The sequence below is a fragment of the Sphingomonas azotifigens NBRC 15497 genome, assembly GCF_002091475.1.
Lineage (GTDB): Bacteria > Pseudomonadota > Alphaproteobacteria > Sphingomonadales > Sphingomonadaceae > Sphingomonas > Sphingomonas azotifigens.
The window spans coordinates 1-40,813 of the sequence record NZ_BCTR01000061.1; the positions used below are offsets into that span (position 1 = coordinate 1).

Below are 40,813 nucleotides of genomic sequence, written 5' to 3' on the forward strand. Positions count from 1 at the left end.
AGGCCGAGGAGCTCCAGGCCAGCATCGCCTATTTCCGCGTCGAGCAGACCGCGCATGCGGGCCGCACCGGCACGCCGGCACGCCGCCCCGTTGCCAAGCCCGCCGCCAAACCGGCCAAGCGCCACCAGCCGAACAGCGTGGCAGACCAGCAGGCTCGGGTCAGCGGCTTCGCGCTCGACCTCGCCACCGGCGGCCCGGATGCGCAGGACGATGCCTTCGGAGCCGCAGCATGAGCAACGCCACCGAACTGCAGCTCGTCACCTTCGGGCTGGGCGCGGAGATCTTCGCGGTACCGGTCTGCCTGGTCCGCGAGATCCTCGACTATAAGGAGGCGTTCCGCATCCCCAACGGGCCGGATTATCTGCTCGGCCTTACCGAGATGCGCGGCCAAGGCGTGACGACGATCGACTTCCGGCTGCGCCTCGGCCTGTCGCCCTTCGAACCCACGCCGGCCACCCGCATCCTGGTGGTCGACGTGCCGGTCGGGAACCGCGTGCTGATGCTCGGCCTGGTGGTCGATCGGGTGCTCGAGGTGTGCAGCGTGTCGACCGATCAGGTCGACGCGGCGCCCGACATCGGCGTGCGCTGGTCGTCCGACTATATCGGCGGCGTCATTAAGCGCGCGGAAGGGTTCGTGGTGCTAGTCGAAATGTCGAAGATCTTTTCGACCGAAGAAGCGCGCGTGCTCGAAGCACGCGCTGCCGCCTGAGCAACGGAGCAGCCCTTGTCCGCAGCATTAGCGCTGGATCCGTCGCCCCCGCCCGGGCTCGACTCCATGAGTGCGCGCAACTTCGCGCAGCTCGCCGCCTATATTTACGAGGTCTCCGGCATCAAGATGCCGCAGACTAAGAAGACCATGCTGGAAGGCAGGCTGCGCCGCCGCGCGCGGGCGGTGGGCGTCGATACGCTCGACCAATATTGCGCCTATCTGTTCACCGGTGATCATCTCGCCGCCGAAGGGCTGCACCTGATCAACGCGGTCACGACGAACAAGACCGACTTCTTCCGCGAGCCGGCGCATTTCGACTATCTGGTCGCGCAGGTGCTGCCGGCGCTGGCCGCGCGCGGCGTGCGCAGCCTTCGCGCCTGGAGCGCGGCCTGCTCGACCGGGCCGGAGCCCTACACCATCGCCATGGTGCTCGACGACTATGCCCAGCGGACGGGCGGGCCGGAATATGGCATCCTCGCCACCGACCTCGACACCGAGGTGCTGGCGACCGCGCGCAGCGGCATCTATCCCGCCGAACTGATCGACCCGGTGCCGCCGACGCTGCGCCGCGCCTATGTGATGACGTCGAACGATCCGCGCCGGCGCGAGGTGCGGATGGTGCCGCGGCTGCGCAGCGCGATCGGCTTCGCGCGGCTGAACCTGATGGATTCGCACTATCCGGTCGGCGATCCGATGCACCTGATCTTCTGCCGCAACGTGCTGATCTACTTCGACAAGCCGACACAGAAGAAGGTCGTCTCGCAGCTTTATGACTGCCTCGCGCCCGGCGGCTATCTGTTCCTCGGCCATTCGGAGTCGATCACCGGGCTCGGCCTGCCGCTCGAGCAGGTCGCCAACACCGTGTTCCGGCGGGGCAGCTGATGCCCAAGATCCGCGTCCTGATCGTCGACGATTCGGCAAGCGTCCGCCAGACCATGGCCGCGATCCTGGAGGAGGATCCGGCGATCGAGGTGATGGGCACGGCCGCCGATCCGTTCAGCGCCGCCAAGCGCATCCAGGAGGAAGTGCCGGACGTCATCACGCTCGACGTGGAGATGCCGCGCATGGACGGCATCACCTTCCTGCGCAAGCTGATGCAGCAATGCCCGGTGCCGGTGGTGATGTGTTCGTCGCTGACCGAAAATGGCTCCGAGACGCTGCTCCAGGCGATGGAAGCCGGCGCGGTCGACGTGATCCTGAAGCCGCGCATCGGCGTGGCCGACCACCTCGCCGAGCACCACCTCCAGATCCGCGACGTGGTGAAGGCCGCGGCACGCGCACGGGTGCGCGGGCGGCCGGGCAAGCCGGTGCCGAGAATGGAGGCGCCGGCCAAGAAGCTCACCGCCGACGCGGTGCTGCCGCCGCCGAGCGGCAAGCCGATGAGCCGCACCACCGAGATGGTGGTGTGCATGGGGGCCTCCACCGGCGGCACCGAGGCGCTGCGCGAGGTGCTGGAGACGCTGCCGGCGAACAGCCCCGGCATCGTCATCGTCCAGCACATGCCCGAGCATTTCACCCGCGCCTTCGCCCAGCGGCTGAACGGCCTGTGCGAAGTGGACGTCAAGGAAGCAGCGGACGGCGATCCGGTGCTGCGCGGCCATGTGCTGATCGCCCCCGGCGGCAAGCACACCATGCTCGAGCGCCAGGGCGCGCGCTACCATGTCTCGGTCCGCGACGGGCCGCTGGTGTCGCGCCACCGTCCCTCGGTCGACGTGCTGTTCCGCTCGGCGGCGCGCGCGGCAGGATCGAACGCGGTCGGCATCATCATGACCGGCATGGGCGACGACGGCGCACGCGGGCTGCTCGAAATGCGCCAGGCCGGCGCGCGCACCTTCGCGCAGGACGAGGCCAGCTCGGTGGTGTTCGGCATGCCCAAGGAAGCGATCGCCCGCGAGGCCGCCGACAAGGTGATCCCGCTCAGCCACATCGCCCGCGAACTGCTCGCGGCGACCGCTCGATGATCGATTGCAAAGGAGACGGCCATGTACGCCGCACGCATTCCTGATCCTTCCCCCGACTCCGAAATCGCACTGGGCGCGATCGAGGCGACGATCAGCCAGGTCGCGAGCAATCTCGACGCCCGCTTCGTTTCCGCCGGCGAGGCGCTGGCCGAAGCCTATGGCATCGTCGAGCGGCTGGTAAGTGCGCTGGAAGGCGTGACGAACGCGCTGGGGCGCGACGCGGCGGAAGCGGCGGTCGACAACATGCGGGCGACCGCCGATCGGCTGGAGCGGCTGCCGGCGGTCCAGGCGGCGCGCCAGACGGCGCTGGAGGGCATCGCCGCCGGCGCACGACCGCTCGCCCACCATATCTCGCAGGTGAAGCGTACGCTCGATTTCCTGCGCATCTGCGGCCTCAACATCAAGGTGGCGGCCGCCGGCCGCAACGGCTTTGCCGACTTCGCCGACACGATGAACGTCCGGCTGGACGTGGGCGAGGAGGAGATTGGCGGGATCGGCGTCGAGATCGAGCAGCTGACCGCGAGCATCCCGGCGCTGATCGAGGTCGATCGCCAGCTCGCCGCGGAATGCGTCAAGGTGATCCCGCAGGTGCCGCGCAAGCTCGCCGCGGACGCCGAGGCGCTGCAGCGGCACCAGGCCGCCGACGGTGCCCGCGCCAAGCGCATCGCCGCCGTCGCGCGCGAGATTCATGGCCAGGTCGCCACCGCGATCGGCGCGATGCAGATCGGCGACATCACCCGCCAGCGGCTCGAACATGTCGCCAGCGGCATCCAGGCGCTGGTCGACTATCGCAACCAGGCCGATCCGGCGGTGGCGATGCAGGTGAACGGCCATATGCTGGCGCTGCTCGCCGCCCAGGCCGCCGACACGATCGACGCCTTTCATGCCGAGTCGCGGCGCCTCGCCGAGAGCCTGCGGGGCATTGCGCCGAGCGCGGCGCAGCTGCTCGCGATCCAGGCCGAAGGCAATCGCGAATCGAGCGGCGACAACAGCGTCTTCCTGGGCGCGCTGGAAAAGAGCGTCAGCGATGTCGCCAAGGTCACCGCACGGCTGCGCGAGGCCGATCTGCGTGCCCAGACGCTGGGCGGCTCGACCTCGGACAGCGCCGAGCGGCTCGCCAAGCGGCTGCGGGTGGTGCACCGGGTGAACCATGACGTCCATCTGATGGCGTGGAACACCGATCTGCGCTGCCACCGCCTTGGCGACGAGGGCAAGGCGCTGGCGATGGTGGCGTCGGAGATCCGCGGCTTTGCCACGATGCTGGCGACGATCTCGGGGGAGATCCGTCGCTCGGTCGAATCGCTGGTGGCGGCGGTGACGGCGCTGCGCGATCCGCAGGGCGAGCAGGGCGGCGACGCTGCCCAGGCGCTGTCCGAATCGCTCGCCTGCATCCGCGACGGCGCACAGCGCATGCGCGAGGGCCTGGCCGGGCTGACCGACGACGCCGCGGCGGTGACCCGCATCCTCGAGACGACCACCAGCAACGTCGATTGCGAAGCCGCGTTCGGTGATTCGCTGCGCGACGTGGTGACCCAGCTGAGCGTCCTAGCCGCCCCCTGCCATGCACCGGATGCGGCAGTCGCGGCGGCGCTGGAAGGCCTGCTCGACGGGATGGCGCGCAGCTACACCATGGCTCGCGAACGCGAGATCCATCACCGCTTCGCGCTGCCCGGCACGGCAGCCGCCGCACAGGCCTCGGTGGAGGACGACGACGACGACGACGGCCTGTTCTGAGGCGGTCGTCGATCCGCGCGATCGGCGGCGTGGCGATGTAGGAAATTGGCGCGCCCGGAACGATTCGAACGTCCGACCCTCAGATTCGTAGTCTGATGCTCTATCCAGCTGAGCTACGGGCGCGCGGTGAGGTGCGGCGCCTAAACGAGCTTCGGGGGTAGCGCAACCCCTTTTTGCAGCCGACGCTCAATTATCGCGATAGGGCAGCATGTCCTCGTCGAACGAGCGCGGCTGGTTGCAGTGCCAGGCGAACCCGTCCCAACGATCTTCCTGGTCGTCAAACTGGATCAGCGTGCCGGCCGGGCAGCCCAGCGCGACCAGCTCGTCGCGGCAAAAGGCGCGGCCGCGGTTCAGGTCGGTAAGGTCGACATCGAGGATCGCGCAGGCGGGCCGCCACTGGCCGGCCTCGTCCAGCGTCTCGATCAGCGTCCCGCCGCCGCAGGTGCCGAGCCCGGCGATGCGCAGCTCGGCATCTAGGAACACGCCGTAGCGGCCCTCGCGCTCGTGCGGGTCCATGTCGCCGGGAAAGGCGACCGACACCGAATGCGTGTCGAGCGGCTCTGCCAGAAGGGCGTCGAGCCCGGGTAGGAACCGCTCGATCATCGCATCATCCTCGCAGGCTTGCGCCCAGCTTCGCCGCCGCCGCGACGACCTTGTCGGCCACCGCCTTGAGGTCCGCGTCGGTGAAGCTCTTTTCGCCCGGTTGCAGCGTGACTTCAATGGCCAACGACTTCTGGCCCTCGGGTACGCCCTGGCCGGTGAAGACGTCGAACAACCGCGCGTCGACGATCGTCGCCTTGTCCGCACCCTTCACGGTGCGGACGAGATCGCCGGCTGCAAGGCTGGTCGGCACCAGGAAGGCAAAGTCGCGGGTCACCGCCTGCAGCGCCGGGGGCGTGAAGGCCGGGCGGGTGAAGCCGGTCGCCTTCTTGGCGGGCAGCGCGTCGAGGTGAATTTCCACCGCCGCGACCGCGCCGTCGAGGTCGAATGCCTTGAGCACGCTCGGGTGCACCATGCCGAAGCTGGCGAGCACGTTCTTCGGCCCCAGCCGCAGCGTCGCCGACTGGCCGGGATGGTAGGCGGCACCCGCCTCGCCCATCACCTGCAGGTTGGCGACCGGCGCGCCGGCAGCCTCCAGCAGCGCCAGCGCCTCGGCCTTGGCATCGAAGGCGGTGAAGGGCTGCGCCTTGCCGCCCTGCCAGCCGCGCGCGGCCTTGGCGCCCGCCAGCACGACGCCGAGCGTCAGCCGCTCCTTGTCCGCCAGATAGCGGCGGCCGACCTCGAACAGGCGCACGCTGGTCGCGCCGCGCTTGAGGTTGCGCTCCGCCGCCGCCAGCAGGCCTGGCAGCAGCGAGGGACGCATGACTTTCATGTCCTCGCTGATCGGGTTGGCGAGCGTCCAGGCGCCGCCGCCGAAGACCTCGGCCTGGGCTTCGGGCAGGAAGCTCCAGGTGATCGCCTCGTTGAGCCCGCGCGCCGCGGCGGTGCGGCGCATCCGGCGCTCGAGCTTCTGCTCGGGCGTGGCGGTGGGCGTCGCGACGCCGGGGGTGCGGGGCAGCGGCGTCGAGGGGACGTTGTCGATGCCGGCGATGCGGATCACTTCCTCGACGATGTCGGCCGGACCGTCGATATCACGACGCCAGCTCGGCGCGGTGACGCGGAGGGCGTCGAAGCCGCCGGCGAGGTCCACCGGATCGCCATTGCCGTCGAGCGGCTGCACGACGAAGCCGAGGCTTTCGAGGATCTGCACCTGCTGCGCCGCCGGGACGGCGAGGCCGCCCAGCGTCTCCGCCAGATTGGGGTCATAGCCGACGACCGCACCCACCTTGGGCGGCGTGCCGCTGCGGGTGACCTCGCTCGGGGTACCGCCGCACAGCGCCAGCACCAGCCGGGTGGCGATCGCCAGCCCCTCGTCGAGGAATTCGGGATCGACACCGCGTTCGAAACGGGTGCGCGCATCGCTGGTCAGCAGCAGCTTCTGGCCGGTGCGGGCGATATGCTCGGGATCGAAATAGGCGCATTCGATGAGCACGTCGGTGGTGTCGTCCGAACAGCCCGAATGCTCGCCGCCCATGATGCCGCCGATGTCATGCACCGCCGCATCGTCGGCGATCACGGTCATCGAGTCGGTGAGCGTGTAGGTCTTGCCGTTCAGCGCCAGCACGGTCTCGCCGTCCTTCGCCTTGCGCGCGACCAGCCCGCCCGAAAGCTTCGCCATGTCATAGACGTGGAGCGGCCGGCCCAGCCCGAACATCACGAAGTTGGTGATGTCGACCAGTGCGGAAATCGGCTTCTGCCCAACCGCCTTGAGGCGCTGCTGCAGCCACTCGGGCGACGGCCCGTTCTTCACGCCACGCACCACCTGGCCATAGAAGGCCGGGCAGCCCGCCGCATCGTCGGTGCGCACGTCCGGCCCCGCGCCCTGCGGCACAATCGCCGGCAGGTCGGCCACCACCGCATCAAGCGGCTTGAGCGTGCCCAGGCCCGCTGCGGCGAGATCGCGCGCAATGCCGCGCACGCCCATGCAGTCCTGCCGGTTCGGCGTGATCGACACGTCGATCACCGGATCATCCAGGCCCGCATAATCCGCGAACGCCGTGCCGACCGGCGCATCTTCCGGCAGCTCGATGATGCCGTCATGGTCCTCGCCGAGCTCCAGCTCGCGGGTCGAGCACATCATGCCGTTCGATTCGATGCCGCGCACCGCCGCGACCTTGAGCGTCATGCCGTTGGCCGGCACCACCGCGCCGGGAAGCCCCAGCACACCGACCAGCCCGGCACGCGCGTTCGGCGCGCCGCAGACGACCTGCAACGGACCTTCGCCGAAATCGACGCTGAGCACCTGCAGCTTGTCGGCCTGTGGATGCCGCTCGGCGGTCAGCACGCGCGCGACGCGGAAGCCGTTCAGCCGCTCGGCGGGGTTTTCGACGCCCTCGACTTCGAGGCCGACACGGGTCAGCGCCTCGAGGATCTCGGTCAGCGAGGCCTCGGTCTCCAGATGCTCCTTGAGCCAGCTCAGGGTGAACTTCATGCGCCGACTCCCCCGCTCAGCGTGGGCACGTCGAGCGCCGAGAAGCCGTAATGCTTGAGCCAGCGCAGATCGCCGTCGAAGAAGGGGCGCAAGTCGTCCATCCCATATTTGAGCATCGCCAGCCGGTCGACGCCGGTGCCGAAGGCGAAGCCCTGCCATTCCTCGGGATCGAGCCCGCAGGCCTCGATCACCCGCCGGTGCACCATGCCGCTGCCCAGCACTTCCATCCAGCCGCCGCCGGGCGCGTCGCCGCTGCCGCCGATCACGCGCTTGCCGTCCTTCCAGGTGAAGCCGACATCGACTTCGGCCGAAGGCTCGGTGAAGGGGAAATAGCTGGGGCGCAGACGCAGCACGATGTCGTCGCGCTCGAAGAAGGCCTTGAGGAAGGTCTCCAGCGTCCATTTGAGGTGGCCGAGCGTGATGCCCTTGTCGATCACCAGGCCTTCGATCTGGTGGAACATCGGCGTGTGGGTCGCATCCGAATCCGAGCGATAGACGCGGCCCGGCGCGATGATGCGGATCGGCGGCTTCTGGCTCGTCATCGTACGGATCTGCACGGGGCTGGTGTGCGTGCGCAGCACCATCGGCCGTTCGTGCTCGCCGGCGATGTAGAAAGTGTCGTGCATCGCGCGCGCCGGATGCGTCTCCGGAATGTTGAGCGCGGTGAAATTGTGCCAGTCGTCCTCGACTTCGGGGCCGGTGGCGACCGCGAAGCCCAGATCGGCGAAGATCTCGGCCAGTTCGTCCATCACCTGGCTGACCGGGTGGACCGAGCCCGGCGCGACGCCGTCGACCGGCAGCGTCATGTCCACCGTCTCGCTGGCGAGGCGCGCTTCGAGCGCGGCCTGCTCCATCGCCGCCTTTCGGCTCGCGAGCGCCTCGGTGACGGCTTCGCGCAAGGAATGGATGCGCGGGCCCTGTTCCTGGCGCTCCTCGGGGGTGAGCTTGCCCAGCGTCTTGAGCAGGCCGGTGATCGCGCCCTGCTTGCCAAGCGCCTGGACGCGCACCGCCTCCAGCGCATCGAGCGCGGTGGCGGCATCAATCGCGGCAAGCAGCTCGCCGCGCAGGGTATCGAGATCGGTGGTCATCGTTTTCCGTTCACTGTGCGAGATGGCTGGAACCCTAGTCCGATCGCGAGGTCAACCCATTGCGGGTTGCTGCGCTCGATCAGGGCCAGCTTCCAGTCCCGATTCCACTTCTTGATCCGCTTTTCCCGGAGGATGGCGGCGCTCATGTCCTCATGCACTTCGAACCAGACGAGGCGGGCGATCTCGTGTTCGGCGGTGAAGCCGTGGGTGACCTTCTCGCGATGCTGGTAGATGCGGCCCAGCAGGTTCGACGTCACGCCGGTGTAGAGGGTGCCGTGCCGTCGGCTGGCGAGGATGTACACGCAGGGTTGTTTGTCCATCCCGCCACCCCCTCTACACCGTCATCCCCGCGGAGGCGGGGATCCATTCTCCGTGCCGATTCAGCAGGAGCCGAAGCCGGTGAGTCAATGGATTCCCGCCTTCGCGGGAATGACGACGTTGGGCGTGGGGCATGGCTACACCCGGCTGCCGAGCAACGCGGCGCCGAACGCCACGAACACGCCGCCGGTCACCCGGTTGAACATCCGCTGCCGCGTCGCCGGTGCCAGCCAGGCCGCGAGCGAGCGCCCGCCCAGCGCATAGACCGAGAACCAGAAGGCTTCGATCACCGCGAAGGTCGCGATCAGGATCGCCAGCTGCGGCAGGAAAGGCCGGCTCACGTCGAGAAACTGCGGGAACAGCGCGGCGGCGAAGACGATCAGCTTGGGGTTGGACAGCCCCGTGCCGAGCCCGGTGAGATAGCGCGCCCGCACCGACTGGCGCACCGGCACCGGCGCATCGGCATGCGCCTCCGCCACCGGTGCGCGCCAGGCCTTGATGCCGAGCCACACGAGGTAAACGACACCCGCATAGCGCAGCGCGTCGTACAGCCCCGGCGATGCCTTGAGCAGCGCGCCCAGCCCCGCCGCCGAGGCGATCAGGCAGAACAGGTTCGCGCTCATCAGCCCCGCGGTGGTCGGCAGCACGCGCGCCGCACCCTCGCGGATGCTCTGCACCATCACGTGGAGCATGTTCGGCCCCGGCGTCATCGACACGAAAAACACGGCGGTGACGTAGAGCCACCAGGTCTTCATCGCCACGGGATCGTCCCTCCCGGTTGGAATGAAAAAGGGCGCCGAAGCCGCAGCCTCGACGCCCCTTGTTCAGCTTGCGCGCAGGTCCGCTCAGGCGGCCTGGGGCAGTGCCGCCTTCGCCTGCGCGATGATGGCGGTAAACGCCTCACCTTCGTGCATCGCGATGTCGGCCAGGACCTTCCGGTCGAGTTCGATACCGGCCAGCTTGAGGCCGTGCATGAACTGCGAATAGGTCAGGCCTTCGGCGCGCACACCGGCGTTGATGCGCTGGATCCACAGGGCGCGGAAGCTGCGCTTCTTTACCTTGCGGTCGCGATAGGCGTACTGGCCGGCCTTTTCGACGGCCTGGCGCGCGATGCGGATCGTGTTCTTGCGACGGCCATAATAGCCCTTCGCCTGATCCAAAATCCGCTTATGCTTCGCCTTGGTGGTCGTACCACGCTTCACTCGTGCCATTTTTCAGGACTCCCTTACTTCAGGCCGTACGGCGCCCACGCCTTGACGTGTGCCACGTCGGCGTCGGCCAGCACGCTGGTGCCGCGGTTGGTACGGATATACTTCGAATTGTGCGAAATCAGGCGGTGGCGCTTGCCGGCGACGCCGTGCTTCACCTTGCCCGTGGCGGTGAACTTGAAGCGCTTCTTCACACCGCTCTTGGTCTTGAGCTTGGGCATTTTCGTCTCCTTATGGTTCGACGATTGCAGACAGCCGCGGCAGCCCTATTAGCCGGACGGTCCCTCGATCGCGGAAAGGCGGCCCCTTAGCCGATGGCTGGGCGATATGCAACCACCGGGGAACCGCGCGGGCACGAAGGATTTTGAGGTTCATGGCCGACTTGGACAGCCCCGTTCTCGCCGCCGAGCAGGCAGCCCCGCCGCCCCGGCCGGCGCGCGCGATGGGCACGCCGCTCGCCGCGACGATCGCGGTCGTCACCAGCCTGGTCGGGCTGGTGGTGCTGGCCTGGGCCATCCTGTTCGTCACCAAGGGCCGGTTTCTCAAGGGCACGTTCGAGTCGATCGCCAGTTCGAGCGCGCATCGGAAGGTGCGGGTGGCGGGCGACTTCCAGCTCTATTTCGCGCCGTTCAACCTCAAGTTCATGGCGGAAGGGCTGAGCGTCGAGAATCCGGACTGGGCCGGCACCAGCCCGTTCTTCACGGCAAAGCGTATCGACGCGCGAATCGCCACCTTCTCGCTCCTCGCGGAGCAGAAGCGCTTCCAGTGGCTCGGCCTCACCGACGGGCGAATCGACCTGCAATGGGATCGCGACGGCAAGCAGAACACGTGGACCTTCGGCAGCGGCGGCGGCAAGCCGCTGACCATGCCGCTGATCCAGCGCGCGCGAATCGCCGGCACGCAGATCCGCTACCTCGATCCGCGCCACCAGCTGGACGCGGCGATTCGCGTCGACACGGTGGCGGCCGAGGACAATCGCTTCGCCGACACCATTCGCTTCGACGGCAACGGCACCGCGCGCGGCGCCCGCTTCACGCTGGCGGGCGCGCTGCTCTCCTCCAACAAGACGCTGGCGGGCGGCGAGAATAGGCTGAAGCTGCACGCCGAGGGCGTGCGCAGCCAGGTCGACATCGCCGGCACGCTGCCCGGCGCGACGGTGCTGGAAGGCGCCAAGCTCCACATGGACCTGCGCGGGCAGAACCTCGCAGACGTGTTCCTGCTCGCCGGCATCGCCGTGCCCGACACGCGCACCTACCGGCTGACCTCGGTCGTCACCAAGACCGGCGACGAGTGGCGCTTCACCGGCATGAAGGGCCGGTTCGGCGACAGCGATCTCGCCGGCAAGTTCACCGTGAAGCTCGGCGAGCCGCGCATGCTGGTGACCGCCGATCTGTTCACCCATGTGCTCGACATCGTCGATGCCGGGCCGTTCATCGGCTACAACCCCAATGCGCTGGCGGCGCAGGGTGCGCAGGCGGCGGTGACGCAGGTCTCCGGCACGCCGCGGCTGCTGCCCGACGCGCCGCTCCGGGTCGACGCGCTCAAGAATTTCGATGCCAAGGTGCAATGGCAGGTGCGCACCGTCCGCGCACCCAACCTGCCGGTATCGAACATCGAGCTGGGCCTCGACCTCAACGACCGGCTGCTCAAGCTGAGCCCGCTCAACTTCAGCCTCGCACGCGGCACGGTCACCTCCGACATCAGCATCGATGCGCGCAAGGCGCCGGTGTTCACCACCTACGATATCCGCCTGTCACCGACGCCGATGGGCGTGCTGCTCGCCGGCTTCGGCGCGGAGCAGTCCGGCACGACCGGCATGCTCAAGGCACGCATCCAGATGAACGGCAGCGGCAACAGCGTGCGCGATTCGCTCGCCAGCGCGAACGGCCGCATCGCGGTAATCCTGCCCAAGGGCGATTTCTGGACGCGCAACACCGAGCTCGCCGAGTTCGACATCGGCACCTTCGTCCAGAAGATGTTCGAGAAGAAGCTGAAGGAGCCGGTGCAGATCAATTGCGGGCTGATCGGCTTCACCGTGCGCGACGGCATCGCCGCGGCGGATCCGATCCTGATCGACACGCAGAAGAACGTGATGCTCGGCCGCGGCGGGTTCAGCTTCAAGAACGAGACGATCGATCTCGCCTTCCGCGCCGATTCGAAGCGGTTCAGCCTGTTCTCGGGCCAGTCGCCGGTGGGGATCGGCGGCTATTTCGCCAAGCCGGGGATCAGCGTGATCAGCCCCGAGCTGCTCGGCCGCGCCGGCGCCGGGCTGGGGCTTGGCGTCGCCGCCTCGCCGCTCGCCGCGGTGTTGGCCTTCGTCGATTTCGGCGATGCCAAGGCAGCGGACTGCGGCCCGGTGCTGGCGGGCGCGACCGCCGCCAGCCAGCGCGATGTAAAGGGCCGGCCGCGCGACGATGTCGGCCGCGGCACCACCGCCAAGTCGGAAAGCGGCAAGACGAGCCCCGCCGCCGCAAAGCAGCAGCGCAAGAAGTTCCTCGGCATCTTCTGATCGCTTGCGCACCCCGCCCCGGCCGACGCAGGATCGGCGGCGATGCTGCGCTTCGTTCCCCTCGCGATCGCCCTTGCCGTGGCCGGCGACATGCGGCCGCCCCAACGGGTGACCGTCACGGCCGAGGACGCTGGCTTGCAGGCGCTGCCGGTGCATGTCGGCGGACGGGTGGCGCGGATCGCCGCCGGGTTCCGCCACCAATGGCCGGGCGTCTATTTCGAAGCGGCCTTTCGCGGCGATCGGGTGACGCTGCGCTTCGCCGACGCCGTCAACGAGTGGCGGGTCAGCATCGACGGGGCCCCGCCGATTACGATCGATCGACCGGGCGCCGCCGACAGGACGATCGCCGGGCTCGGCAGCGGCACGCACCACGTCCGGCTGGACAAGGTGACCGAGAGCGCGGCACCGGCGCTGTTCGGCGGCTTCCTGGTCGGGCGCGGCGATGCGCTGCCCGCCCCGGCGCCCCGCCGCCGCCAGATCGAGTTCATCGGCGATTCGTCGATGGCGGGCTATGGGGCCCGGTCCGAACGGCTCGACTGCACGCCCGAGCAGGTGCGCGCCACCACCGACACAGCGGACGCCTTCGCAGCCCTTGCTGCGCAGCAAGAGGGTGCGGACTATCAGGTCAATGCGATGTCCGGCCGCGGCCTGATCCGCAATATCGGCGGCACCGCCCCCGCGGGCCCGATGGTGCAGCTATGGCCGCGCACGCTGCCTGGCGAGCCTGCGCCGTTCTTGGATCCGGCATGGCAGCCGCAGATCGTGATGCTCAAGCTGCAGGCCGATTTCGTCGGCTTCCATCCCGATGCGCGCTGGCCGACGCTCGAGGCGCTGGTGGCGGACTATGCCGCCAGCTACGGCCGCTTCCTCGCGCAGATCCGCGCGCGCTATCCCCGCGCCGTGTTCCTGCTCTGGTGGTTCGACACCAGCGGTGCCCCGCCCGACCAGGCGGCGATGCTGCACGCGGCCGAACGCAGGATCAGCGATGCGGCGCATGCCGCCGGCGTCCGCGACCTGTTGTTCCTGCCCTTCCCCGCCGCCGAGTTCCGCGCCACCGCCTGCCACGGCCATTACGGCGTGGAGGAGCAGCGCCGCATCGCCGACTGGCTGATGCGCACGATCGATGCCCATCCTGCGTTCTGGGACGGGCACTGATCGGGGTCAGTGCCCGCGGCAGTCCATCGCTTCGAGGATGTCGTCGATCCGCGCCGGGTCGCCTGCGGCGATCACTTCGCCGTTGCTGCCGGCATGGAGCGGATCGCCCTGCCAGTCGCACATCCGCCCGCCCGCGCCTTCGATCACCGGCACCAGCGCGGCGAAGTCGTGGAGCTTGAGCCCGGCCTCGACGACGATGTCGAGCCAGCCGCTCGCCACGCAGCCATAATTGTAGCAGTCGCCGCCGAGCACCGTGCTCATCACCTTGGCGTCGAGATGCTCGAAGGCATGGAGCTGGCCGTCGTCGAACAGCGCGGGCGAGGTGGTGCCGAGGATCGCCTGGCCCAGCTCGCGGCAGATGCGGGTGCTCGCGGGCTTGCCGTTGAACAGCGTCTTGCGGCCGGTCACCCCCAGCCAGCGCTCGCCGATGATCGGCTGGTCGATCACGCCCAGCACCGGCCAGCCATTGTCGACCAATGCGATGAGGGTCCCGAACACCGGGCGCCCGGCGATGAAGGCGCGGGTACCGTCGATCGGATCGAGCACCCATTGCCGGCCGCTGGTGCCTTCGCGCACCCCGAATTCCTCGCCGATGATGCCGTCCATCGGGCGCTCGGCGAGCAGCAGCTTGCGCATCGCTTCCTCGGCGGCGCGATCGGCGAGGGTGACCGGGGAATGGTCCTCCTTGGCCTCGACGCCGTGCTCGGCGCGGAAATAGGGGCGAATCGCGGCGCCGGCGGCGTCGGCGAGGCGCGCGGCGAGCGCGATGTCGGTTTCGGAAACGGCCATGCCCCTGCCCTACCGGGCCGAATATGACTCGCCAAGGTCACAAACGCCTGCCACTTCGCAGAACATGCGTGGAATTGCCGCACTTCCCCTGCTCGGCCTGGTCTTCGCGGCGTCGCCCGCGCTGGCGCAGGTGCGCGCCGTGCCGGCGCAACCCGCCTCCGAACAGGCGGCGCTGCGCGGCGTCGAGGTGTTCCTGGTCAACGAGAGCGAGGCACCGATTGCCGATGCCGGTCCGCGCCAGATCGAGGTCACCGCGACCGACGGCACGCGGCTGATGCTGGAGCGCACCCCCGGCCCCACCCCCACCATCGCCCCGCACGGCTTCGCCAAGGCGCGCTACGTGCCGGTGGGCGTCGCCGGCGTCGCGGTACCGCCCGCCGCGCAGCATCGGCCGGCCGAGATGCCCGAGCAGGAAACCGTGGTGCAAAGCTCGACCGGCAGTTCGGCGGGGTTGCTCTCCCGCTTCGAGCCGCACGAGGCGGTCTATGGCGCGTTCGGCCTGAACGACGCAGGCGGCAAGCTGCAGGTGAGCTTCGCCGTGCGCCCCTTTGCCGAGGACGCGCCGCTCCAGCTCGGCAATCTCCGCTTCGCCTATACCCAGACGATGTTCTGGGCGCTGAACGAGCCCTCGGGCCCGTTCCGCTCGACCAACTACACGCCCGAACTCTATGCCGATGTGCCGGTGGACGAGACGACGCGGGTGGCGATCGGCTGGCGCCACGATTCGAACGGTCGCGGCGTCACCGATTCGGTCGACATCAACCGGATCTTCGTGCGCGGTGAGAAGCGCTTCGACCTGGGCGGCGACTGGCGGCTCGACGTGGCGCCGCAGGCCTGGGTCTATGTCGGCAGCAGCGGCACCTTCCACGACATGAAGAACTATTTCGGCTATACGGGCCTCGCCGCGGCGATCGCGCAGAAGGACGGCATCAAGCTGGCACTGACCGCGCGCGGCAATGTGAAGACCGGACGCGGCGCGGCCGAAGCCTTTATCTCCTATCCGCTACGCCGGCTGGGCGGAGGCCTGGGCATCTACCTCTTCGGACAGGCATTCACCGGCTATGGCGAGGCGCTAGACCGCTACACCGTCAACGACACGCACGCGCGGATCGGCATCGCCTTCACCCGCTAGCTCCTGCGCGCACGCTGGCGTAGACAGATGCGCAACCATTCCGGGAGATCGATATGCGCCTGAAGCTCGCCCTTGCCGCCCTTGCCCTGCCGCTCGCCATGATGCCGGCCAACGCGTCGCTCACCGCGGGGGCCAAGGCGCCCGTGTTCACCGCCAAGGGTGCGGTGGCCGGCAAGCCGATCACGGTCGACCTCAAGGCCGCGCTCAAGAAGGGACCGGTCGTCCTCTACTTCTTCCCCGCCGCGTTCACGTCGGGCTGCAATGCCGAGGCGCATGCCTTTGCCGAGGCGCTGCCCGATTTCACCAAGGCGGGTGCGACGGTGATCGGCATGACGGCCGGCAATGTCGACCAGCTCGAACAGTTCAGCAGCCAATATTGCGCCGGCAAGTTCGCGGTTGCCGCCGCCACGCCCGAGGTGGCGCAGGGCTATGATGTCGCCGCGAAGAAGCCCGACGGCACCGTCGCCAAGTTCACCAGCCGTACCAGCTATGTGATCGCACCGGACGGCAAGGTGCTGTTCGTTCATTCGGATCCGAACCCGGCGGATCATATTCGACTCACCCTCGCCGCGGTCGAATCCTATCGCAAGACCCACCGCCGCTGAGCCGCCGAGTCGGGCACATTGCCCGCTGCTAATCCCTCCGATCTGGAGATATTAATCTTCGGATCGGAGTGGGCGCCCCGTCGTCAGGGGCGAAGATTCTAATTCCAAAGGAAAAATCCCTATATCCGGAGTCTTCCTATCCGGATTTGCCCGTTCAGTATGAAACGGACGGAAACCGGATATTAGCACTCTCCTCATAGACCCCCTGCATATTATTGCGGCCGAAATGCCGTGACTTGCACGGGGGTTAGGAGCGTATGCGCATCGCGCGTGCCGTTCGTTCAGATGCAGAAGGGGAGGGCGGCCGCGCGCTGTTCGAGCGTATCGGCGCCTTCCTCGCCGACCAGCGCCTGGCACCGACGCCGACCAACTATGCCTTCGCGCATCGGCTGTTCACCGAAGCCGATGATGCGCTGGCGCGTGCGGTGGAGCTGATCACCGAGCGCGGCGTCCGCCTTACTTCGCGCGACATCCAGACCCTGACCGCCGACCACACGCCCGAAGACGACGCCCAGATCGCGCAGGCGGAGCTCAAGTCGCGGACCGAAGGCCTGGTTGCCCGCACGCAGATGCAGGTCGAAGGCTTTGCCGACATGGTAACGGCGATGCGCGCGGAGACCGCCGATTTCGGCCGCGACCTCGCCGCCAGCGCCGAAGCCATGTCGAGCGGCAGCGACACGCCGCAGGCGACGGACGATATCGTCCGGATCACCGCCGGGATGCTCAATCGCATTCGCATCGCCGAGAAGAAGCTCGAGAGCAGCACGCGGGAAGCCAATGAGCTGCGCGAGAAACTGGAAGAGGCGCGCGACAATGCCCGCCGCGACCCGCTCACGCAGCTGCCCAATCGGCGCGCGTTCGAGGAAGCCTTCACCGCCCAGGAAGCGACGGGCGGCAGCATGTGCATCGCGGTCTGCGACATCGATCACTTCAAATCGGTGAACGACCGCTTCGGCCATGCCGTGGGCGACCGCGTCCTGCGCGTGATCGCCGACGCGCTCGCGCATTGCTGTCGCGGGCATCTCGTCACCCGCTATGGCGGCGAGGAATTCGCGATCCTGTTCACCAATGTGCCGCTCGACAAGGCGCACGCCGTGCTGGAGCATGCCCGCACTACCGTGCAGACCAAGCGCTACAAGCTGCGCGACAATGATGCGCCGCTGGGCGAGATCACCTTCTCGGCCGGCCTGACGCCGGTGGAAGCGGGCGAGATGCACCAGACCGCGTTCCACCGCGCCGACCGCTTGCTGTACCTTGCGAAGCATGAAGGGCGGAATCAGGTAAAAACCGGCAGCGCCAGCTACAGCGAATTTCGCCGCTGAATAGCAAAATGCGCCATCGCTTTTGGCGAAATACGCCGCATCTCGCGGCCAGAAGACAGCCCTCAATAGCGTTCTCAAACACTTAGCGAACTTGGCACGCTCCCTGCGAAGAGGATGGTATCGGCGGCCGGATGGTCCGGCAGCCGGGACATCAGGGAGTTTCCACCATGACCGCACGTTTCGTCTCGCTGCACCAGACCGTTGCCGTCAGCGCTGCCGTTCTGCTCACCGCCGCGCTCGTCCTGTTCTCCACGCCCGTGATCCCGGTCGCTTGAACGTGCTCGCACAGATGGAGAAGATCAGCATGGCCCGCAGCGTCCTGATCGGCATCGCGTCGTTCGGGCTCACCATGGCGGTGATCCTCGGCAGCGGCCTGCAGGGTTCCGGCCTTCTCGGCTGACCCTGCCGGCCGCTCCGGCGGCCCCTTTCTCCCGGAACTTGTGGCCCCAGCGCCCGGTTCTTTCGGCACCCTCCCTAACGCCCCAGGAGCCGTGCCGATGTCCGAAGACCATCTCATTGAACGAGTCCGCGAGGATGCGCTGCCCGGCGAGGAACGCGCTCTCGATCCCAAGCCGCAATGGCAGCCGCGCTTTCGCGGATCGGATCGGCTGAAGGACAAGGTGGCGATCGTCACCGGCGCCGATAGCGGGATCGGCCGCGCGGTCGCCGCGCTCTATGCCCGCGAAGGCGCCGATATCGCCATCGTCTATCTGAACGAGCACGCCGATGCGGAGGACACTGCCGAGGCGGTGCGCGCCGAAGGCCGCCGCGCGATCACGATTGCCGGCGATGTCGGCGACAAGGGGTTCTGTGAGCAGGCGGTAGAACAGGTGATCGCCGAGTTTGGCCGCATCGATGTGCTGGTCAACAATGCCGGCGAGCAGCATCCGGACAAGGACATCACCGACATCACCGAGCAGCAGCTCCGGCGCACCTTCCAGACCAACATCTTCGGGATGTTCTTCCTGGTCCAGGCCGCCTCGCCGCACCTCAAGGAAGGCGCCGCGATCGTCAACTGCACCTCGGTGACGATGTACCAGGGCGAGCCCGAGCTGCTCGACTACAGCGCCACCAAGGGCGCCATCACCGCCTTCACCCGCAGCCTGTCGATGAACCTGATCGAGAAGGGCATCCGCGTGAACGCGGTGGCGCCAGGCCCGATCTGGACGCCGCTCAACCCCAGCGGCGGCGCGTCGCCGGAGAAGCTCGAGCATTTCGGCGAGGACGTGCCGATGGGTCGGCCGGGCCAGCCCAACGAAGTCGCCCCGGCCTTCCTGTTCCTCGCCTGCGAGGATTCGAGCTACATGTCCGGCCAGGTGCTCCACCCCAACGGCGGCACCGTCGTCAACGGCTGAACGCGCGCCGCGCCGGTCTCACACCGGCGCGGTTTCGCCCACCAGCCCCGTGGGCGCTTCCTCGCCGCGCGAATAGACGCCGGTAAGCAGCCCGGCGGCGAGCACATGTCCCGCCATCGCCTTGACCAGCGCGCTGCGGCCGGGATTGTCGCCGATCGCGCAGCCGCCGCCGAGCGCGAACAGCTGGAAGGCATAATTGTGCGGGCCGTGGCCGGTCGGTGGATCGGGCGGCAGCCAGCCCTCGCCGAGATAGCTGTTGCGGCCGACATCCTTGCCCTCGGCATCGCCCGCGCCGTCCGCACGGATCGCACCTTCCTTGAGGTCGCCGTCGGCCGGCAGCCCCCAGACGACGGCATGCACCAGCGGCTGCGGCGCGGGTGCATCCGGATCCTCGACGATCAGCGCCAGGCATTCGGTGCCTTCGGGCACCCCCGTCCAGAACAAGGGCGGCGAGACGCCTTCGCCGTCCGCGGTGAAGCGCTCGGGGAGGCGGCCCCCGTTCGCAAAGGCGGGGCTAGCAAGGTGCAGCACCTCGAAGCTGCCGAGTTCGGGCTGGACGATCGCCAGCTTGTTGGCACCCGCGCGCAGGCCCTTCAGCGCGCTTCCCAGCCAGTGGGGTACATGTTCGAGCATCGCGGACTCTCTCCCGTTTGACAGCCAAACGCGCCGCGCCCCGCGATTATCCCGCCTTAGAGGTCCAGCTTCTCGTAATCGGCCGGCGGCGTGATTCCCTCCATCCGCTCGGCGAGCAGCTGGCGGAAGCTCGGGCGGCTCTTCATCCCGATATACCAGCGCTTGGCGAGTTCGTGGCTCTTCCAGTCGATGCCGCCCAGATAGTCGGCGACCGAAATCTGCGCCGCCGCGGTGATATCGGCAAGGCTCATCGTGGCACCCGCCAGCCAGGTGCGGTGATCGAGCAGGTAATCGATATAGTCGAGATGGCCAACCGCGGCCTTCATCGCGTCGCGCAGCACCTTGGCGTCGGGCGGCTGGCGATAGACGATGCGCTTGATCATCCGCTCGTGGAGCAGCGGCGCGGTGATATCGCTGTAGAAGTTGTTGTCGAACCACACCACCAGGCGGCGAATCTCGGCGCGGTCGACCGCCGAGCCGTTGAGCAGCGCGTTCTTGGTCACCGTCTCCTCGAAAAACTCGCAGATCACGGTGGAGTCGATGAGGGTCACGTGGCGCTCGGCATCGATCATCACCGGGGTCTGGCCGGTGGGATTGAGATCGAGAAACTCGTCGCGCCGCTGCCACGGCGATTCGCGCACCGGCTCATAGGCGATGCCCTTCTCGCCGAGCAGGAGCCGGACCTTGCGCGAAAAGGGACAGAGCGGGAATTGAAGGAGCTGCCACATGGGGAAAGCCATAAGCAGCCGAAATGGGCCGGGGAAGACTCGTTGTAGCGCCGTCCGCATTTCTATATTTTAAGCGGCATTCTAGAACGGAGCCGCACCATGGCGCTCAGCATCAAGGACGAAGAGACCGACCGGCTGGTCCGCCGCTACGCGCGCACCAAGGGAGTGAGCTACACCACCGCGATCAAGCTGGCGGTGAGCGATGCCCTGCGCCGCAGTGGCGAGCCGGTCGCCGATCCGGATGTGGAGCAGCGCCTCGTCGACTATCGCGCCGTGGCCCGAGAGGTGCGCCAGGCCTATGCCGCGATGCCGACGCTCGATCCTCGTGATCCCGACGCGATGCTGTACGACAAGGACGGCCTGCCCAAGTGATCGCGGTCGATACCTCGGCGCTGATGGCCATCCTGCAGGACGAAGCCGAAGCCGAGACATTCCTCCGCGCCATCGCCACGCCGGATCGCGTGCTGCTCGGCGCGCCGACCGCGTTCGAGTTTCGGCTGGTGGTGCTGCGGCAGAAAGGGCCGAGCTTCCTGCCGGCCACCGAACGGCTGCTGCGCTTGCCGACGATCGAGATCGTACCCTGGACCGAAGACCATGGACGGATCGCGATCGAGGCGCTGACCCGCTTCGGCGGCCGCCCCGCCCGGCTCAACTATGGCGACTGCATGGCCTATGCGGTCGCGGCGCTCGCGGACTGCCCGCTGCTCTTCAAGGGCGACGACTTCCGCCACACGGACGTCGTCGCCGCCCTCGATTGAGCGCCTACTCCGCCGCCACCGCCTCGACGGTGTCGTTCAGCGGATGCGGCAGCCGGGTGAGCATTTCCTTCGGCACCACCTGCCAGAACTTGCCGATCTCGCGGTCCCAGTCCTCCAGCAGGCCCTTGGACCATTTGCTGTCGGTCGCCTCGGCATGCGCCTCGACCAGCGACCGGAGCCTGGCTTCCCAGTGGCTGGAGGCCAGCCGGTTCCAGGTGATGTTCTCCGGGTTGGCGTGGCGCTCGAAACTGCCGTCGCGATCGTAGACGAACGCCATGCCGCCGGTCATGCCCGCGCCGAAGTTCATGCCGACGCGGCCCAGCACCACCGCGGTCCCGCCGGTCATGTATTCGCAGCCGTTCGCGCCGCAGCCCTCGACCACCACATCGGCGCCCGAATTGCGAACCGCGAAGCGCTCGCCCGCCTGGCCCGCGGCGAACAGCCGGCCCGAGGTCGCGCCGTAGAGCACGGTGTTGCCGATGATCGTGTTGTTCCACGATTCGATCGGCGAGCTGACCATCGGCCGCACCACGATGATGCCCCCCGACAGGCCCTTGCCCACATAATCGTTGGCGTCGCCGAACACCTCGAGCGTGATGCCCTTGCAGAGGAATGCGCCGAGCGACTGGCCCGCCGAGCCGCGCAGCCGGACATGGACATGCCCGTCCTGCAGCGCCGACATGCCGAAGGTGTTGGTCACCTCGGACGAGAGCCGCGTGCCCACCGCGCGGTGGGTGTTGCGCACCGAATAGGTGAGCTGCATCTTCTCGCCGCGCGCGAACACGGGCGCCGCATCCTTGATCATCTGCGCGTCGAGGCTGTCCGGCACATCGTTGCGGAAGGTGCTGAGGCTGAAGCGGCGCTCGGCATCGTCGGCATCCACCTTGGCGAGGATCGGATTGAGGTCGAGATCGTCGAGATGCTCGGCACCGCGGCTGACCTGGCGGAGCAGCTCGGTACGGCCGATCACCTCGTCCAGGCTGCGGAAGCCCAACTTGGCGAGGATCTCGCGCACTTCCTCGGCGATGAAGGTCATCAGGTTGATGACCTTTTCCGGCGTGCCGACGAACTTGGCGCGCAGCTTCTCGTCCTGGGTGCAGACGCCCACCGGGCAGGTGTTCGAATGGCACTGGCGGACCATGATGCAGCCCATGGCCACCAGGCTGAGCGTGCCGATGCCGAATTCCTCGGCGCCGAGGATCGCGGCGATGACGATGTCGCGGCCGGTCTTGAGGCCGCCATCGGTGCGCAGCTTGATGCGGCCGCGCAGCCCGTTGAGCGTCAGCGTCTGGTTGACCTCGGACAGGCCCATTTCCCAGGGCGTGCCGGCGTATTTGATCGAGGTGAACGGCGAGGCGCCGGTGCCGCCATTATGGCCGGCAACCAGGATCACGTCGGCATGCGCCTTGGCCACGCCCGCCGCGACGGTGCCGATGCCGGCCGAGCTGACCAGCTTCACGCACACCCGCGCGCGCGGATTGATCTGCTTCAGATCGTAGATCAGCTGCGCCAGATCCTCGATCGAATAGATGTCGTGGTGCGGCGGCGGCGAGATCAGCGTCACGCCCGGCGTCGCATGGCGCAGCCTGGCGATGAACTCGGTGACCTTGAAGCCGGGCAGCTGCCCGCCCTCGCCGGGCTTGGCACCCTGCGCCACCTTGATCTCGATCTCGTCGCAGGCGTTGAGATATTCCGCCGTCACGCCGAACCGCCCCGAGGCGACCTGCTTGATGGAGGAGTTGGCGTTGTCCCCATTCTCATAGGGCGTGTAGCGCGCCGAATCCTCGCCGCCTTCACCCGAGACGGCGCGCGCGCCGATCCGGTTCATCGCGATGGCGAGCGTCTCGTGCGCTTCGGGGCTGAGCGCGCCGAGCGACATGCCCGGCGTCACGAAGCGCTTGCGGATCTCGGTGATCGCCTCGACCTGGTCGATCGGCACACCGCTTTCGGGGAAGTTGAATTCGAGCAGGTCGCGCAGATAGACCGGCGGCAGATCGCGCACCCCGCGCGAGAAGGCGAGATAGCTCGAATAGCTGTCGTTCGACACGGCGGTCTGCAGCTGGTGCATCAGCTGCGCCGAATAGGCATGCGCCTCCCCGCCCGAACGCTGGCGATAGAAGCCGCCCACCGGCAGCGTCGCGACGCCCGCATCGTACGCGGCATCGTGGCGCATCATCGCCGAGAGGTGGAGCGAGGCATAGCCTTCGCCCGAGATCTTCGCCGGCATGCCGGGGAACAAGTCGTTCACCAGCGCGCGGCTGAGGCCGACCGCTTCGAAATTGTAGCCGCCGCGGTACGAGCTGATCACCGCGATGCCCATCTTCGACAGGATCTTGAGCAGCCCCTCGTCGATCGCCTTGCGGTGACGCTTGAGGCAGTCGGCGAGACCGATGTCGCCGAACAGGCCGCGCGCGTGGCGATCGGCGATCGCCGCTTCGGCCAGATAGGCGTTCACCGTGGTCGCGCCGACGCCGATCAGCACCGCATAATAATGGGTGTCGAGGCACTCGGCGGTGCGGACATTGACGCTGGCATAGGAGCGCAGGCCCCGGCGGACGAGGTGCGTATGCACCGCCGCCGCCGCCAGCACGCCGGCGATCGCCGCCTTGTCCGGCCCGCTATGCTCGTCGGTGAGAAACAGTTCCGTGCAGCCGGCGCGGACCGCCTGCTCGGCCTCATGGCGGATGCGCTTGATCGCCGCCTTGAGCGATTCGGGATCGCCATCGGCCGCGAAGGTGCAGTCGATTTCCGCCGCGCTCGCGCCGAAATGGGCACGCAGCCGGTGCCAGTCGGCATTGGTGAGCACCGGGCTCTCCAGCACCAGCACCGGGCTCCCCGCGCCCTCGGTATCGAGGATGTTGGCGAGGTTGCCGAACCGCGTCTTCAGCGACATCACATAGCGCTCGCGCAACGGATCGATCGGTGGATTGGTGACCTGGCTGAAATTCTGTCGGAAGAACTGGCTGATCAGCCGCGACTTGTACGAGATGACCGCCAGCGGCGTGTCGTCGCCCATCGAGCCGATCGCTTCCTTGGCGGTCTCCACCATCGGCGCGAGGATCAGCTCCATGTCCTCCAGCGTCTGGCCGGCCGCGACCTGGCGGCGCGACAGCTCGGCGCGCTCATAATAGGTCTCGGCGGGCGCTGCGGGCAGGTCGTCGATCGACAGGAAGCCCTGCACCATTGAGGCATAGTCTGCCTCGCCGGCGATCTGGTCCTTGATCGCGCGATCGTGGAGCAGCTTGCCCTCGTCGAGGTCGACGGCGATCATCTCGCCCGGCCCGAGCCTACCCTTGGCGACGACGTTCGCCTCCGGCACCGGCACCATGCCGGTTTCCGAGCCGACGATCAGCAGCCCGTCCGAGGTCTGGGTGTAGCGCAGCGGCCGCAGCGCATTGCGGTCCATGCCGGCAACCGCCCAGCGGCCGTCGGTCATCGCCAGCGCCGCGGGGCCGTCCCACGGCTCCATCACGCTGGCGAGATACTGGTACATCGCGGCGTGCGACGCCGGGGTATCCTCGTCCTGCTGCCAGGCTTCCGGCACCAGCATCAGCTTGGCGGTGGGCGCGTCGCGGCCCGAGCGGCAGATCGCCTCGAACACCGCGTCGAGCGCCGCCGTGTCCGACGCGCCGGCCGGGATCACCGGCTTGATGTCCTCGCTCTGCTCGCCGAACGCGATGCTCGCCATCTTGATCTCGTGGCTGCGCATCCAGTTCTGGTTGCCGCGGATCGTGTTGATCTCGCCGTTATGCGCCAGGCAGCGGAACGGCTGCGCCAGCCACCATTGCGGGAAGGTGTTGGTGGAATAGCGCTGGTGGAAGATCGCGACGCGGCTCTCGAAGCGCGAATCCTTGAGGTCCGGATAGAAGTCGGACAGCGATTCGGCGAGGAACAGCCCCTTGTAGATGATCGAGCGGCACGACAGCGAACAGATGTAGAAGCCGCCGACCTGCGCCGCGATCACCCGCTTCTCGATGCGGCGGCGGATCAGATAGAGCTGGCGCTCGAACTCGGCGGCGTCCATCGCGTCGGGCATCGGGCCCGCGATCATGATCTGCTCGATCTCGGGGCGCGTCGCCTGCGCCTTCATGCCGATCACCGAGACGTCGACCGGCACCTGGCGCCAGCCATAGATGGTGTAGCCCGCCTCGATGATCTCGCTCTCGACGATGGTGCGGCAGGTCTCCTGCGCGCCGAGGTCGGTACGCGGCAGGAAGATCATGCCGACGGCGAGGCGGTTCGGCAGCACGCGGTGGCCGCTGCCGACGATCTGCTCGTCGAAGAAGCGCAAGGGCAGGTCGACGTGGAGGCCGGCGCCGTCGCCGGTCTTGCCGTCGGCATCGACCGCGCCGCGGTGCCACACCGCCTTCAGCGCATCGATCGCCGACTGGACGACGCGGCGCGACGACTGGCCGTCGGTTGCCGCGACCATGCCCACGCCGCAAGCATCGCCTTCATATTCGGGGCGGTACATGCCCTCGCGGGCGAGGCGCTCGCGCTCGGTTGCCAGCGTCTTGGTCATCACTTCTTGTCCTGTTCTGCGGCGAGCTTCGCCACCATCGCCTGCGCGCGCTCCATCGTGCCGCGGATCGACTGCTCCATCACCGCGCGCTGCGTGGCGAGCACGTCGGGGTCCGCCATGATCGTCGGCGCCTGTTCGGCGTAGAGCTTGCCCGAAGGGGTATCGAAAAAGGCGCTGACGTCGTGCATCTGCGCGACGGTAAAGCGCCGTGCATAGCCGCGCGCGATCGCGTCCAGCATCGTCGGCATCGCCTGCTTGGTAAGCGCGATCGAGTGCTTGAGTTCGTCGTCGACGAACGCGTTGAGCACCGCCTTGGCCTGCGGATTCTTGGCGAAGGCCGCCTGCAGCTGCGGCGACTGCGCCATCGCGTTGCGGAGGTTTTCCATCATCGGCCGCATCATCTGATCGATCATCGCGTCGATCCGCTCGGGCGGCGTGATCTTGGCGAGCAGCGCCCTGGCGGCGGCGAGCCGGGCGGGATCGGGCGCCGCAGCTGCCGCTGCCACGGGCGCCGTCTGCGCGGCGGCGCAGACCGGCGACGCGATTGCGAGCAGCAGTGCGGGGGCGAGCATCTTCATGCGACGCTCGCTTCGCGTGCGGCTGCGACCGGCGCCTTTGCCCGCGCCTTCATCCACTTGTGCATGTGTGCCGCCACGTCGCGGCCGTCGCGGATCGCCCACACCACCAGGCTGGCGCCGCGGACGATGTCGCCGGCGGCAAACACGCCGTCCATGCTGGTCATCATCGTCTTGCCGTCGGTGCGGAGCGTGCCCCAGCGGGTGACGCCCAGTTCCTCGGCGCCGAACAGCTTGGGCAGATCCTCGGGCTCGAAGCCCAGCGCCTTGATGACGAGATCGGCGGGCATCTGCAGCGCCCCGCCCGGATCGACCTCCGGCGCGCGGCGACCGGACGCATCCGGTGCGCCGAGGCGCATCTTGGAGGCGCGCACGCCGGTCACCTGCTCGGTGCCTTCGAACGCCTCCGGCGCGGAGAGCCAGACGAACTCGACGCCCTCTTCCTCGGCATTGGCGACCTCGCGCTGCGAGCCCGGCATGTTCGCCCGGTCGCGACGGTAGAGGCACTTCACCGAAGCCGCGCCCTGGCGGATCGCAGTGCGCACGCAGTCCATCGCGGTATCGCCGCCGCCGACGACCACGACATGCTTGCCGAGCGCGTTGAGGCTGCCATCGTCATAGGCCGGCACCACATCGCCGAAATTCTTGCGGTTCGACGCGGTGAGGTAGTCGAGCGCGTCGACCACGCCCTTGGCACCGACGCCGGGCGCCTTGATCGCGCGCGCCTTGTAGACGCCGGTCGCGACCAGGATCGAATCGTGGCGCTGGCGCAGCTCGCCGAGGCTCGCGTCGCGGCCGACCTCGAAATTGCGGTGGAAGACGATGCCGCCCTCCTCCAACCGCTGGACCCGGCGCATCACCACATCCTTCTCCAGCTTGAAGCCGGGGATGCCGTAGGTGAGCAGCCCGCCCGACCGGTCATACCGGTCATAGACGTGCACGGCATAGCCATAGCCGCGCAGATATTCGGCGGCAGCGAGGCCCGCAGGGCCTGCGCCGATGATGCCGACCGACTGGCCGCGGTCGCGCCCGACCTGCACCGGCTCCACCCAGCCCTCGGCCCAGGCGGTATCGGTGATGAACTTCTCGACCGAACCGATCGTCACCGCGCCATGGCCCGAGAATTCGATCACGCAATTGCCTTCGCACAGCCGGTCCTGCGGGCAGATGCGGCCGCAGATCTCGGGCATGGTCGAGGTGCTGTTGGAGAGCTGGTACGCCTCCTGCAGCCGGCCCTCGGCGGTCAGGCGCAGCCAGTCCGGGATATGATTGTGCAGCGGGCAGTGCACCGAGCAATAGGGCACGCCGCACTGGCTGCAGCGGCCCGCCTGCGCTTCCGCCTCGGGCACCGCATAGCGTTCCGCAATCTCGCGAAAGTCTTCCGCGCGCAGCTCGGCGGGGCGCTTGGCCGGATACGCCTGCGGGCGTCCGACGAATTTGAGCATGGGATCGTCAGCCATGCCGCTCCCCCTACAGGAGAGCGGCAGCGCAATAAAGACAGTATTGCTTACCTATATGGGTTCAGAACCTCTATTTTCGCCCTTTGAGGACAAAAATCTACGCTGAGAACGGCCGAAACGGCCCTATCGCATGGACAGCCAAATCAGCGCAGCAGTTCCCGCAACAATACGATAGAGGGCGAAGGGGGTGAAACCATGCTTGCTCACGATTCCTACGAACCACTTGATCACCGCGAGCGCGACGACGAACGCGACAACGAAGCCGACGCCGATCTCGCCCCAGCCGACGCCGCTGGTCACCAGCATCTCGCGATTCTTGACCAATTCCAGCACGGTCGCGCCGAGCATCGTCGGGATGGCGAGGAAGAAGCTGAACTCGGCCGCGGTGCGCCGCTCGACGCCCAGCGACAGCGCGCCCATGATCGTCGCGCCCGAGCGGCTGACACCCGGCACCATCGCCAGGCACTGGACGAAGCCGATGCCGATCACGCGCACCACCGGAATTTCGGCGATGCCGTGGATCGTCGCCGACTTCACCGCGCGTTCGATCAGCAGGATCGCGACACCGCCGACGATCAGCGCCCAGGCGACTACCTTGGGCGCGCCGAGCAGCGCCTCGATATGCTTGTGGAGCGCCAGCCCGATCACCGCGGCGGGAAGGAAGGCAAGCAGCAGGTTGCGCACGAACCGGATCGACACCGGGTTCAGCTTGATCAGCCCGTCGAGCACCGCCCAGAAGGTGCGCCAGTAGAGCACCACCACCGCCAGGATCGCGCCCAGCTGGATGACGACGTTGAACATCGCCCAGCGTGCCGAATCATAGCCCATCAGCTCGCTGGCGAGGATCAGGTGGCCGGTCGAGGAGACCGGTAGAAATTCGGTAACGCCTTCGACGATGCCGAGCAGGATCGCCACCAGCAGCGTGGTCATGGGCAGGGTCCTTCAAAGGGTCGCACCGGGCGACCCCCGCGAGGCGCCGCCCGGCAGGGGAAACGGGATCAGGCGGTCGCGCGGAAGCGGCTGAAGCGGCCGGCCTGGCGGAAGCGTACCAGCCAGCTCGGCGCCACCGTGGCCATCGGCGTCGGGTGCACGCCCAGCGCGGCAAGGCCCTCGGCACCCGCCGGCACGACATTGTCGGCCTGGAGCATCGCGAACTGGTCGCGGGTGATCGGCGTGCCCGGCAGCGACGCGATCAGGCCTGCCAGCGAATCGGGCAGCTCCACGAAATGCGGCTTGCGGCCGATCGCACCAGCGATCCAGTGGAGCAGCGCCGACATGCTCAGCACGTCCGGGCCGCCCAGCGTGTAGGTCTTGCCGCCATGCGCCGCAGGATCGGCGAGCGCCGCGGTGACCGCCTGGGCGACGTCGGCCACGAACACCGGCTGGAACCTGGTCTCGCCGCGCACGACCGGCACGATGTTCAGCGGCGCGCCTGCGATCATGCCGGCGAAGCGGTTCACGAACGCGTCCTCGCGACCGAACACGATCGACGGGCGCAGGATCGTCGCGCCCGGGAAAGCGGCGAGCACGGCCTGCTCGCCGGCCGCCTTGCTGCGGCCATAGGCCGACGGCGAAGCGGCATCGGCACCGAGCGCCGAAATGTGCACCAGCGCACCGGCCCCGGCAGCCTTGGCCGCCTCGGCGACGTTGCGCGCGCCCTGGACATGGACCTTGTCGAAATCGCCGGCCAGGATGCCGACGAAGTTCACCACCGCGTCGCTGCCCTGCAGGGCGCGGGCGAGCGTCTCGGGCTTGGTGATGTCGCCGACGACGAGCTGGGTCTGGCCCAGATTGCCCTGGGTCTTGAGGAACCAGGCGTCGCGGGGCTTGCGCTCGACGACGCGGACGCGCGCACCGGCGCTCAGCAATTCCTGCGCCACGTAGCGGCCGAGAAAGCCCCCACCGCCGATCAGGGTTACCAGCCTGTCCTTCATCTTCCGCCTCACTGCCTGCGCGAACCTTTCGGCCCCAATGCCGTGGGAAGGGCTAAACGGCAAGCGCGACGCGAAGTCCAACATTTTTCGAAAAAGGTCGTTGACAGCCCCGCCGATCCTCCCCTAGAGGCGCCGGCCTACCCCGTGCCCAGATGGCGGAATTGGTAGACGCACCAGCTTCAGGTGCTGGCGATCGCAAGGTCGTGGAGGTTCGAGTCCTCTTCTGGGCACCACTTCCCCACATGCGGGAAATGCCGCGTGGCGTTGGCAATCGCCAACAGGTGATCCTGCCACGGCGAACGCGCCCGCTCTCCTGCTGCTTTAACGGTGGTCCTCGCCATCGCTCCGCGTTCCAGCGGCCTGGCGCGTAGGTTCCCCAAGACGAAACCGGTCCGCCGACACCGCGACCGCGATGCGCACCAGGCTTTAACACTCTCCGCGATAGGCCTTCGCCACCGCGCCGGCGCGCGCCTGCGGATCCGTCGTGCGCCATCGAACCAGCCGGGATGCGGTAGGGGACGTTGGGGAAAAATGACCGAACTCGATCTTGAAATCGCTGCGATGCTGTACCCCGTATTGGTCGAGGCCGCGCCCGACGTGGAACTGCTGCCCTTTCGCGAACTGATCCGGCGGGCGCAGGTCCGCTATCCCGACAGCGCGGCAATGCAACGCCAGGTACCAGTCGGGATCGGCAGCCGTCTCGCTACGATTCGGGCGTTCACAGAGCCCCGCGGCTATCCGGACCTGACCTGCCTGGCCGTGTCCACGGGACGCGACGTTCCGCCGGAGAATTATCATACCGACGCCCGGGCGGAACAGGCACGCGTGGCCGCGTTCGACTGGAGCAAGGTCGCAGAGGAATTCACCCTCCAGATCGGAAGCTGGCGCAGCGCGATGCGGACGCAGGTGAAGCGGCCGCGCGCGCAGCGGCAGCGCGAACTCGCCGTCGAGTTGATGTACGCCTATTACAGCGAACACAAAACATCCCTGCCGCCGGCAATTCGCGACCATCGGGAAGCGATTATCGCTGCATTGATGGCGGGACAGGACGTCGCGGACGCGTTTGCGGCTGTCGTGCAGGCGATGCGTCCCGAGCAAAAGGCGACGGCGGCGCGGCCGTAAATGCACGATGCGCCCGGCGACAGCGCGGCATCCTGACGGCCCGAGCGCCTGCCTTCATGCCGACCGCTGTCGCAGGTGAAAACTAAAAAGCATTTGCGAAACTCCTGGAGCGGGCTAGCTTTCTCCCGCGCGGACGGAATCGCCGCGATGGGAGAAAGAATGCGCCTCGATCGCCGATCGCTGCTGTCCGCCACCGGCCTGGGCCTTGCCTCGCTTGCGGCCCCGGCCCGCGCCGCCACGGGCGATCCGTTCCAGGGCAACTGGCCGTCGCTCGTCCAGGGCTATCGCGCGCCCGACTGGTTCCGCGACGCCAAGTTCGGGATCTGGGCGCATTGGTCCGCGCAGTGCGTCCCCGAGGCCGGCGACTGGTATGCGCGGGAGATGTATCTGCAGGGCTCGCGCGCCTACAAGCACCACGTCGCCCAGTACGGCCACCCGTCGCAGACCGGTTTTCTCGACATGTACCCGCGCTGGACCGCAGCGCGCTGGGATCCGGAGCGGCTGCTCGACCTCTACCAGCGGGCGGGCGCGAAATATTTCATGGCGCTGGCCAACCACCACGACAATTTCGACACCTTCGCCTCGCGCCACCACCCCTGGAACGCGACGCGCATCGGCCCCCGCCAGGACATTATCGGCCGCTGGGCCAAGCTGGCCCGTGCGAGCGGGCTGCGCTTCGGCGTGTCGAACCATTCCGCCCATGCCTGGCACTGGCTGCAGCCGGCCTATGGCTATGATCCCGAAGGGCCGCTGGCCGGAAAGCGCTATGACGCCGCGTGGCGGACCAAGGCAGGCGGGCGCGGTACCTGGTGGGACGGGCTCGACCCGCAGCAGCTCTATACGGGATCGACCATGCCGATGCCGGACGGGCTGAAGACAATCGCCGAGGCCAATGCCTGGCACGAGGCGCACGACCGGGTGTGGAACGAGGAGGCGCCCGCCGCCAATCCCTGGTTCACCCAGAACTGGCTGCTCCGCTGCAAGGACCTGATCGACCAGTATCAGCCCGACATGGTCTATTTCGACAATTTCACGCTCCCGCTGGGGCAGGCGGGGCTGGATGCCACCGCGCATTTCTACAACCAGTCGATGCGCTGGCATCAGGGCAGCAACCAGGCGGTGGTGACCGCCAAGGGCACGCCGGCCGATCGCCGCGCCGGTATCGTCGACGATGTCGAACGCGGCGTGCACGACGCCATCCAGCCCTATCCCTTCCAGACCGACACCTGCCTGGGCAACTGGCATTACGACCGCGATCTGTACGAACGCGATGGCTACAAGACGCCCGCCAAGGTGCTCCACACGCTGTGCGACGTCGTCGCCAAGAACGGCAATCTGATGCTGTCGGTGCCGATGCGCGGCGACGGCACGATCGACGAGAAGGAAGAGGCGATCGTCGAGGGGATCGCGGCCTGGATGGGGCAATATGGCGCCGCCATCTACGGCACGCGGCCCTGGCACCTGTTCGGCGAGGGCCCGACACGCACCCAGAGCGGCGACTTCAACGAAGGCTCGCCGCAATCGCCCTATACCGCCCGCGACATCCGCTATGTCCGCAAGGACGCCGCGGTGCACGCGCTGGTGCTGGGCTGGCCGGAGGACGGCGTCGCGCGCCTGCCGGCGCTCGCCACCCGCGGGACGGTGCAGCGGGTTACCCTGCCGGGCGATTCGGCGCCGCTCGATTTCCGGCGCGGGCCCGACGGTCTTGCCGTGACCTTGCCCGCCGCGCGCCGCAATGCGATCGGCGTCGCCCTGGTCATCGAAGGCGACGGGCTCGCCTGACGGCCCCCGCACGCGAAGCGCGGGGGCCGAGCATTCGGGCCGTTCAGCGCGCCGGGGTGGCGCTCGGCGCCGGTGCCGGCGGCGGAACGGCAGCGCCCGTCGCGGACGGCGGCACTGCGCCGGGCGCGGGCGGCACTGTTCCCGGCGGCGGCGGCATGGCACCCGGCGGCGGGGGCGGCGGCATGCCTGGACCGGCGAACGGCGGCGGCGGCGGCATTCCCGGCCCGCCGGGAGGGGGCGGGCCGTGCGGACCATGCGGCGGCGGCGCACCGACCGCCTGCACCGTGCCCTGCGCATCGACGAGATAGGAAGCGTGCAGTTGTCCTTCGACATAGCGGCCCTGCACCGTCACCGCGCTGCCGGCCTGGACACCGTTGCCCGCCGGGCCGACATCGACCAGCGCCCGGCCCGAGCCGTCCTGCAGCACGAAACGATCGCCATAGGTTTCGGCGACGCGGCCCTTCACCGTCACGATGCCGCTGGTCTGCGCGAGCCGCGCGACCGCGGTGGGCACGGTCGGGGCCATCTCCACCGGCGGACGGGTGAGCTGTACTGCGCCTGCGCCGCCCGCCGCGCCCAGCGCCAGCAGCCCGGCGGCCGCCAGCGTCAGCCGGTTACGCGGCGACAGCCTGTTCTTCCATTCGGGCATTCCATCAACTCCTCTTGGGTGTTCGATGGTGCCGGTCTAGCGAATCGATCCCGACCCGCGCTGAACCCCGCGGTTCAGTTTCGGTTTAGGCCGGGGAGCTAGGCGAAGACGATGCGGATCCTGCTGGTAGAAGACGATCCCGATCTCGGCCCCGCCATCGCGCGGGCGCTGCGGGCGGAGCATTGCGCGGTCGACCTCGCCGCGAACGGCGTCGATGCGCAGCATCTCGGCGACACCGAAGCCTATGATGTCGCGGTGCTCGATCTCGGCCTGCCGGGCAGGACCGGCGCCGAGATCCTCGCCGCCTGGCGCGCCGGTGGGCGCACGCTGCCGGTGCTGGTGCTCACCGCGCGCGAGGCCTGGGCCGACAAGGTGGCGGCGTTCAAGGCGGGCGCCGATGATTATCTGACCAAGCCGTTCCGCGTCGAGGAGCTGATGATGCGGCTGCGCGCGCTGGTCCGCCGCGCCGCCGGCCATGCCCAGACGCGGATCGCGTGCGGCCCGCTCGTCTTCGAGAGCCAGACCGGCCAGTTCGAGCTCGACGGCCTGCCACTCAAGCTCACCGCGTTCGAATGGCGCGTGCTGTCGCAGCTGATCCTGCGCCGCGAGGTGGTGATCGAGCGACTCGAACTTCTCGAGCGCGTCTATGAAGGCGATGCCGATGTCGATTCGAACAGCCTCGAGGTGATCATCGGCCGCTTGCGCCGCAAGATCGGCGCGGCGCGGATCGAGACGGTACGCGGGCGCGGATATCGGCTGACCTGCGGCGAGCAGCCGGCATGAAGCGCGGCTCGCTGCGCACGCGGATGCTCCTGGTCTCGGCGCTGGTCACCCTGGTTGCGCTTGGCCTGGCGGGGTGGACCATGGCGGGCGTGCTCGCGCGGGTGGTGACCGGCGGCATCGATCAGCGGCTCGACGCGCAGCTGGCAGTGCTGGCGAGCGTGGTGGACCAGGACGGACGTGTCGATCGCGCAAGGCTGTCGGCGCGGCAGGGCAGCCTCGCCGCTGGGCCGGGCTGGTATTGGCGCATCGAAGGCCCGGCCGGGGCGATCGGCAGCGCCGACTTCCCCGCCCTGCGCCCGCCCTTCCCGCTGCCGCCCGGCGCGGCCGCGCCGCTGCCGCCGGTGCCGCTGGAAGGAGAGGACGCGAAGGGCCGGGTCCATGCCCGCCAGCTGGTGCTCGACACCAACGCCGGGCCGGTGACGCTCACCGCCGCGGCGCCGGGCCGGGTGATCGGGCGGCCGGTCCGCGATGCGCTGGTGCCGTTGGCGAGCGCGATCCTCGTGCTGGCCGCGATCTTCGCGCTGGCCGCCTGGGTGCAGCTGCGCTTCGCCTTGCGGCCGCTGGCGGCGCTGGTCGCGCAGATTGGTGCGATTCGCCGCGGCGAGCGCGATGCGGTCGACGAGGCGCAGCCCGCGGAGCTCCAGCCGCTTGCCGCCGAGCTCAACGCGCTGGCCACGGCCAATGCGGCGACGCTGGCTGCCGCCCGCCAGTCGGCGGCGAACCTTGCCCATGCGCTGAAGACCCCCGTCGCGACACTGGCGCTGACCGTCGACGCCGACAGCCCCGCGGCCGCGCAGGTCCGCCGGATCGAAGGTGTGATCCGCCATACGCTGGCCCGCGCGCGCGCCGCCGCGGTCAACCAGCGGGCGAGTACGGCGGTCGCCCCCGTCGTGACCGATGTCGCTGGCGTGATCGGCACGCTGTACCCCGCCATCGTGGTCGAGCGCGCGGTGCCCGAGGGTGCCCGGGTCGCGATCGATGCGCACGACTTCGCCGAGATGCTCGGCAACCTGCTCGACAATGCCGCGCGCCATGCGCGTAGCCGCGTCACCCTCGCCGTTACACGCGACGGCATCGGCCCGGTCGCCGTACAGATTGAAGACGACGGCCCCGGCATCCCGGCCGAACGCCGCGAGCAGGTGCTGCAACCCGGCGTCCGGCTGGACGAGGGCCCGGCCGGGGACGGTTTCGGCCTCGCCATCGTCCGCGACCTGCTCGCGCTCTATGGCGGGCGGATGGCGCTGGGCGAGAGCGGGCTGGGCGGGCTGCGCGTCGTGCTGCACTGCCCCGATGGCGGGTCTCAGCCCGGCTGATAGCCGAGCCGGTCCGAAATCCGGGCGGCTGCCGTGCGCAACTGGTCGCGCGTGGCGTCGAGATCGAGCTTCTGCGACCCGTCGATCAGTTCGAGAAAGGGCACCGTCAGCGCCGCCATGACATTGCCGTCGAAGCCGAAGATCGGGAAGCTGATATCGGTCACGCCATAGGTGACCGGGCTCTTGCGGCTATCATGCCCCGCCGCCCGCACCGCCGCCAGCCGCGCCGCCAGCCCGTCCGCATCGATGGGCGTGCCCCGCTCCTCTTCCGCGGCGCGCACCATCCGCTCGGCGAGCGCCGACGGTGCAAAGGCCAACAGCACCTGGCCCGAGCAGCTCTGGACCAGGTCGATCTGGGCGCCGATCTTGAGCGCGAAGCCGCGCGTCCCCGGCGATTCCTCGCGCGCGATCACCAGGCCATGCCCCCGGCTCGGCACGACGAGGTGGCAGGACTGCACCGTCTCGCGCGCCAGCACCTGCATCTCGGGCATCGCCGCGCGGACGAGATCCTGCGACGGGGTCGCCCGCAGCGCCACGTCGAGCAGCTTGTAGGCCACCGAATAGCGATCGGTCACCTCGGAGCGGCGCAGATAGCCGAGCTGCTCCATCACCACGACGATGCGGAACAGCTCGCCGACCGAACGCCCCAGATCGGCGGCCATCTCGGTGACCAGCGCGCCCTGCGGCCGGCTGGCGAGCAGTTCGAGGACTTCGAACGCCTTCTCGATCGCGGGCGCGGCATAGGTCTTCTTCGTCCCGGCGCGAGCCATGTGCCTCTCCTCAGCCCTTGTCTTCGGCCGGCGGCGCGCCGGTCGAGCTGCGCTTGACGATCTCGTGCTCGAGCACCCGGTCGCGGCGCGCGCGGGTCTTGGGCGCGCCGCGCGCCTCGGTCGCCACCAGCGCCAGCGCCTCGGCGGCGAGGCGGCGGACCGGCTGGTGGACGGTGGTGAGCGGCGGCCACAGCGTCACCGCGGCAGTGGTATCGTCGAAACCGACGACGGTAAGCTGGCGCGGCACGTCCAGCTGCCGGCGGTGCGCGACAGAGACGATCGCCGCAGCCATGTCGTCGTTGCTGGCGAACACCGCGGTCGGCGGCGCCGGACCGTCGAGCAATTCCTCGCCCGCAGCCAGGCCCGAGGCGTAGCTGAAATCGCCCTGCACCAGCTGGACGGCGGCATCGGGCACGTCGCGCACGGCATCTTCCATGCCCGCCCGGCGCTCCGCACTCGCCGCCTGATCGGGGTTGCCGACGACGAAGCCGAAGCGGCGGTGCCCGAGATCGAGCAGGTGGCGGGTCATCTCATAGGCGGCGCGCCGATCGTCGATCCGCACGCAGGTCGCGCCGGGCACATGATAGGCGCCGATCGCCGCGATCGGCACCCCTGCCCGCCCCAGCGTGCGCATCACCACCGGCGCCTCGCCGAGCGGCGGCGCGAGCAGGATGCCCGACAGCCCGGACGCAGCGAAGCGGGCCAGCTCGGCCTCGGCGGGTGGTCGCCCGCCCTCGCCCTTGAGCAGCACCAGCCGCGCGCCGTGGATCGAGGCTTCCTCGAACACCCCGGTCAGCAGCTCGCTCATGAACGCGGCGCTCGGGTTCGAATAGACCACGCCGATGCGCAGTTCAGCCGAGGTGACCAGGCTGCGCGCTGCGACATTGGGGACGTAGCTGAGCTCGGCGATCGCCTGCTCCACGGCTTCGCGCGTCGCCGCGCTCACCCCGCTGCGGCCGTTGATCACGCGCGAGACGGTCATCGCGGATACGCCGGCCTTTGCCGCCACGTCGATGATCGTGGCTCCCTGTACCGGCTTGCCCGCCTTCGCCACCGCATTCGCCTCCCTGCCCCAGTCCGCCGGAGGTACGCGATCAAAACTGATCGGAAAAGTGGGGATGCGGCAATCGCTTGTGCCGCGGCGCTTGCAGGCTATGCAGGCACCGAAGGAGAGGTTTGCCGATGCGCCATGTGCTGCTGCTCGACCTGAACGACGATGCGGAGGCGATTGCGGCCTATCGCCACTGGCACCGCCCCGGCGGCCCGCCCGCTGCGGTCACCCGCTCGATCCGCGCGGCCGGCATCAACGCGATGGAGATCTGGCATGCCGGCGACCGGCTGGTGATGATCATGGAGACCGGCCCGCACTTCGATCCCGAAGCCAAGCGCGCCAACGACGCCGCCGACCCGGACGTGCAGGCCTGGGAATCGCTGATGGACCGTTTCCAGCGCCGGCTCGCCTTTGCCGAGCCGGGCGTGAAATGGGTGCCGACCGAACCGATCTTCGCGCTCGCCGATCAACCCTGACCGGCGCGGCTCAGAAGCTGACGATCGCCTTCAGCACATTGTCCGCTTCTTCGATCAGCGCGGGCAGGCGCGTGGGCAAGTCGTCGGCATCAACGCTGTGGGTGTGGAGCCGATCGGTGGGGATCGCGCCCGAGCGGATGGCGGCGATCACCCGTTCGAAATCCGCCGAAAGCGCGTTGCGGCTGGCGATCAGCACCGCCTCGCGCTTGTGGAATTCGGGATCGGCGAAGCTGAGATCGCCCGGCGCGACGCCGACCAGCAGCAGCGCGCCGCCATGGGCGACGAAATCGAGGCTGCGGCGCATCGCCGGCAGCGAGCCGGTCGCGTCTACCACCACGTCGAAGCCGTCGCCCTGGGTGCGCTCGTTGAGCTGTGCGGGCAGCGTATCGTCGGCGACATAGCCGTCGAAGCCGAGCTGCTCGCGCGCAAAGGCCAGGCGCTGGGCGCGCTGATCGGCCAACACCACGTCGAACCCGTCGAGCCGGGCGAACAGCGCGGACGCGATGCCGATCGGCCCGGCGCCGACGACCAGCATGCGGCCCTCGCCGTCCTTGGGTGCACGCGAGACGGCATGGGCGCCGATCGCCAGGAACTCGATCATCGCCGCCTGGTCGAGCGTCAGCCCGGCGGCATCGATCACCGCGCGCTCGGGCACCACCAGCAGCTCGGCCATGCCGCCGTCGCTATGCACGCCGAGCACGCTGATGTTGACGCAGGCATTGGGCTTGCCCTTGCGGCACGCGACGCAGTGGCCGCAGGCGAGATAGGGATTGATCGCAATCGTCTGGCCGAGCGCAAGCGTGGCGCCCGGGCCCAACGCCACCACTTCGCCGCCCAGCTCATGCCCCATCACCCGCGGATATTGCAGGAATGGATGGCGACCGGCGAAGATGTGGTAGTCGGTGCCGCACAGGCCGACGCGGTGGATGCGGACCAGCACCTCGCCCGGGCCCGGCACCGGTGCCTCGCGCTGGATCTGGGTCAGCTCGAACGGGGCATTGCAGAGGATCGTGCGCATGGAATGAGTCTCCTGGCCGAGCAATGCCATGCCGTGTTGCGCTGGTACAAGCTCGTTTTCTTAGATGCCAATGTCGAGCGCATAGGCGCGGATCGCATTGCCGCCGAACACGGCGGGTGCGGCAGCCGGGTAATGCCGGGCCACGAAGTCCGCGACGATCGTGCGGGTGTCCGTGTAAGTTCCGGCGAGCCGGCACACCGGCCAATCCGATCCCCACAGGATCCGCTCGGGCCCGAAGCAGGTGAAGACATGCGCGAGATAGCGTTCGAAGTCGCTCGGCTGCCAGTCGGGCGCCGCTTCGGTGATCAGGCCGGAGACCTTGCAGAACAGCGCGGGATAGGCTGCCGCAGCGGCGATCTGGTCCGCCCAGGGCTGCCACGCGCCGGCGGCAATGTCGGGCTTGGCGCAATGGTCGAGGATCAGCCGCCCCTCGCCGCACCGATCGAGGAACGCCGGCAGGGTGGCGAGCTGCGCGGCATTGACCAGCACGTCATAGGCAAGACCTGCCGCCAGCACCGCGCGAACGCCGGCAACGAAGGCTTCGCCGAGCAGAAACTCGGCATCGGCTTCGTCCTGCACGACATGCCGGTAGCCGAGGATGGGCCCATCCGGGCGCGCCGCGATGCGATCGGCGATATCGGCCGCGCGCAGGTCGATCCAGCCGACCACGCCTGCGATGCGCGGCGTTTCCGCGGCGGCGGCGAGCAGGAAGTCGGTTTCCGCATCGCTCTGCCGCGCCTGGACGGCGATCGCACGATCCACGCCGGCGCCGTTCATCTCCTCGACGAGCTCGGCGACGGTGAAATCCCGCGCAATGGCACTCCCCGGCACGATCCAGCCGAACGCGTCGGCGCTATAGCGCCACAGGTGGTGATGGGCATCGATGCGCATGCCGCCTGCATAGCCGAACCCAGGCCAATCCGGGAAGCACGCGTGCGTCACCCCCACCCGCTTTGTTTTGAACGGCTTGCAACCCGCAGCCGATAGCCCGGTTTGTCCCGATACGGCGCCGCTTCCGCGCTGCTCGGCCTGGAGACGAACATGGCGGCAACCGCACGGACCCGAGCCGAACCCCGCCTCGCGGTGATCACCGGCGCATCGAGCGGCATCGGCCGTGCCACCGCCGAGCGCTTCGCCGATGCAGGCTGGCGGCTGGTGCTCGCCGCGCGCGACGCCGAAGCGCTCCAGGCGCTCGCCCGCGACCTGCGCGCACGCGGTGCGCTGGTGCACACAGTTCCGACCGATGTCTTCGATCATGACGCCGTCGAAGCGCTGGCGGCGGCCGCGCTGGCGTTTGGCGGCACGATCGATCTGTGGTTCGCCAATGTCGGCATCGGCGCGGTGGGGCGGTTCGAGGCGGTGCCGGTGGCGGCGCACGAGCAGGTGCTGCGCACCAACCTGCTCGGCCATCTCTACGAGGCGCATGCCGCCTGGCCGATCTTCCTGCGCCAGGGCCACGGCGTGTTCGTCAACATGATCTCGATGGTCGGCTTCGCCGCGTCGCCGCTGGCCGCCGCCTATTCGGCGAGCAAGTTCGGATTGCGCGGGCTATCCGAGGCGCTGCGTGCCGAGCTGGCGGGGCACCCGCATATCCATGTGTGCGACGTCTACCCGGCGCTGGTCGACACGCCGGCGCTCGACCATGCGGGCAATTACACCGGCAAGGCGATTCACCCGCCGACCCCCATGCTCAACCCCCGCCGCGTCGCGGAGGCGGTCGTGCGGCTCGCCGACCATCCGAGGCCCACCACGCTGGTCGGCGCGCAGAATTGGGGCGTCCGGGCTATCCATGCGCTGGCGCCGACGCTCAGCCTCAAGCTGGTCGATCGCTGGTTCGAGGGCTATTTCGTCCAGGCGCGGCCGGCAGCGGTCACCTCGGGCAACCTGTTCCACCCGCCGGGCGGTACGCCCCGCATCGATGGCGGCTTCCGCAAGCCGGTGACGCGGCGCCTGCCGCTGCTGCTGGCCGGCGGGACGTTGCTGGCGCTGGGCGGTGCGGCACTGCTGCGCCGCGCATCGCGGACGGAACCAAGCTAGGCTATGTTCGTCGCCTCGACGCTGAGTGGAGAGGAATGACGATGACCATCAATCCGACGCGCGACCGTACCGAAACCGAACGCCACGCCCATGCCGTTGACGCCCAGGGCGCCCCGCCGCGCGACGGGCGGGTGGATGCGCTGGCCGGCGAGGATCCGGACGGCATCCCGATGACCGGTGAGGAAGACCCGTTTGTGGAAACCGAGCAGCTGCCGCCGGATGCAGGGGACGACGCGGAGGCCGAGGCGCATCCGTCGTAGCCATACTTTAGCCCCTCCTCCTTGGA

General features: G+C 68.6%; 39 protein-coding genes, 2 tRNA genes and 1 pseudogene. 21 read left to right on the forward strand and 21 right to left on the reverse strand.

Features of this window, described 5'->3' with window-relative positions; genetic code table 11:
- The 5 genes and pseudogenes from SAZ01S_RS24115 to SAZ01S_RS18610 form a co-directional block, all read left to right on the forward strand.
- Positions 1-233: pseudogene (locus SAZ01S_RS24115) on the forward strand (methyl-accepting chemotaxis protein); the annotation flags it as partial.
- A complete protein-coding gene (locus SAZ01S_RS18595; protein WP_084583775.1) occupies positions 230-709 on the forward strand; it encodes a chemotaxis protein CheW in 480 nt (159 codons plus the stop codon). The pseudogene SAZ01S_RS24115 and the gene SAZ01S_RS18595, both read left to right, overlap by 4 nt.
- A 66-nt stretch (positions 710-775) precedes the next feature.
- Positions 776-1,591 carry a CheR family methyltransferase gene (locus SAZ01S_RS18600; protein WP_084583776.1) on the forward strand — a complete coding sequence of 272 codons (816 nt, stop codon included), beginning with the start codon at positions 776-778 and terminating at the stop codon, positions 1,589-1,591.
- Complete coding sequence (locus SAZ01S_RS18605; protein WP_139810141.1) at positions 1,591-2,670, forward strand: protein-glutamate methylesterase/protein-glutamine glutaminase; 1,080 nt, start codon at positions 1,591-1,593, stop codon at positions 2,668-2,670. Before SAZ01S_RS18600 ends, SAZ01S_RS18605 begins: the two co-directional genes overlap by 1 nt.
- Positions 2,671-2,691: 21 nt before the next feature.
- The gene (locus tag SAZ01S_RS18610) at positions 2,692-4,404 is read left to right on the forward strand and encodes a hypothetical protein (protein ID WP_084583778.1); all 1,713 of its coding nucleotides are present in this window, start codon (positions 2,692-2,694) and stop codon (positions 4,402-4,404) included.
- A gap of 46 nt (positions 4,405-4,450) precedes the next feature.
- Here the strand turns inward: SAZ01S_RS18610 and SAZ01S_RS18615 are convergent.
- From SAZ01S_RS18615 to rpmI, 8 genes are all read right to left on the reverse strand, one after another.
- Positions 4,451-4,527, reverse strand: a tRNA-Arg gene (locus tag SAZ01S_RS18615).
- A 63-nt stretch (positions 4,528-4,590) separates the two neighbouring features.
- Complete coding sequence (locus SAZ01S_RS18620; protein ID WP_084583779.1) at positions 4,591-5,007, reverse strand: hypothetical protein; 417 nt, start codon at positions 5,005-5,007, stop codon at positions 4,591-4,593.
- A gap of 4 nt (positions 5,008-5,011) precedes the next feature.
- The gene (gene pheT, locus SAZ01S_RS18625) at positions 5,012-7,435 is read right to left on the reverse strand and encodes a phenylalanine--tRNA ligase subunit beta (RefSeq protein ID WP_084583780.1); all 2,424 of its coding nucleotides are present in this window, start codon (positions 7,433-7,435) and stop codon (positions 5,012-5,014) included.
- The gene (gene pheS, locus SAZ01S_RS18630; protein WP_084583781.1) at positions 7,432-8,523 is read right to left on the reverse strand and encodes a phenylalanine--tRNA ligase subunit alpha; all 1,092 of its coding nucleotides are present in this window, start codon (positions 8,521-8,523) and stop codon (positions 7,432-7,434) included. The genes pheT and pheS overlap by 4 nt, the downstream gene beginning before the upstream one ends.
- Positions 8,520-8,843, reverse strand: coding sequence for a GIY-YIG nuclease family protein (locus SAZ01S_RS18635; RefSeq protein WP_084583782.1), 324 nt, complete (start codon positions 8,841-8,843; stop codon positions 8,520-8,522). The genes pheS and SAZ01S_RS18635 overlap by 4 nt, the downstream gene beginning before the upstream one ends.
- 135 nt (positions 8,844-8,978) lie before the next feature.
- Positions 8,979-9,596 carry a LysE family translocator gene (locus tag SAZ01S_RS18640; RefSeq protein ID WP_084583783.1) on the reverse strand — a complete coding sequence of 206 codons (618 nt, stop codon included), beginning with the start codon at positions 9,594-9,596 and terminating at the stop codon, positions 8,979-8,981.
- A 90-nt stretch (positions 9,597-9,686) separates the two neighbouring features.
- Complete coding sequence (rplT, locus tag SAZ01S_RS18645) at positions 9,687-10,052, reverse strand: 50S ribosomal protein L20 (protein WP_010543146.1); 366 nt, start codon at positions 10,050-10,052, stop codon at positions 9,687-9,689.
- Positions 10,053-10,066: 14 nt separating this feature from the next.
- Complete coding sequence (gene rpmI, locus SAZ01S_RS18650) at positions 10,067-10,270, reverse strand: 50S ribosomal protein L35 (RefSeq protein ID WP_010543145.1); 204 nt, start codon at positions 10,268-10,270, stop codon at positions 10,067-10,069.
- 152 nt (positions 10,271-10,422) lie between these two features.
- Between rpmI and SAZ01S_RS18655 the strand changes: the two genes are divergently transcribed.
- Together SAZ01S_RS18655 and SAZ01S_RS18660 are read left to right on the forward strand one after the other, a co-directional pair.
- Entirely contained in the window at positions 10,423-12,558 is a 2,136-nt protein-coding gene (locus SAZ01S_RS18655; protein ID WP_084583784.1) for an AsmA family protein, read from the forward strand.
- A 42-nt stretch (positions 12,559-12,600) separates the two neighbouring features.
- Positions 12,601-13,713 (forward strand): SGNH/GDSL hydrolase family protein, encoded by a 1,113-nt coding sequence (locus tag SAZ01S_RS18660; RefSeq protein WP_084583785.1) that lies wholly within the window; start codon positions 12,601-12,603, stop codon positions 13,711-13,713.
- Positions 13,714-13,719: 6 nt separating this feature from the next.
- Here SAZ01S_RS18660 and hisN read toward each other — a convergent pair whose 3' ends face one another.
- Positions 13,720-14,502 (reverse strand): histidinol-phosphatase, encoded by a 783-nt coding sequence (gene hisN, locus SAZ01S_RS18665; protein ID WP_084583786.1) that lies wholly within the window; start codon positions 14,500-14,502, stop codon positions 13,720-13,722.
- A 64-nt stretch (positions 14,503-14,566) separates the two neighbouring features.
- Here hisN and SAZ01S_RS18670 point away from each other — a divergent pair, with 64 nt between their 5' ends.
- The 4 genes from SAZ01S_RS18670 (at position 14,567) to SAZ01S_RS18685 (ending at position 18,916) form a co-directional block, all read left to right on the forward strand.
- Positions 14,567-15,634 carry a phospholipase A gene (locus SAZ01S_RS18670; protein WP_245825006.1) on the forward strand — a complete coding sequence of 356 codons (1,068 nt, stop codon included), beginning with the start codon at positions 14,567-14,569 and terminating at the stop codon, positions 15,632-15,634.
- A gap of 53 nt (positions 15,635-15,687) precedes the next feature.
- A complete protein-coding gene (locus tag SAZ01S_RS18675) occupies positions 15,688-16,239 on the forward strand; it encodes a peroxiredoxin (RefSeq protein ID WP_084583787.1) in 552 nt (183 codons plus the stop codon).
- A gap of 257 nt (positions 16,240-16,496) precedes the next feature.
- On the forward strand, positions 16,497-17,561 hold the full coding sequence (locus SAZ01S_RS18680; protein WP_084583788.1) for a GGDEF domain-containing protein: 1,065 nt from the start codon (positions 16,497-16,499) through the stop codon (positions 17,559-17,561).
- A gap of 497 nt (positions 17,562-18,058) precedes the next feature.
- Positions 18,059-18,916 (forward strand): glucose 1-dehydrogenase, encoded by an 858-nt coding sequence (locus SAZ01S_RS18685; protein ID WP_084583789.1) that lies wholly within the window; start codon positions 18,059-18,061, stop codon positions 18,914-18,916.
- Between the two features lie 18 nt (positions 18,917-18,934).
- Here SAZ01S_RS18685 and SAZ01S_RS18690 read toward each other — a convergent pair whose 3' ends face one another.
- Together SAZ01S_RS18690 and SAZ01S_RS18695 are read right to left on the reverse strand one after the other, a co-directional pair.
- Positions 18,935-19,549: a YbhB/YbcL family Raf kinase inhibitor-like protein gene (locus SAZ01S_RS18690; protein WP_084583790.1), complete on the reverse strand. Its 615-nt coding sequence runs from the start codon at positions 19,547-19,549 to the stop codon at positions 18,935-18,937.
- 56 nt (positions 19,550-19,605) lie between these two features.
- Positions 19,606-20,277 (reverse strand): glutathione S-transferase family protein, encoded by a 672-nt coding sequence (locus SAZ01S_RS18695; RefSeq protein ID WP_084583791.1) that lies wholly within the window; start codon positions 20,275-20,277, stop codon positions 19,606-19,608.
- 99 nt (positions 20,278-20,376) lie between these two features.
- On the opposite strand from SAZ01S_RS18695, the gene SAZ01S_RS18700 reads away from it, so the two are divergent.
- Both SAZ01S_RS18700 and SAZ01S_RS18705 read left to right on the forward strand, forming a co-directional pair.
- Positions 20,377-20,649 carry a type II toxin-antitoxin system VapB family antitoxin gene (locus tag SAZ01S_RS18700; RefSeq protein ID WP_084583792.1) on the forward strand — a complete coding sequence of 91 codons (273 nt, stop codon included), beginning with the start codon at positions 20,377-20,379 and terminating at the stop codon, positions 20,647-20,649.
- Positions 20,646-21,035, forward strand: coding sequence for a type II toxin-antitoxin system VapC family toxin (locus tag SAZ01S_RS18705; RefSeq protein ID WP_084583793.1), 390 nt, complete (start codon positions 20,646-20,648; stop codon positions 21,033-21,035). Before SAZ01S_RS18700 ends, SAZ01S_RS18705 begins: the two co-directional genes overlap by 4 nt.
- A gap of 4 nt (positions 21,036-21,039) precedes the next feature.
- Here SAZ01S_RS18705 and gltB read toward each other — a convergent pair whose 3' ends face one another.
- The 5 genes from gltB to SAZ01S_RS18730 form a co-directional block, all read right to left on the reverse strand.
- Positions 21,040-25,557 carry a glutamate synthase large subunit gene (gene gltB, locus SAZ01S_RS18710; protein WP_084583794.1) on the reverse strand — a complete coding sequence of 1,506 codons (4,518 nt, stop codon included), beginning with the start codon at positions 25,555-25,557 and terminating at the stop codon, positions 21,040-21,042.
- Complete coding sequence (locus SAZ01S_RS18715; RefSeq protein ID WP_139810142.1) at positions 25,557-26,135, reverse strand: DUF2059 domain-containing protein; 579 nt, start codon at positions 26,133-26,135, stop codon at positions 25,557-25,559. Before SAZ01S_RS18715 ends, gltB begins: the two co-directional genes overlap by 1 nt.
- Positions 26,132-27,592, reverse strand: a complete 1,461-nt coding sequence (locus SAZ01S_RS18720; RefSeq protein ID WP_084583796.1) for an NAD(P)-dependent oxidoreductase — start codon at positions 27,590-27,592, stop codon at positions 26,132-26,134. The genes SAZ01S_RS18715 and SAZ01S_RS18720 overlap by 4 nt, the downstream gene beginning before the upstream one ends.
- Before the next feature lie 123 nt (positions 27,593-27,715).
- Positions 27,716-28,522: an undecaprenyl-diphosphate phosphatase gene (locus tag SAZ01S_RS18725; protein WP_084583797.1), complete on the reverse strand. Its 807-nt coding sequence runs from the start codon at positions 28,520-28,522 to the stop codon at positions 27,716-27,718.
- A 68-nt stretch (positions 28,523-28,590) separates the two neighbouring features.
- Positions 28,591-29,526, reverse strand: a complete 936-nt coding sequence (locus SAZ01S_RS18730; protein WP_084583798.1) for a complex I NDUFA9 subunit family protein — start codon at positions 29,524-29,526, stop codon at positions 28,591-28,593.
- A gap of 146 nt (positions 29,527-29,672) precedes the next feature.
- On the opposite strand from SAZ01S_RS18730, the gene SAZ01S_RS18735 reads away from it, so the two are divergent.
- The 3 genes from SAZ01S_RS18735 to SAZ01S_RS18745 all read left to right on the forward strand — a co-directional run bounded on the left by SAZ01S_RS18735 (position 29,673) and on the right by SAZ01S_RS18745 (position 32,430).
- A tRNA-Leu gene (locus SAZ01S_RS18735) sits at positions 29,673-29,759 on the forward strand.
- Between the two features lie 298 nt (positions 29,760-30,057).
- The gene (locus SAZ01S_RS18740) at positions 30,058-30,648 is read left to right on the forward strand and encodes a hypothetical protein (RefSeq protein WP_084583799.1); all 591 of its coding nucleotides are present in this window, start codon (positions 30,058-30,060) and stop codon (positions 30,646-30,648) included.
- Between the two features lie 159 nt (positions 30,649-30,807).
- Entirely contained in the window at positions 30,808-32,430 is a 1,623-nt protein-coding gene (locus SAZ01S_RS18745) for an alpha-L-fucosidase (RefSeq protein WP_084583800.1), read from the forward strand.
- A gap of 43 nt (positions 32,431-32,473) precedes the next feature.
- Here the strand turns inward: SAZ01S_RS18745 and SAZ01S_RS18750 are convergent, their stop codons facing one another.
- Positions 32,474-33,079 (reverse strand): hypothetical protein, encoded by a 606-nt coding sequence (locus SAZ01S_RS18750; RefSeq protein ID WP_139810143.1) that lies wholly within the window; start codon positions 33,077-33,079, stop codon positions 32,474-32,476.
- 111 nt (positions 33,080-33,190) lie between these two features.
- Between SAZ01S_RS18750 and SAZ01S_RS18755 the strand changes: the two genes are divergently transcribed.
- Both SAZ01S_RS18755 and SAZ01S_RS18760 read left to right on the forward strand, forming a co-directional pair.
- Positions 33,191-33,862, forward strand: coding sequence for a response regulator (locus SAZ01S_RS18755; protein ID WP_084583801.1), 672 nt, complete (start codon positions 33,191-33,193; stop codon positions 33,860-33,862).
- Entirely contained in the window at positions 33,859-35,175 is a 1,317-nt protein-coding gene (locus SAZ01S_RS18760; RefSeq protein ID WP_084583802.1) for an ATP-binding protein, read from the forward strand. Before SAZ01S_RS18755 ends, SAZ01S_RS18760 begins: the two co-directional genes overlap by 4 nt.
- Here SAZ01S_RS18760 and SAZ01S_RS18765 read toward each other — a convergent pair.
- Together SAZ01S_RS18765 and SAZ01S_RS18770 are read right to left on the reverse strand one after the other, a co-directional pair.
- Positions 35,163-35,945, reverse strand: a complete 783-nt coding sequence (locus SAZ01S_RS18765) for an IclR family transcriptional regulator (RefSeq protein WP_084583803.1) — start codon at positions 35,943-35,945, stop codon at positions 35,163-35,165. The two genes, SAZ01S_RS18760 and SAZ01S_RS18765, sit on opposite strands and share 13 nt — an antisense overlap.
- A gap of 10 nt (positions 35,946-35,955) precedes the next feature.
- The gene (locus tag SAZ01S_RS18770) at positions 35,956-36,999 is read right to left on the reverse strand and encodes a LacI family DNA-binding transcriptional regulator (RefSeq protein ID WP_084583804.1); all 1,044 of its coding nucleotides are present in this window, start codon (positions 36,997-36,999) and stop codon (positions 35,956-35,958) included.
- A gap of 128 nt (positions 37,000-37,127) precedes the next feature.
- Between SAZ01S_RS18770 and SAZ01S_RS18775 the strand changes: the two genes are divergently transcribed.
- On the forward strand, positions 37,128-37,472 hold the full coding sequence (locus SAZ01S_RS18775) for an L-rhamnose mutarotase (protein WP_084583805.1): 345 nt from the start codon (positions 37,128-37,130) through the stop codon (positions 37,470-37,472).
- A 10-nt stretch (positions 37,473-37,482) separates the two neighbouring features.
- On the opposite strand, the gene SAZ01S_RS18780 is transcribed toward SAZ01S_RS18775, so the two are convergent.
- Together SAZ01S_RS18780 and SAZ01S_RS18785 are read right to left on the reverse strand one after the other, a co-directional pair.
- Positions 37,483-38,490 carry a zinc-binding alcohol dehydrogenase family protein gene (locus tag SAZ01S_RS18780; protein WP_084583806.1) on the reverse strand — a complete coding sequence of 336 codons (1,008 nt, stop codon included), beginning with the start codon at positions 38,488-38,490 and terminating at the stop codon, positions 37,483-37,485.
- A 60-nt stretch (positions 38,491-38,550) separates the two neighbouring features.
- Positions 38,551-39,381: an amidohydrolase family protein gene (locus SAZ01S_RS18785; protein ID WP_084583807.1), complete on the reverse strand. Its 831-nt coding sequence runs from the start codon at positions 39,379-39,381 to the stop codon at positions 38,551-38,553.
- A gap of 150 nt (positions 39,382-39,531) precedes the next feature.
- Between SAZ01S_RS18785 and SAZ01S_RS18790 the strand changes: the two genes are divergently transcribed.
- Positions 39,532-40,527 (forward strand): SDR family oxidoreductase, encoded by a 996-nt coding sequence (locus SAZ01S_RS18790; RefSeq protein ID WP_084583810.1) that lies wholly within the window; start codon positions 39,532-39,534, stop codon positions 40,525-40,527.
- 41 nt (positions 40,528-40,568) lie between these two features.
- Complete coding sequence (locus SAZ01S_RS18795) at positions 40,569-40,787, forward strand: hypothetical protein (RefSeq protein WP_139810144.1); 219 nt, start codon at positions 40,569-40,571, stop codon at positions 40,785-40,787.
- Positions 40,788-40,813: the final 26 nt, after the last annotated feature.

What these genes read in the sequence shown, in the direction of transcription:
- SAZ01S_RS18595 (WP_084583775.1), top strand. Translation starts at nt 230, where the DNA reads ATGAGCAACGCCACCGAACTGCAGCTCGTCACCTTCGGGCTGGGCGCG.
- SAZ01S_RS18600 (WP_084583776.1), top strand. Translation starts at nt 776, where the DNA reads ATGAGTGCGCGCAACTTCGCGCAGCTCGCCGCCTATATTTACGAGGTC.
- SAZ01S_RS18605 (WP_139810141.1), top strand. Translation starts at nt 1,591, where the DNA reads ATGCCCAAGATCCGCGTCCTGATCGTCGACGATTCGGCAAGCGTCCGC.
- SAZ01S_RS18610 (WP_084583778.1), top strand. Translation starts at nt 2,692, where the DNA reads ATGTACGCCGCACGCATTCCTGATCCTTCCCCCGACTCCGAAATCGCA.
- SAZ01S_RS18620 (WP_084583779.1), bottom strand. Translation starts at nt 5,007, where the DNA reads ATGATCGAGCGGTTCCTACCCGGGCTCGACGCCCTTCTGGCAGAGCCG.
- pheT (WP_084583780.1), bottom strand. Translation starts at nt 7,435, where the DNA reads ATGAAGTTCACCCTGAGCTGGCTCAAGGAGCATCTGGAGACCGAGGCC.
- pheS (WP_084583781.1), bottom strand. Translation starts at nt 8,523, where the DNA reads ATGACCACCGATCTCGATACCCTGCGCGGCGAGCTGCTTGCCGCGATT.
- SAZ01S_RS18635 (WP_084583782.1), bottom strand. Translation starts at nt 8,843, where the DNA reads ATGGACAAACAACCCTGCGTGTACATCCTCGCCAGCCGACGGCACGGC.
- SAZ01S_RS18640 (WP_084583783.1), bottom strand. Translation starts at nt 9,596, where the DNA reads ATGAAGACCTGGTGGCTCTACGTCACCGCCGTGTTTTTCGTGTCGATG.
- rplT (WP_010543146.1), bottom strand. Translation starts at nt 10,052, where the DNA reads ATGGCACGAGTGAAGCGTGGTACGACCACCAAGGCGAAGCATAAGCGG.
- rpmI (WP_010543145.1), bottom strand. Translation starts at nt 10,270, where the DNA reads ATGCCCAAGCTCAAGACCAAGAGCGGTGTGAAGAAGCGCTTCAAGTTC.
- SAZ01S_RS18655 (WP_084583784.1), top strand. Translation starts at nt 10,423, where the DNA reads ATGGCCGACTTGGACAGCCCCGTTCTCGCCGCCGAGCAGGCAGCCCCG.
- SAZ01S_RS18660 (WP_084583785.1), top strand. Translation starts at nt 12,601, where the DNA reads ATGCTGCGCTTCGTTCCCCTCGCGATCGCCCTTGCCGTGGCCGGCGAC.
- hisN (WP_084583786.1), bottom strand. Translation starts at nt 14,502, where the DNA reads ATGGCCGTTTCCGAAACCGACATCGCGCTCGCCGCGCGCCTCGCCGAC.
- SAZ01S_RS18670 (WP_245825006.1), top strand. Translation starts at nt 14,567, where the DNA reads ATGCGTGGAATTGCCGCACTTCCCCTGCTCGGCCTGGTCTTCGCGGCG.
- SAZ01S_RS18675 (WP_084583787.1), top strand. Translation starts at nt 15,688, where the DNA reads ATGCGCCTGAAGCTCGCCCTTGCCGCCCTTGCCCTGCCGCTCGCCATG.
- SAZ01S_RS18680 (WP_084583788.1), top strand. Translation starts at nt 16,497, where the DNA reads ATGCGCATCGCGCGTGCCGTTCGTTCAGATGCAGAAGGGGAGGGCGGC.
- SAZ01S_RS18685 (WP_084583789.1), top strand. Translation starts at nt 18,059, where the DNA reads ATGTCCGAAGACCATCTCATTGAACGAGTCCGCGAGGATGCGCTGCCC.
- SAZ01S_RS18690 (WP_084583790.1), bottom strand. Translation starts at nt 19,549, where the DNA reads ATGCTCGAACATGTACCCCACTGGCTGGGAAGCGCGCTGAAGGGCCTG.
- SAZ01S_RS18695 (WP_084583791.1), bottom strand. Translation starts at nt 20,277, where the DNA reads ATGTGGCAGCTCCTTCAATTCCCGCTCTGTCCCTTTTCGCGCAAGGTC.
- SAZ01S_RS18700 (WP_084583792.1), top strand. Translation starts at nt 20,377, where the DNA reads ATGGCGCTCAGCATCAAGGACGAAGAGACCGACCGGCTGGTCCGCCGC.
- gltB (WP_084583794.1), bottom strand. Translation starts at nt 25,557, where the DNA reads ATGACCAAGACGCTGGCAACCGAGCGCGAGCGCCTCGCCCGCGAGGGC.
- SAZ01S_RS18715 (WP_139810142.1), bottom strand. Translation starts at nt 26,135, where the DNA reads ATGAAGATGCTCGCCCCCGCACTGCTGCTCGCAATCGCGTCGCCGGTC.
- SAZ01S_RS18720 (WP_084583796.1), bottom strand. Translation starts at nt 27,592, where the DNA reads ATGGCTGACGATCCCATGCTCAAATTCGTCGGACGCCCGCAGGCGTAT.
- SAZ01S_RS18725 (WP_084583797.1), bottom strand. Translation starts at nt 28,522, where the DNA reads ATGACCACGCTGCTGGTGGCGATCCTGCTCGGCATCGTCGAAGGCGTT.
- SAZ01S_RS18730 (WP_084583798.1), bottom strand. Translation starts at nt 29,526, where the DNA reads ATGAAGGACAGGCTGGTAACCCTGATCGGCGGTGGGGGCTTTCTCGGC.
- SAZ01S_RS18740 (WP_084583799.1), top strand. Translation starts at nt 30,058, where the DNA reads ATGACCGAACTCGATCTTGAAATCGCTGCGATGCTGTACCCCGTATTG.
- SAZ01S_RS18745 (WP_084583800.1), top strand. Translation starts at nt 30,808, where the DNA reads ATGCGCCTCGATCGCCGATCGCTGCTGTCCGCCACCGGCCTGGGCCTT.
- SAZ01S_RS18750 (WP_139810143.1), bottom strand. Translation starts at nt 33,079, where the DNA reads ATGCCCGAATGGAAGAACAGGCTGTCGCCGCGTAACCGGCTGACGCTG.
- SAZ01S_RS18755 (WP_084583801.1), top strand. Translation starts at nt 33,191, where the DNA reads ATGCGGATCCTGCTGGTAGAAGACGATCCCGATCTCGGCCCCGCCATC.
- SAZ01S_RS18760 (WP_084583802.1), top strand. Translation starts at nt 33,859, where the DNA reads ATGAAGCGCGGCTCGCTGCGCACGCGGATGCTCCTGGTCTCGGCGCTG.
- SAZ01S_RS18765 (WP_084583803.1), bottom strand. Translation starts at nt 35,945, where the DNA reads ATGGCTCGCGCCGGGACGAAGAAGACCTATGCCGCGCCCGCGATCGAG.
- SAZ01S_RS18775 (WP_084583805.1), top strand. Translation starts at nt 37,128, where the DNA reads ATGCGCCATGTGCTGCTGCTCGACCTGAACGACGATGCGGAGGCGATT.
- SAZ01S_RS18780 (WP_084583806.1), bottom strand. Translation starts at nt 38,490, where the DNA reads ATGCGCACGATCCTCTGCAATGCCCCGTTCGAGCTGACCCAGATCCAG.
- SAZ01S_RS18785 (WP_084583807.1), bottom strand. Translation starts at nt 39,381, where the DNA reads ATGCGCATCGATGCCCATCACCACCTGTGGCGCTATAGCGCCGACGCG.
- SAZ01S_RS18790 (WP_084583810.1), top strand. Translation starts at nt 39,532, where the DNA reads ATGGCGGCAACCGCACGGACCCGAGCCGAACCCCGCCTCGCGGTGATC.
- SAZ01S_RS18795 (WP_139810144.1), top strand. Translation starts at nt 40,569, where the DNA reads ATGACCATCAATCCGACGCGCGACCGTACCGAAACCGAACGCCACGCC.